Origin of the sequence: Nitrosomonas sp. GH22 (assembly GCF_009833115.1) — a bacterium.
GTDB lineage: Bacteria > Pseudomonadota > Gammaproteobacteria > Burkholderiales > Nitrosomonadaceae > Nitrosomonas > Nitrosomonas eutropha.
This window is the reverse complement of the sequence record NZ_QRCA01000032.1, coordinates 1-57,311: the sequence shown is the minus strand read 5'-3', so window position 1 is coordinate 57,311 and position 57,311 is coordinate 1. Positions and strand designations below refer to the sequence as shown.

The 57,311-nt window shown below is 49.2% G+C and carries 59 protein-coding genes, 1 tRNA gene, 4 pseudogenes and 1 riboswitch (1 of these 65 running past the window's edge); of the genes and pseudogenes, 30 read left to right on the top strand and 34 right to left on the bottom strand.

From position 1 onward, the window contains the following. Positions 1 to 292 carry the 5' portion of an Mth938-like domain-containing protein gene (locus ABF86_RS10015; protein WP_011633955.1) on the bottom strand. It extends 92 nt beyond the left edge of the window, so only the first 292 of its 384 coding nucleotides appear in the window; it begins with the start codon at positions 290 to 292; the stop codon falls past the left edge of the window. Between the two features lie 291 nt (positions 293 to 583). Here ABF86_RS10015 and ABF86_RS10010 point away from each other — a divergent pair, with 291 nt between their 5' ends. The 8 genes from ABF86_RS10010 to odhB all read left to right on the top strand — a co-directional run bounded on the left by ABF86_RS10010 (position 584) and on the right by odhB (position 11,517). Then, entirely contained in the window at positions 584 to 1,810 is a 1,227-nt protein-coding gene (locus ABF86_RS10010; protein WP_011633954.1) for a pyridoxal phosphate-dependent aminotransferase, read from the top strand. 106 nt (positions 1,811 to 1,916) lie between these two features. Beyond that, the gene (locus ABF86_RS10005) at positions 1,917 to 3,233 is read left to right on the top strand and encodes a homoserine dehydrogenase (RefSeq protein WP_011633953.1); all 1,317 of its coding nucleotides are present in this window, start codon (positions 1,917 to 1,919) and stop codon (positions 3,231 to 3,233) included. 124 nt (positions 3,234 to 3,357) lie between these two features. After that, positions 3,358 to 4,788, top strand: a complete 1,431-nt coding sequence (gene thrC / locus ABF86_RS10000) for a threonine synthase (protein ID WP_011633952.1) — start codon at positions 3,358 to 3,360, stop codon at positions 4,786 to 4,788. 128 nt (positions 4,789 to 4,916) lie between these two features. Beyond that, entirely contained in the window at positions 4,917 to 5,612 is a 696-nt protein-coding gene (locus ABF86_RS09995; RefSeq protein ID WP_011633951.1) for a succinate dehydrogenase iron-sulfur subunit, read from the top strand. Continuing rightward, positions 5,609 to 5,842 (top strand): succinate dehydrogenase assembly factor 2, encoded by a 234-nt coding sequence (locus tag ABF86_RS09990; RefSeq protein WP_011633950.1) that lies wholly within the window; start codon positions 5,609 to 5,611, stop codon positions 5,840 to 5,842. Before ABF86_RS09995 ends, ABF86_RS09990 begins: the two co-directional genes overlap by 4 nt. Before the next feature lie 57 nt (positions 5,843 to 5,899). Further along, entirely contained in the window at positions 5,900 to 7,183 is a 1,284-nt protein-coding gene (gene gltA / locus ABF86_RS09985) for a citrate synthase (protein ID WP_011633949.1), read from the top strand. Between the two features lie 161 nt (positions 7,184 to 7,344). After that, entirely contained in the window at positions 7,345 to 10,203 is a 2,859-nt protein-coding gene (locus tag ABF86_RS09980) for a 2-oxoglutarate dehydrogenase E1 component (protein WP_074684822.1), read from the top strand. Between the two features lie 21 nt (positions 10,204 to 10,224). Then, complete coding sequence (odhB, locus tag ABF86_RS09975; RefSeq protein WP_074455524.1) at positions 10,225 to 11,517, top strand: 2-oxoglutarate dehydrogenase complex dihydrolipoyllysine-residue succinyltransferase; 1,293 nt, start codon at positions 10,225 to 10,227, stop codon at positions 11,515 to 11,517. A gap of 57 nt (positions 11,518 to 11,574) precedes the next feature. On the opposite strand, the gene ABF86_RS09970 is transcribed toward odhB, so the two are convergent. From ABF86_RS09970 to ABF86_RS09935, 8 genes are all read right to left on the bottom strand, one after another. Further along, complete coding sequence (locus ABF86_RS09970; protein WP_074455525.1) at positions 11,575 to 11,829, bottom strand: BolA/IbaG family iron-sulfur metabolism protein; 255 nt, start codon at positions 11,827 to 11,829, stop codon at positions 11,575 to 11,577. A gap of 44 nt (positions 11,830 to 11,873) precedes the next feature. Next, the gene (locus ABF86_RS09965) at positions 11,874 to 12,629 is read right to left on the bottom strand and encodes an ABC transporter permease (RefSeq protein ID WP_011633945.1); all 756 of its coding nucleotides are present in this window, start codon (positions 12,627 to 12,629) and stop codon (positions 11,874 to 11,876) included. Further along, on the bottom strand, positions 12,626 to 13,540 hold the full coding sequence (locus ABF86_RS09960) for an ABC transporter ATP-binding protein (protein ID WP_011633944.1): 915 nt from the start codon (positions 13,538 to 13,540) through the stop codon (positions 12,626 to 12,628). Before ABF86_RS09960 ends, ABF86_RS09965 begins: the two co-directional genes overlap by 4 nt. A gap of 61 nt (positions 13,541 to 13,601) precedes the next feature. Then, the gene (locus ABF86_RS09955) at positions 13,602 to 13,916 is read right to left on the bottom strand and encodes an STAS domain-containing protein (RefSeq protein WP_011633943.1); all 315 of its coding nucleotides are present in this window, start codon (positions 13,914 to 13,916) and stop codon (positions 13,602 to 13,604) included. Positions 13,917 to 13,922: 6 nt separating this feature from the next. Beyond that, positions 13,923 to 14,540: an ABC transporter substrate-binding protein gene (locus tag ABF86_RS09950; protein ID WP_011633942.1), complete on the bottom strand. Its 618-nt coding sequence runs from the start codon at positions 14,538 to 14,540 to the stop codon at positions 13,923 to 13,925. Between the two features lie 15 nt (positions 14,541 to 14,555). Beyond that, positions 14,556 to 15,035 (bottom strand): outer membrane lipid asymmetry maintenance protein MlaD, encoded by a 480-nt coding sequence (gene mlaD, locus ABF86_RS09945; protein WP_011633941.1) that lies wholly within the window; start codon positions 15,033 to 15,035, stop codon positions 14,556 to 14,558. Continuing rightward, positions 15,035 to 15,832: a lipid asymmetry maintenance ABC transporter permease subunit MlaE gene (mlaE, locus tag ABF86_RS09940; protein WP_011633940.1), complete on the bottom strand. Its 798-nt coding sequence runs from the start codon at positions 15,830 to 15,832 to the stop codon at positions 15,035 to 15,037. The genes mlaD and mlaE overlap by 1 nt, the downstream gene beginning before the upstream one ends. 37 nt (positions 15,833 to 15,869) lie before the next feature. Then, positions 15,870 to 16,685 carry an ABC transporter ATP-binding protein gene (locus ABF86_RS09935; protein WP_011633939.1) on the bottom strand — a complete coding sequence of 272 codons (816 nt, stop codon included), beginning with the start codon at positions 16,683 to 16,685 and terminating at the stop codon, positions 15,870 to 15,872. Positions 16,686 to 16,810: 125 nt separating this feature from the next. Between ABF86_RS09935 and ABF86_RS09930 the strand changes: the two genes are divergently transcribed. Further along, positions 16,811 to 17,686 carry a thermonuclease family protein gene (locus ABF86_RS09930; protein ID WP_074684823.1) on the top strand — a complete coding sequence of 292 codons (876 nt, stop codon included), beginning with the start codon at positions 16,811 to 16,813 and terminating at the stop codon, positions 17,684 to 17,686. 37 nt (positions 17,687 to 17,723) lie between these two features. Here ABF86_RS09930 and ABF86_RS09925 read toward each other — a convergent pair whose 3' ends face one another. Together ABF86_RS09925 and ABF86_RS09920 are read right to left on the bottom strand one after the other, a co-directional pair. Beyond that, positions 17,724 to 18,407, bottom strand: a complete 684-nt coding sequence (locus tag ABF86_RS09925; protein WP_011633937.1) for a TIGR04211 family SH3 domain-containing protein — start codon at positions 18,405 to 18,407, stop codon at positions 17,724 to 17,726. Positions 18,408 to 18,509: 102 nt separating this feature from the next. Next, positions 18,510 to 18,704 carry a hypothetical protein gene (locus ABF86_RS09920; protein WP_011633936.1) on the bottom strand — a complete coding sequence of 65 codons (195 nt, stop codon included), beginning with the start codon at positions 18,702 to 18,704 and terminating at the stop codon, positions 18,510 to 18,512. A gap of 116 nt (positions 18,705 to 18,820) precedes the next feature. Between ABF86_RS09920 and cutA the strand changes: the two genes are divergently transcribed. The 4 genes from cutA (at position 18,821) to ABF86_RS09900 (ending at position 23,361) form a co-directional block, all read left to right on the top strand. Then, a complete protein-coding gene (gene cutA / locus ABF86_RS09915) occupies positions 18,821 to 19,159 on the top strand; it encodes a divalent-cation tolerance protein CutA (RefSeq protein WP_074455527.1) in 339 nt (112 codons plus the stop codon). 12 nt (positions 19,160 to 19,171) lie between these two features. Continuing rightward, the gene (gene dsbD / locus ABF86_RS09910; RefSeq protein WP_074684824.1) at positions 19,172 to 21,115 is read left to right on the top strand and encodes a protein-disulfide reductase DsbD; all 1,944 of its coding nucleotides are present in this window, start codon (positions 19,172 to 19,174) and stop codon (positions 21,113 to 21,115) included. A 165-nt stretch (positions 21,116 to 21,280) separates the two neighbouring features. Continuing rightward, positions 21,281 to 21,826 (top strand): TlpA disulfide reductase family protein, encoded by a 546-nt coding sequence (locus ABF86_RS09905; RefSeq protein WP_074684825.1) that lies wholly within the window; start codon positions 21,281 to 21,283, stop codon positions 21,824 to 21,826. Positions 21,827 to 22,056: 230 nt separating this feature from the next. Then, a complete protein-coding gene (locus tag ABF86_RS09900; protein ID WP_074684826.1) occupies positions 22,057 to 23,361 on the top strand; it encodes a dicarboxylate/amino acid:cation symporter in 1,305 nt (434 codons plus the stop codon). An 87-nt stretch (positions 23,362 to 23,448) separates the two neighbouring features. Here ABF86_RS09900 and ABF86_RS09895 read toward each other — a convergent pair whose 3' ends face one another. Together ABF86_RS09895 and apaG are read right to left on the bottom strand one after the other, a co-directional pair. Next, positions 23,449 to 24,183 carry an SAM-dependent methyltransferase gene (locus tag ABF86_RS09895; protein ID WP_204987592.1) on the bottom strand — a complete coding sequence of 245 codons (735 nt, stop codon included), beginning with the start codon at positions 24,181 to 24,183 and terminating at the stop codon, positions 23,449 to 23,451. A gap of 12 nt (positions 24,184 to 24,195) precedes the next feature. Continuing rightward, complete coding sequence (gene apaG / locus ABF86_RS09890) at positions 24,196 to 24,579, bottom strand: Co2+/Mg2+ efflux protein ApaG (RefSeq protein WP_011633930.1); 384 nt, start codon at positions 24,577 to 24,579, stop codon at positions 24,196 to 24,198. Positions 24,580 to 24,802: 223 nt separating this feature from the next. Beyond that, positions 24,803 to 24,883: riboswitch (cyclic di-GMP riboswitch) on the top strand. A gap of 83 nt (positions 24,884 to 24,966) precedes the next feature. Here apaG and ABF86_RS09885 point away from each other — a divergent pair. The 10 genes and pseudogenes from ABF86_RS09885 (at position 24,967) to ABF86_RS09850 (ending at position 36,947) form a co-directional block, all read left to right on the top strand. Further along, positions 24,967 to 27,087 carry a S8 family serine peptidase gene (locus tag ABF86_RS09885; protein WP_011633929.1) on the top strand — a complete coding sequence of 707 codons (2,121 nt, stop codon included), beginning with the start codon at positions 24,967 to 24,969 and terminating at the stop codon, positions 27,085 to 27,087. Between the two features lie 489 nt (positions 27,088 to 27,576). Next, the gene (locus tag ABF86_RS09880; RefSeq protein ID WP_011633928.1) at positions 27,577 to 28,200 is read left to right on the top strand and encodes a PEP-CTERM sorting domain-containing protein; all 624 of its coding nucleotides are present in this window, start codon (positions 27,577 to 27,579) and stop codon (positions 28,198 to 28,200) included. A 780-nt stretch (positions 28,201 to 28,980) separates the two neighbouring features. Then, on the top strand, positions 28,981 to 31,098 hold the full coding sequence (ovoA, locus tag ABF86_RS09875; protein WP_011633927.1) for a 5-histidylcysteine sulfoxide synthase: 2,118 nt from the start codon (positions 28,981 to 28,983) through the stop codon (positions 31,096 to 31,098). Beyond that, positions 31,095 to 32,276 (top strand): pyridoxal phosphate-dependent aminotransferase, encoded by a 1,182-nt coding sequence (locus ABF86_RS09870; protein ID WP_011633926.1) that lies wholly within the window; start codon positions 31,095 to 31,097, stop codon positions 32,274 to 32,276. Before ovoA ends, ABF86_RS09870 begins: the two co-directional genes overlap by 4 nt. A 137-nt stretch (positions 32,277 to 32,413) precedes the next feature. After that, the gene (locus ABF86_RS09865; protein ID WP_041353446.1) at positions 32,414 to 32,611 is read left to right on the top strand and encodes a hypothetical protein; all 198 of its coding nucleotides are present in this window, start codon (positions 32,414 to 32,416) and stop codon (positions 32,609 to 32,611) included. Between the two features lie 33 nt (positions 32,612 to 32,644). Next, the gene (locus ABF86_RS09860; RefSeq protein WP_011633925.1) at positions 32,645 to 33,850 is read left to right on the top strand and encodes a J domain-containing protein; all 1,206 of its coding nucleotides are present in this window, start codon (positions 32,645 to 32,647) and stop codon (positions 33,848 to 33,850) included. A 71-nt stretch (positions 33,851 to 33,921) separates the two neighbouring features. After that, positions 33,922 to 34,020, top strand: a pseudogene (locus tag ABF86_RS12895) (IS5/IS1182 family transposase); the annotation flags it as partial. A gap of 13 nt (positions 34,021 to 34,033) precedes the next feature. Continuing rightward, positions 34,034 to 34,199: pseudogene (locus tag ABF86_RS12890) on the top strand (IS5/IS1182 family transposase); the annotation flags it as partial. A 289-nt stretch (positions 34,200 to 34,488) separates the two neighbouring features. Continuing rightward, positions 34,489 to 35,847, top strand: a complete 1,359-nt coding sequence (locus ABF86_RS09855) for a hypothetical protein (RefSeq protein WP_011633924.1) — start codon at positions 34,489 to 34,491, stop codon at positions 35,845 to 35,847. Further along, entirely contained in the window at positions 35,832 to 36,947 is a 1,116-nt protein-coding gene (locus ABF86_RS09850) for a phospholipase D-like domain-containing protein (protein WP_011633923.1), read from the top strand. The genes ABF86_RS09855 and ABF86_RS09850 overlap by 16 nt, the downstream gene beginning before the upstream one ends. A gap of 84 nt (positions 36,948 to 37,031) precedes the next feature. On the opposite strand, the gene ABF86_RS09845 is transcribed toward ABF86_RS09850, so the two are convergent. The 3 genes from ABF86_RS09845 to ABF86_RS09835 all read right to left on the bottom strand — a co-directional run bounded on the left by ABF86_RS09845 (position 37,032) and on the right by ABF86_RS09835 (position 39,240). Further along, positions 37,032 to 37,487 carry a hypothetical protein gene (locus tag ABF86_RS09845; RefSeq protein ID WP_160803574.1) on the bottom strand — a complete coding sequence of 152 codons (456 nt, stop codon included), beginning with the start codon at positions 37,485 to 37,487 and terminating at the stop codon, positions 37,032 to 37,034. 564 nt (positions 37,488 to 38,051) lie between these two features. Next, positions 38,052 to 38,336, bottom strand: coding sequence for an Lpp/OprI family alanine-zipper lipoprotein (locus tag ABF86_RS09840; RefSeq protein WP_011633921.1), 285 nt, complete (start codon positions 38,334 to 38,336; stop codon positions 38,052 to 38,054). A 271-nt stretch (positions 38,337 to 38,607) separates the two neighbouring features. Then, positions 38,608 to 39,240 carry a glutathione S-transferase family protein gene (locus ABF86_RS09835; protein ID WP_011633920.1) on the bottom strand — a complete coding sequence of 211 codons (633 nt, stop codon included), beginning with the start codon at positions 39,238 to 39,240 and terminating at the stop codon, positions 38,608 to 38,610. Between the two features lie 449 nt (positions 39,241 to 39,689). Here ABF86_RS09835 and ABF86_RS09830 point away from each other — a divergent pair, with 449 nt between their 5' ends. After that, entirely contained in the window at positions 39,690 to 40,109 is a 420-nt protein-coding gene (locus tag ABF86_RS09830; protein WP_011633919.1) for a YqaA family protein, read from the top strand. A gap of 20 nt (positions 40,110 to 40,129) precedes the next feature. Here ABF86_RS09830 and grxD read toward each other — a convergent pair whose 3' ends face one another. From grxD to hemA, 4 genes are all read right to left on the bottom strand, one after another. Beyond that, positions 40,130 to 40,438, bottom strand: coding sequence for a Grx4 family monothiol glutaredoxin (gene grxD / locus ABF86_RS09825; RefSeq protein ID WP_011633918.1), 309 nt, complete (start codon positions 40,436 to 40,438; stop codon positions 40,130 to 40,132). 154 nt (positions 40,439 to 40,592) lie between these two features. Further along, positions 40,593 to 41,462, bottom strand: a complete 870-nt coding sequence (gene prmC, locus ABF86_RS09820; protein WP_240142297.1) for a peptide chain release factor N(5)-glutamine methyltransferase — start codon at positions 41,460 to 41,462, stop codon at positions 40,593 to 40,595. Positions 41,463 to 41,470: 8 nt separating this feature from the next. Beyond that, on the bottom strand, positions 41,471 to 42,550 hold the full coding sequence (gene prfA / locus ABF86_RS09815; RefSeq protein ID WP_074684838.1) for a peptide chain release factor 1: 1,080 nt from the start codon (positions 42,548 to 42,550) through the stop codon (positions 41,471 to 41,473). Beyond that, positions 42,547 to 43,800 carry a glutamyl-tRNA reductase gene (gene hemA, locus ABF86_RS09810; protein ID WP_011633915.1) on the bottom strand — a complete coding sequence of 418 codons (1,254 nt, stop codon included), beginning with the start codon at positions 43,798 to 43,800 and terminating at the stop codon, positions 42,547 to 42,549. The genes prfA and hemA overlap by 4 nt, the downstream gene beginning before the upstream one ends. 183 nt (positions 43,801 to 43,983) lie before the next feature. On the opposite strand from hemA, the gene ispB reads away from it, so the two are divergent. The 5 genes from ispB (at position 43,984) to ABF86_RS12885 (ending at position 47,676) form a co-directional block, all read left to right on the top strand. After that, positions 43,984 to 44,952 (top strand): octaprenyl diphosphate synthase, encoded by a 969-nt coding sequence (gene ispB, locus ABF86_RS09805; RefSeq protein WP_011633914.1) that lies wholly within the window; start codon positions 43,984 to 43,986, stop codon positions 44,950 to 44,952. 88 nt (positions 44,953 to 45,040) lie between these two features. Next, positions 45,041 to 45,117, top strand: a tRNA-Pro gene (locus tag ABF86_RS09800). Positions 45,118 to 45,623: 506 nt separating this feature from the next. Further along, positions 45,624 to 46,043, top strand: coding sequence for a hypothetical protein (locus ABF86_RS09795; RefSeq protein ID WP_011633912.1), 420 nt, complete (start codon positions 45,624 to 45,626; stop codon positions 46,041 to 46,043). A 229-nt stretch (positions 46,044 to 46,272) separates the two neighbouring features. Then, positions 46,273 to 47,202 carry a surface carbohydrate biosynthesis protein gene (locus tag ABF86_RS09790; protein WP_240142296.1) on the top strand — a complete coding sequence of 310 codons (930 nt, stop codon included), beginning with the start codon at positions 46,273 to 46,275 and terminating at the stop codon, positions 47,200 to 47,202. A gap of 24 nt (positions 47,203 to 47,226) precedes the next feature. Then, a complete protein-coding gene (locus ABF86_RS12885) occupies positions 47,227 to 47,676 on the top strand; it encodes a hypothetical protein (RefSeq protein WP_240142295.1) in 450 nt (149 codons plus the stop codon). Positions 47,677 to 47,800: 124 nt separating this feature from the next. Here the strand turns inward: ABF86_RS12885 and ABF86_RS09785 are convergent, their stop codons facing one another. Beyond that, positions 47,801 to 48,103 (bottom strand): hypothetical protein, encoded by a 303-nt coding sequence (locus ABF86_RS09785; RefSeq protein ID WP_011633911.1) that lies wholly within the window; start codon positions 48,101 to 48,103, stop codon positions 47,801 to 47,803. Positions 48,104 to 48,121: 18 nt separating this feature from the next. Beyond that, positions 48,122 to 48,993: pseudogene (locus ABF86_RS09780) on the bottom strand (nitric oxide reductase activation protein NorD); the annotation flags it as partial. Between the two features lie 162 nt (positions 48,994 to 49,155). Between ABF86_RS09780 and ABF86_RS09775 the strand changes: the two are divergent. Then, a pseudogene (locus tag ABF86_RS09775) lies at positions 49,156 to 49,514 on the top strand (transposase); the annotation flags it as partial. A 150-nt stretch (positions 49,515 to 49,664) separates the two neighbouring features. On the opposite strand, the gene ABF86_RS09770 reads toward ABF86_RS09775, so the two are convergent. The 12 genes from ABF86_RS09770 to ABF86_RS09715 all read right to left on the bottom strand — a co-directional run. Further along, positions 49,665 to 50,483 (bottom strand): serine protease, encoded by an 819-nt coding sequence (locus tag ABF86_RS09770; RefSeq protein ID WP_074684840.1) that lies wholly within the window; start codon positions 50,481 to 50,483, stop codon positions 49,665 to 49,667. A 44-nt stretch (positions 50,484 to 50,527) separates the two neighbouring features. Continuing rightward, positions 50,528 to 51,160, bottom strand: coding sequence for a BMC domain-containing protein (locus ABF86_RS09765; protein ID WP_074684841.1), 633 nt, complete (start codon positions 51,158 to 51,160; stop codon positions 50,528 to 50,530). Positions 51,161 to 51,172: 12 nt separating this feature from the next. Continuing rightward, the gene (locus tag ABF86_RS09760; protein WP_074684842.1) at positions 51,173 to 53,533 is read right to left on the bottom strand and encodes a nitric oxide reductase activation protein NorD; all 2,361 of its coding nucleotides are present in this window, start codon (positions 53,531 to 53,533) and stop codon (positions 51,173 to 51,175) included. 22 nt (positions 53,534 to 53,555) lie between these two features. Next, positions 53,556 to 54,392, bottom strand: coding sequence for a CbbQ/NirQ/NorQ/GpvN family protein (locus ABF86_RS09755; RefSeq protein WP_011633907.1), 837 nt, complete (start codon positions 54,390 to 54,392; stop codon positions 53,556 to 53,558). 120 nt (positions 54,393 to 54,512) lie between these two features. Then, positions 54,513 to 54,707: a hypothetical protein gene (locus ABF86_RS09750; RefSeq protein ID WP_074455541.1), complete on the bottom strand. Its 195-nt coding sequence runs from the start codon at positions 54,705 to 54,707 to the stop codon at positions 54,513 to 54,515. Further along, positions 54,704 to 55,333: a ParA family partition ATPase gene (gene parA / locus ABF86_RS09745; protein WP_074455564.1), complete on the bottom strand. Its 630-nt coding sequence runs from the start codon at positions 55,331 to 55,333 to the stop codon at positions 54,704 to 54,706. The genes ABF86_RS09750 and parA overlap by 4 nt, the downstream gene beginning before the upstream one ends. Positions 55,334 to 55,344: 11 nt before the next feature. Beyond that, positions 55,345 to 55,611 (bottom strand): 4a-hydroxytetrahydrobiopterin dehydratase, encoded by a 267-nt coding sequence (locus ABF86_RS09740; protein WP_074455566.1) that lies wholly within the window; start codon positions 55,609 to 55,611, stop codon positions 55,345 to 55,347. A gap of 8 nt (positions 55,612 to 55,619) precedes the next feature. Then, positions 55,620 to 56,042, bottom strand: coding sequence for a ferritin-like domain-containing protein (locus tag ABF86_RS09735; RefSeq protein ID WP_074455565.1), 423 nt, complete (start codon positions 56,040 to 56,042; stop codon positions 55,620 to 55,622). 20 nt (positions 56,043 to 56,062) lie between these two features. Beyond that, positions 56,063 to 56,410, bottom strand: coding sequence for a BMC domain-containing protein (locus tag ABF86_RS09730; RefSeq protein ID WP_011633903.1), 348 nt, complete (start codon positions 56,408 to 56,410; stop codon positions 56,063 to 56,065). Positions 56,411 to 56,451: 41 nt separating this feature from the next. After that, positions 56,452 to 56,748, bottom strand: a complete 297-nt coding sequence (locus ABF86_RS09725; protein WP_011633902.1) for a BMC domain-containing protein — start codon at positions 56,746 to 56,748, stop codon at positions 56,452 to 56,454. Between the two features lie 108 nt (positions 56,749 to 56,856). After that, positions 56,857 to 57,105, bottom strand: a complete 249-nt coding sequence (locus tag ABF86_RS09720) for a carboxysome peptide B (protein WP_011633901.1) — start codon at positions 57,103 to 57,105, stop codon at positions 56,857 to 56,859. Next, positions 57,105 to 57,311: EutN/CcmL family microcompartment protein (locus ABF86_RS09715; RefSeq protein ID WP_160803572.1), on the bottom strand; the 207-nt coding region annotated here is incomplete at its 5' end. The genes ABF86_RS09720 and ABF86_RS09715, both read right to left, overlap by 1 nt.

Sequence of the window (57,311 nt, the reverse complement as noted above, 5' to 3'; positions counted from 1 at the left end):
CCATTGTCTCGAATCCAATTCCGCGAGCCAGTATTTTTTTTATCAGCGATGCATTTGGAAACTGTAATGATATTCCTGTTCCGAGCAAAATAATTTCCGGCTGCACTGCCAGCAATGGATCAAAATGCTCCATTTCCAACTGGTTAATACTGCTTACTGGCCAGTGTTCAACAATTTGTTCCGGCAGCACGATCATGCTATCTGTATACCGCACCTGATTGACCGCAACATAACCATCTCCGTAACCGGAAAAAATGTTCAAACCGGAGTTATCCGAAAGATGTAATTTCATATAAATCCTTTCGTAACGAAAAATTCAGCTTTGATCCGGCTGGATAATCAGCCCAACCATTTTCATTCAGGACACTTCTAACAATTGATTTTCCAGACAAATAGCAACGTTGTGCAGGTACTCCCTGCCTCACCTATCTACTTGTTACTTGTTTGACAGATCTCGTTGCTGCGCCCATACGCCTTGCACCACATCCCGCACAGCTGAGTTTTTAGAAATGTCCTTTAATAAAAATCAGCGTAACATGGTATGCTTTTTCCGTATTTTAAATAGAATTTTCTCTATCCGTCCATGCAACCCATCAAAAAATCCAGCAAACTCAACCATGTCTGCTATGACATACGGGGACCGGTTCTTGATCGTGCCAGACAGATGGAGGAAGATGGGCATCGTATCATCAAGCTCAATATCGGCAACCCTGCTTCCTTCGGGTTTGAAGCGCCGGACGAAATCTTGCAGGATGTCATCCAAAACCTTTCTGCCGCATCCGGTTATTGCGATTCCAAAGGGCTGTTCGCCGCTCGTAAAGCGATCATGCATTACACGCAGGAAAAAAATATCGCCAACGTGCGGATGGATGACATCTACGTCGGGAATGGCGTATCAGAACTGATCATGCTGGCTACCCAGGCGCTGCTGGAAAATGATGATGAAGTGCTGGTTCCCTCGCCGGATTATCCCTTATGGACGGCTGCAGTCTCTCTGGCGGGCGGAATCGCGCGACATTATATATGCGACGAACAATCTGACTGGCTGCCGGATCCGGAAAACATAAAAGCCAAGGTCAACAGCAGAACCCGGGCAATCGTCATCATCAACCCCAACAACCCTACTGGCGCACTGTATCCGGATGATTTGTTGCGCGATATCATAGAAATTGCCCGACAAAACAACCTGATCATTTTTGCTGACGAAATCTACGACAAAATCCTTTATGACTCTGCCCGCCATACTTCAATTGCCTCGTTGGCCAATGATGTTCCATTTGTAACATTCAACGGCTTATCCAAAAATTATCGCGCCGCTGGCTTTCGTTCCGGCTGGGCAGTTGTCTCCGGCGACAAAACACGAGCGCGGGATTACATTGCCGGGCTCAATATGCTGGCATCCATGCGTTTGTGCGCCAATGTTCCAGCACAATTCGGCATCCAGACTGCACTGGGTGGCTATCAAAGTATTCACGATCTCACCATGCCCACCGGGCGGCTAAAGCGCCAGCGTGACCTGGCCTGGAAACTGCTCACCGACATTCCGGGCGTGACCTGCGTTAAACCCCAAAGCGCACTGTACCTGTTCCCGCGGTTGGACCCCGCCTATTATCCGATTACAGATGATGAACAATTTGCACTGGATCTGCTACTGGAAGAAAAGGTACTCATCGTTCAGGGAACCGGGTTCAACTGGTCTCAGCCCGATCATTTCCGGATTGTATTTCTGCCTAACAGTGACGATCTAACCGAAGCCATCGGCCGTATCGCACAGTTTTTAGGCCGCTATCGCGCTCGTCACAGCTGCTAATCCTACCTCCTGGAAAGCACGGTAACCAAGCGGGTAACTAACGTACTCCACTTTATTCCGTATATAATCTTCGGTTTATCCTTATTGATACACAAAAAATTCCGTTATGAAGCCAATTCATGTAGGACTGCTCGGCGTTGGCACCGTTGGTAGCGGTACTTATACCGTTCTGAAACGCAACCAGCAGGAAATCACACGCAGAACTGGTCGCAATATCATCATTCGCATGATCGCCGATCTGGATCAGGAAAAGGCACGTGCTCTGGTCGCGGGTGACGATGTCGTCGTCACATCCGATGCACTTGAAATTGCCAGACATCCCGACATTGACATCATCGTCGAACTGATCGGAGGGCAAGCTATCGCCAAACAAGCGATACTTGAAGCCATTACTCACGGCAAACATGTCATTACTGCCAATAAGGCACTGCTGGCAAATCATGGCAATGAAATCTTTGCTGCCGCACAACAACGCAATGTTATCGTCGCATTTGAGGCGGCCGTGGCGGGAGGCATTCCCATCATCAAGGCTCTGCGAGAAGGTCTGGCAGCCAACCGCATTGAATGGATTGCCGGCATTATTAACGGAACCAGTAACTTCATCCTGTCGGAGATGCGTGTCAAAGGGCTGGACTTCAGCACCGTTCTCGCCAGCGCACAGCAGCTGGGTTATGCCGAGGCTGACCCAACCTATGATATAGAAGGCATCGATGCTGCTCACAAAATCACCATCATGGCGGCACTTGCCTTTGGCATTCCGGTTCGGTTCGATCAAACTTACATCGAAGGAATCACCAAACTGGCCAATGACGATATTCGTTATGCTGAAGAATTAGGCTATCGCATCAAACTGCTGGGTATTACCAAACGCACGACCAATGGCATTGAGTTGCGTGTCCACCCGGCGCTGATTCCAGTCAAACGACTGATTGCCAATGTAGAAGGTGTAATGAATGCGATCATCGTAAAAGGGGATGCAGTCGGGCCGACGCTGTATTATGGTGCCGGGGCCGGTGCGGAACCTACTGCCAGCGCAGTGATCGCTGATCTGGTAGATGTCACACGTCTGCTCACCTCCAGCCCGGAACACCGGGTGCCCGTGCTGGCATTCCTGCCGGAGCTGCTGTCTGACACACCCATCATACCGATGGAGGCAGTGGAAACCGCCTATTACCTGCGGCTGCAGGTCACGGATAAACCTGGTGTGCTGGCCGATATCACCCGCATCCTGGCAGACAGTGAAATCTCCATCAGTGCAATGATCCAGAAAGAGCATGCAGATGGGGAAGACAAGGTCAACATCATTATGCTTTTGCACAAAACCAGGGAAAAGAACATCAATACAGCTATTGAAAAAATACAGAACCTTCCAGCTATGGCTGATAAAATCATTCGGATTCGACTTGAGGAGCTTGGCAGTTAAAATTGCACAGCTTTTCAAATTTTGCTGTATTCATATTCAATTCAATCCTTGATTTCTTTCGGAATTGATCAGCTTCCAACGCGAAGCACCTGGTTGTTTCTTTCCTCGTTTATCACAGACTAATATGCGTTATCTCTCGACCCGAGGCGGCATGCTGCCCAAAACATTTACTGAAATTCTGTTAGGCGGACTGGCTCCGGATGGCGGGCTGGCCATGCCTGAATCTTATCCTAAAATCAGCCCGGCAGAGCTTGAATCCTGGCGCTCGCTTGACTACCCGTCGCTTGCATTTGAAATTCTGTCGCGTTTTATGGATGACATCCCCGCCGACGATTTGCGCACCTTAATTACACGCACCTATACGGACGAAATTTTTGGCAGTGAGGAGGTCACTCCTGTCCAGACACTGGAATCCAATCTGCACCTGCTGCACCTGTCTAATGGCCCTACCCTGGCGTTCAAGGACATCGCCATGCAGTTCCTGGGCAACCTGTTCGAGTATGTGCTTGCAAAAAATAATGATGAATTGAATATCCTGGGCGCAACTTCTGGTGATACCGGCTCCAGTGCAGAATATGCCATGCGCGGCAAACGGGGCATTCGCGTATTCATGTTGTCACCTTACGGAAAAATGAGTGCTTTTCAGACCGCACAAATGTTCTCGTTACAGGATAACAACATTTTCAATATTGCTATCGAAGGTGTATTTGATGATTGCCAGGATATTGTCAAAACTGTCAGTAACGACCAGGTATTCAAGCAAAAATACCGGATCGGTGCGGTCAATTCGATCAACTGGGCGCGTATCGCCGCGCAAATTATCTATTACTTCAAGGCCTATTTTGCAGTTACCCGCTCTAACGGGGAAGCAGTATCTTTTTCAGTCCCTTCCGGCAACTTCGGCAACATTTTTGCCGGCCATGTCGCCCGTATGATGGGCCTACCCATCAAGCAACTGATTCTGGCAACTAATGAAAATGATGTGCTGAATGAGTTTTTTCGTACCGGTTTATATCGTCCCCGCACAACAACTGAAACGAAGCAAACCAGCAGCCCTTCAATGGATATCTCCAAAGCATCAAATTTTGAGCGGTTTATCTTCGATCTGACCGGTCGGGATGCGGCACGCATCAAAGAACTCTGGAAATTGGTTGATCAAGGAGGATCATTCGATCTTTCCGATACTGATCTATGGAAAAAAATCAGGGATTTTGGCATTATTTCTGGAACCAGCAACCATGCTGAACGCATCACCACTATTCGAAAGATACACCATAAATTCAATATCCTGATTGACACACACACAGCAGATGGCCTGAAAGTGGGTATGGAATTGCGCGAACCTGATGTTCCACTCATCTGCCTGGAAACAGCACTGCCAGTCAAGTTTGCGGACAGTATCCAGGAAGCAGTCGGATTCGTACCGGAACAACCGGATGGATACGATAACCTGGAGAAACTGCCCCAGCGTTTTGAACGTATGACAGCAGATGCCGAACAAGTTAAACGGTTCATTGCCCATCAGGTTGGGCCATCAAATCAGATGCACGGATAACGAAAAAACTGACCCCGATCCTGGTACATTGTAATCATCTTCTTAACGTTATCATAAAATCATCTGTATTCTTTCGGAACAAGGTATTTTTCTGATCAAATTAAAATAAACGGAAAAAGGAGTGCATTATGCTGTTCTCGATTAGTCGCTATGATCCGGACAAGGATGAAAAACCGTACATGCAGGATTATGACGTTGAGCTCGCACCGACAGATAAAATGCTGCTGGATGCGCTGATACGTATCAAGGCCATTGATGACAGTCTCAGTCTGCGCCGCTCCTGTCGGGAAGGTGTGTGCGGTTCCGATGCCATGAATATCAATGGTCGAAATAATCTTGCCTGCATCACACCGCTTGCTGACCTGCGTGAACCTGTGGAAATCCGGCCTCTACCGGGATTGCCGATTATTCGCGATCTGATTGTTGATATGAGCCAGTTTTTCAAGCAATATCATTCAATCAAGCCCTATCTGATCAATAATGACCCGCCGCCAGAAACCGAGCGTTTACAATCCCAGGGAGAACGCGCTCGCCTGGATGGTCTCTATGAATGCATTCTGTGTGCCTGTTGCACCTCTGCCTGCCCTTCATTCTGGTGGAATCCCGACAAATTTGTCGGGCCGGCCGGATTGCTACAAGCCTATCGTTTTCTGGCCGACAGCCGGGATCAGGCCACTTCTGAACGGCTGGATGATCTGGAGGACCCCTACCGTTTATTCCGTTGCCATTCCATCATGAATTGTGTCGATGCCTGCCCCAAGGGATTAAACCCGACCGCCGCGATAGAAAGTATAAAAATCATGATGCTGAATAAAACGGTATGAACCACCAGGCCCGCATGCGCTGGCGTTGTCGTCGCGGCATGCTGGAACTGGATATCGTTCTGTTGCGCTTCATGGATGCTCATTATGAACAGCTGGATGAGCAGCAACATGAACTGTTTGAAGCGCTACTAACGTACCCAGATCATGATCTGTGGAATATGATTGCCCGTAATACGGGAGTACCTGATGAAGCATTTCGGCCCATATTGAGACTTTTACAGGAAAATTAACCAAAACCCTGGTCATCTATCAGGAAAATTTGAATTGCAGGATAAATGGAGAAAATTATGCCCCCACAAGATGTTGCCACTTTGTCACCGGGTGAAAACAAGAAAACGATTGAACTGCCCATTCTGTCCGGTAATGAGGGTCCTGATGTTATTGATATTCGCTCGTTATACGCTCAAAGCAATATGTTCACCTACGATCCCGGGTTTGTATCCACCGCCAGCTGCAAATCAGCCATTACATTCATCGATGGTGATCAAGGTATCCTGCTGTATCGCGGCTACCCGATCGAACAACTGGCCACCCGCTGTGACTTCATGGAAGTCAGCTATCTGCTGCTGAATGGAGAATTGCCTACAGCAGACCAAAAAAAGCAATTCGTCAATAACATCAAAAACCATACGATGCTGCATGAGCAAATGATCAAGTTTCTCAGCGGATTTCGCCGCGATGCACATCCCATGGCGGTCATGGTCGGCGTGGTGGGTGCATTGTCTGCTTTTTATCATGACGCCATGGACGTTTCTGATGCGCCACATCGTGAACAATCCATATTTCGTCTGATTGCCAAACTACCAACCATTACGGCAATTGCCTATAAATATAATATCGGCCAGCCTTTCATCTATCCTCGTAATGATCTGGGCTTTACGGAAAACTTCCTGCACATGATGTTTGCCACGCCAGCCGAGAAATATGTTCCCAACCCGGTCATTGTCAGGGCACTGGATCGCATTCTGATTCTGCATGCGGATCACGAGCAAAATGCTTCCACATCAACAGTCCGTCTGGCGGGCTCAAGCGGTGCCAATCCATTTGCCTGCATCTCTGCCGGGATTACCTGCTTATGGGGTCCGGCGCATGGCGGCGCGAATGAAGCCTGCCTCAATATGCTGGAAGAAATCGGAGACGTTTCACGCATCAATGAATACATTACCCGCGCCAAGGACAAGAATGATCCTTTCCGGCTGATGGGCTTTGGCCACCGGGTCTACAAAAACTTTGATCCACGCGCCACACTGATGCGCGACACCTGCCACGAAGTACTGGATGAACTGGGGCTACATAATGACCGGCTGTTTAAGCTTGCTCTGGAGCTGGAAAGAATCGCCCTGGAAGATGACTTTTTTATTACCAGAAAGCTGTACCCCAACGTTGACTTCTACTCGGGAATCGTACAACGGGCGCTGGGTATCCCAACATCCATGTTTACTGCCATTTTTGCTACCGCACGTACCGTTGGCTGGGTTGCGCAGTGGAACGAGATGATCTCTGATCCGGAACAGAAAATAGGTAGACCCCGCCAATTATATGTTGGAGTCCCGCGCAGAGATGTACCATGACAACCATGGCTATATCTGATCAACAGGAAATTTACAAACCTGGCGGCTACAGCTGGCAAGAATAAAAGACAAGCAGCAGATTACCCGTACCTCGCCATTTGTCTTTTTCTCTGCCCCCAGAAAATATGTTGCGGTAATTTCACAGGCTTCAGGTGGCTATCGTGATAAAACAACTTTTAGAAGATTCAAAACTGTTCGGCACCAATGCGGCATTCATCGAAATGCTCTATGACCAATATCTGGAAGATCAAACCAGTGTACCGGATCAATGGCGCCTGTATTTCGACTCACTGCAGCCAACAGAAAGTATTTCCATCCGGGACATTTCCCATACTCCGGTTATCGAGTCACTGATTCGATCAGCTGCACGGGATGAATCTTCCCTTTCCGACACTTCCTCAAAACAGGCGGAACAGCAAGCTATTGACTTTGAAGTACAGGAACGTAAACAAATTGCTGTTCTGCAGCTGATCAACACCTACCGCTTCCTGGGCGTGCGCAGAGCAAACCTTGACCCGCTCAATTTGCAGCAAAAACAGGATGTTCCCGAACTTGACCCGGAATTTCACGGGTTGACTGACGTAGACATGGACAAGGTATTTCATACCGGCTCTCTTGTCGGCCCGGAACATGCCACCTTGCAGGAAATTTTGCATAGATTGCAACAAACCTATTGCGGCAGCATTGGTGCAGAATACATGTACATCACGGATGTGAAACAGAAACGCTGGCTACAAAACCGGCTCGAATCCGTCTGCTCCCAGCCCAATTTCACCCCAGAGTACAAACGCCATATTCTTGAGCGGCTGACCGCTGCAGAAGGCCTGGAGCAATATCTGCACACTCGTTACGTTGGCCAGAAACGCTTTTCCGGGGAAGGTAATGAAAGTCTCATCCCAATGCTGGATAAACTGCTGCAACATGCGGGAACAGCAGGTGTACAGGAAATTGTCATGGGAATGGCTCATCGCGGACGCTTGAGTGTACTGGTCAATACGCTGGGGAAAATGCCTTCCGAGCTGTTTCAGGAATTTGAAGGCAAACAGCCGCAGGAGCTGACTTCCGGCGATGTCAAATATCACCAGGGATTTTCTTCCGCAGTCATGACGCCGGGTGGTGTTATGCGCCTGGCACTTGCGTTCAATCCGTCACACCTCGAAATCGTCAACCCGGTGGTGGAAGGCTCTGTACGCGCACGCCAACACCGAATTGGCGATAAAAATGGTGATCTGATCGTTCCGGTGCTGATCCACGGCGATGCTTCTTTCGCCGGGCAGGGTGTTGTCATGGAAACACTGAACCTGTCACAAACACGAGGGTATGGTACAGGCGGAACGGTTCACATCGTCATCAATAACCAGATTGGTTTCACCACATCAGACCCGCGTGACAGCCGCTCCACACTGTATTGCACAGATGTCGTCAAGATGATTGATGCGCCGGTCCTGCATGTCAACGGAGATGATCCTGATGCAGTCATACTGGCAACTGAAATAGCGCTTGATTTTCGCATGCAATTCCGCAAGGACATCGCGATTGATCTGGTTTGTTTCCGCAAACTGGGCCATAACGAGCAAGATGAGCCCATGGTTACCCAGCCCTCCATGTATCGTGTTATTCATCAACACCCGGGGGTTCGTAAACTCTATGCTGACCGACTCATCCAACAGGGTGTCATCAAGGAAGCCGATGCAGAAGCTATGGTGCAATCCTATCAGGATGCCATGGACGAAGGCCGCAACCCCAACACCACGATCTGCTACGACTACAAATCACCCAATACAGCCAACTGGGCGCCTTTCCTATCCCCCGCGAAATGGAATCAACCGGTAAAAACCGGTGTATCTATTGAAGATCTGAAACATCTGTCTGAGCGCCTGACCACTATTCCAGCCACGTTCCAATTACACCCCAGGGTTGAGAAAGTCATTGAAGATCGGCGAAAAATGGGCGAAGGCAGCTTGCCGCTTGATTGGGGGATGGCCGAAAGCCTGGCCTATGCCGCCTTGCTGAAAGAAGGTTATCCGGTGCGTATTTCCGGACAGGATAGTGGACGCGGTACATTTTTTCACCGCCATGCTGTCCTCCATGACCAGAATCGTGAACAGGATCAATGGGAAGATGGCATATATATTCCTCTGCGCTATATCACTCCTAAACAATCTGATTTCGTTGTGATTGATTCAATCCTCTCAGAAGAAGCAGTGCTGGGTTTTGAATATGGTTATGCCACGGCGCGACCGGATGAACTCGTCATCTGGGAAGCACAGTTTGGAGATTTTGCCAACGGCGCTCAGGTTGTGATCGATCAGTTTATCGCTTCAGGTGAAGCCAAGTGGGGACGCCTGTGCGGCCTGGTTTTATTTTTGCCGCATGGTTATGAAGGACAGGGACCAGAACATTCCTCCGCGCGCCTGGAACGATTCCTGCAGCTATGTGCTGAATACAATATCCAGGTATGTATCCCCTCCACGCCGGCACAGATCTTTCATTTACTCCGGCGACAGATGATCCGGCCGATACGCAAACCGCTGATCGTCATTACCCCAAAAAGTATGCTGCGTCACAAGGAAGCAGTCTCATCTCTGGAAGAACTGGCAAACGACCAATTTCAGCCTATTATTTCTGAAACAGGAACATTTGCAACAGAGAAAATAAAGCGTCTGATCGTCTGCAGCGGAAAAATATACTATGAGCTGATCGCCTATCGACGTGAACATGCCATCACCAATATGGCCATCATCCGACTGGAGCAGCTTTATCCATTTCCGCACGAAGATTTTCAGGCGGAAATCAATCACTACGCACGCACGCAAGAAATCCTCTGGTGCCAGGAAGAACCAGGTAACCAGGGTGCCTGGCATCGTATTCAGCACTACCTGCTGCGCCACATGCGACCAGATCAAAAACTGGGATATGCACTCCGGCCTTCATCTGCTTCCCCCTCGGTCGGGTATTTCGCAATGGATAGATTCAGGCAAAGAGAATTAATTGAAGCGGCATTTCGCGACACAATCTGACAAGGTTATGGAGAAACCATCATGCTGATCGAAGTCAAAGTCCCCGTATTTTCAGAATCAGTGACAGAAGGCACGCTGATCAATTGGCTTAAAAAACAGGGAGAACATATTGAACGCGGTGAAAATCTGATTGATATTGAAACAGATAAGGTGGTTCTGGAGCTCCCTGCCCCGCAATCCGGTGTTCTGGTTGAAATCGTCAAAAATGATGGGGCTATCGTCACCAGCGGGGAAATCATCGCTCGTATCGACACCGCAGCAAAAGGCTTGAAAACAGACCCACAGCAACCTGCACAAACCACTCAGGCTGAATCTGCTGACGATCCCAAACAGCCAGCAGCTGATAAGACCGACGACGTATCACCACAACCAGGCCGCCCGCTTATGCCGGCTGCAAAAAGAGTCGCAGACGAGAATGGTCTGACTGCCGAGGAAATAACAGCCATACATGGCACTGGCCGTGGTGAACGAATTACCAAGGAAGATGTATTAAACCACATCAAGAATCGAGAAAGCTCTGCCACTAGCCAACAACCAGATTCCTCATCGAATCAGCCTGTCAGAAAAATTCAGCCTGACACAGCCTCATCAGCCTCTCAAACAGAACAATCAGCAAGACAAGAAAAACGTGTGCCCATGACCCGCCTGCGCCTGCGCATTGCTGAACGGCTGGTACAATCCCAGTCTACCGCAGCTATCCTGACCACTTTCAATGAGGTCAATATGCAAGCAGTTCTGGACTTACGCGCCCGTTACAAGAGCAGTTTTGAAAAAGAACACGGTATCAAACTTGGCTTTACCTCATTCTTCGTCAAGGCAGCCGTTGCGGCACTTAAGAAATTCCCCATCGTCAATGCATCGGTGGATGGAAACGACATCATCTATCACGAGTATTACGACATTGGTATTGCCGTAGCCAGCCCGCGCGGCTTGGTTGTGCCGATTATTCGCGATGCTGATAAACTCACCTTTGCTGAAATTGAGAAGCAGATTGCTGATCTGGCCAAACGGGCACAAGATGGAAAACTGACAATAGAAGAGCTAACGGGAGGCACCTTTACTATTACCAATGGCGGTGTATTTGGATCAATGCTCTCCACGCCGATCATCAATCCACCACAAAGTGCTATTCTGGGTATTCATGCCACCAAACCGCGCCCCGTTGCTGAGAACGGCCAGGTTGTCATCCGCCCCATGAACTACCTTGCACTTTCCTACGATCATCGCATTATCGATGGACGCGAAGCAGTATTGTCGCTGGTAGCCATGAAGGAAGCACTGGAATATCCAGCCAGCCCGTTGTTTGATGATTGAGAAAACAACAACATCATTCACTTGAACAGACTGACATAATCAGGAACAGCTATACAATCAATCAGCTGATTTTTTTGCTGTTTCCCACTGTTCAGGCGTGTAGGTTTTCATAGATAACGCATGGATTTCTTCGCGCATACGATCACCAAGTGCCTGATAAACCAGTTGATGCTGCTTAACGATATTCTTTCCCTGGAACTGTTCGCTGACGATCACAGCGCTAAAATGATGACCGTCATCCCCTATTACCTTGATCCAGGTACAAGGCAACGCAGTTTTAATTGAATGTTCGATTGACTCTGCTGTAACCACAACTACTCCTTATCCATAAAAATATAAAAGCTATTCCATTTCGCTTACGAGCGTATTTTGTAGCCGCTTTTCAGCATCCATAATGCCCACCCTGAAATCACGATGAGACAGCACAGCACAACGCTCATGCTGATATAAGGCGAAATATCAGAGATACCAAAAAAACCATAGCGGAAACCATCGATCATGTAAAAGAACGGATTCAGATGCGACAGAAGCTGCCATACAGGTGGCAGAGAATGAATGGAATAAAACACACCGGAAAGAAAAGTCAGCGGTAGAATAATGAAATTCTGAAAAGCAGCCAGTTGATCAAACTTATCCGACATAATCCCGGCAATGACGCCTAGCACTCCCAGCAGAGCGCTACCAAGCAACGCAAATAATATAACCCAGAGTGGCGACTGCAGGGGCAACGGATAAAATAGAAGGGCAGCAGCATACACACCCATGCCAACCATGAGTCCACGCAATGTTGAGGCACTGATATAGGCCAGAAAGATTTCCAGGTAAGACAGGGGTGACAGCAGGACGAATACTAGATTCCCCGTTATTTTCGACTGGATCAGGCTGGAAGATGAATTAGCAAAGGAGTTTTGCAAAACCGTCATCATTACCAACCCGGGAATCAGAAATACAGCATAAGTAACACCATCATAAACTTGCACCCGATTAGCAAGTACATGAGAAAAAATCAGTAGATAAAGCAAGCTGGACAAGATTGGCGCCAGTATCGTCTGCAAACTGACTTTCCAGAAACGCAATAATTCCTTGTAAAACAAGGTATAAAAACCGGTCATGCGCTACCTGCCGAATCAGCTTCCATAAGCTTCATGAATACCGACTCAAGGTCAGGCTGAAGCAGTTTAATATCAAACACCTGTATTCCAGATTCTCGTAATATTGACAACGCCGTTTCAATCTCTGAACTGTCCTTTATTTTCAGACTGTGCAGACAGCCATCCTGTTTACCTGGCCATGCCTGTAAACCGGATGGCAATTTCTCCGAAGACAAACGAAACTCCAGTGTGTAACCCCGCGTGCTGTGCACAAGGTTATGCATACTATCAAGTGCGATAATTTTTCCCTGCTTGAGCACCGCCACACGATTACACAAGGCTTCGGCCTCTTCCAGATAATGCGTGGTCAGAACAATCGTATGCCCCTGAAGATTAAGTTGCCGGATGAATTGCCACAAACTTTGACGTAAATCCACATCTACGCCTGCTGTCGGTTCATCAAGAATAATCACCGGAGGTTTATGTACTAATGCCTGTGCGATCAATAAACGCCGCTTCATACCACCTGACAAGGCGCGTACATTCGCATGTGCTTTTTCTGTGAGATCAAGATGATGCAAAATTTCATCAATCCAGACATCATTTCGTTTAAGACCGAAATAACCTGACTGGATCACCAGTGTTTCACGTACGGTGAAAAAGGGATCGTATACCAGTTCCTGTGGAACCACACCCAGCCTTTTTCGCGCTTCACGATAACCGGACAAGACATCGTACCCCATAACGCTGGCAGTCCCATGACTTGCACGGGTTAAACCAGCCAGGATACTGATCAGCGTGGTTTTACCTGCACCATTAGGGCCCAACAACGCGAAGAATTCACCTGGCTGAATAACCAGATCGACATTATCCAGCGCAACCAGCGCACCATAGCACTTGCCTAGCCGCTGTATCTCGATAGCTGGGGTCATCTCATCACGGGAAACAATCAGAATTTATTAAACAAAACAAGGAACGGTAACACCTGCCCGATCAATCGGATTTACCTGTACAGCCGGATGGAATTAAAGTATCTACGTCATATAACTCAATAAGACCAACCAGATTTCCCGGCAGGTTGATAAATTCAATTTTCCGGCCGTGTATCTGAGTAGCACGTACCCATTCAAGTAGCATACTAACAGCCGAAGAATCCACCTGGGTAACCTCTGCCAGGTCTATCACCCGATTGTCCAGCTTGATTGCCGCCACACCTGCTCGAGTGACTTCAACCGCATTATCGTAAACTATCGGACCATGAATAAAAAGACGATCTTTCTCCACGCGAATACCGGTTTCCGTATCCATGCCTGTTTACTTGCTCTGCATGGATGTATTTTTCTCCACAAGTGCTGTGATCAGACCATCCACACCACCGTTTCTGATCTGACTGTTAAAGGTGCCCCGATAATTGGTCACCAGACTGACACCGGCAACAGTTACATCGTAAACCTTCCAGCCATTGCTACTTTTTTCCATGGAATAGTCGATCGGCACCGGCTGTTTACCACTCCCCTGGATCACCTGAGTCTTGACTGTTGCCCTGGTATCCTGCGGGTTGACATTGGTTGGGCTGACCTTGATGATCTCATCACGATAGCTGGTCAGCGAGTTGGAATAGGTTCGCACCAGTAACGTGCGGAATTCCCTAACCAGTGATTTCTTTTGTTCCGGACCGGCAAGTGACCAATTTTTACCCATCGCCAGCTGGGTCATGCGTGTGAAGTTAAAATGCGGCAATATTTTTTCCCGGATAAGATTTAATACCTTATCCTGGTTGCCTGCCCTGATACCATCATCCTGATTGAGTATGGTGATCACTTCATCAACTGTATTTCTAATCAGTGCATCAGGTGAAGAGTCCTGTGCTGCTGCAGGGAGCGCAATAACCAGTAACGCCAGAAAAATAATCTTATTAAATAATAATTTCATGTTTTATCGCCTGTTTCAAATTTCCGGATCCAAATTTTTTTTCTCTGAAGCCTTATCGAACAAGAAGCGCCCGATCATCTCCTCCAACACAATCGCCGAGTTGGTTTTCATAATCTTTTCACCATCTGCGAGCATCTCCTCATCCCCACCTGGTAATAATCCGATATACTGTTCCCCCAACAACCCTGAGGTCAAAATGCTAGCAAATGTATCCTTAGGAAACCGATAGCGCGTATCCACCTTCATGGTTACCACCGCATCATAGGTCTGCACATCAAACTGAATATCTGTGACACGGCCCACCACTACACCCGCACTTTTTACGGGCGCACGTACCTTTAAACCACCGATATTCTCGAAATTACCCACCAGTACATAGCTTTTATCTGTCTGAAAATCCGTAAGGTTACCTACTTTTAACCCCAGAATCAGCAATGCACCAATCCCCGCCATGACGAACAGGCCCACCCAAAAATCCATCATGGTACGTTGCATCAGCTTACCCCTCTGAACATAAATGCAGTTAAAACAAAATCCAGACCCAAAATTGCCAGCGCGGAAGTAACCACTGTACGGGTCGTTGCGCCCGACACCCCCTCTGCCGTTGGCGGTGCATCAAATCCTTCAAACACGGCAATGGCCGTCACCACCACACCAAAGAAACAGCTTTTGATGACACCATTTACAATGTCATAACGGAAATCAACCGAGCTTTGCATCTGTGACCAAAAAGAGCCCTCGTCCACACCGATAAAAATCACCGTCACCAGATAGCCACCAAACACACCCATCACAGAAAACATGGCAGCCAGCAACGGCATCGAAAAAACTCCACCCCAGAATCGCGGCGCAACGATGCGCGCGATCGGGTCCACTGCCATCATACCCATGGCGGCCAGTTGCTCGGTTGCTTTCATCAGTCCGATTTCGGCAGTCATGGCTGAACCTGCCCGGCTGGCAAACAGCAATGCAGCAATCACTGGCCCCAGTTCGCGCACCAGAGATAACGCCACCAATGTTCCCACCGCTGATTCGGAACCAAATTTCTGCAGCGTTTCATAACCCTGCAATCCCAGCACCATGCCGACAAATAGCCCGGATACCAGAATAATAATCAGCGACATCACTCCGGCATAATAGATCTCGCGCGTAATCAAACGAAAACGCAGAAAACCGGGAACAGATTTCAGCAATACCAACAGCATAAAATGAGTTGCACATCCAAGTCGCCAGATGCTATCAACCATCCTATGCCCAATGGATTCGATAACGATCCTGATCCGTCTAGCCAAACTGATCACTCCCTGTATTCATGCTGATAATATCCAGTCAGGCATTGCTTCCAACGCCTATTCCCAAATCCTGAGAATAAGCCTGTGCCTGGTAATGAAAGGGCACCGGGCCATCTATTTCACCATGAACGAACTGGTGTACGAACGGCACTTTTGATGCACGTACCTCATCAGGCGTTCCGTGCGCAGCAATCACCCCGTCGGCCAGAAAATAAACGTAATCAACAATCCGCAGCGACTCCTGAATGTCATGTGTCACCATAATGGAAGTCATGCCGAGTGTATCGGTCAAGCGGCGAATCAAACTGCCAATCACGCTCAATGATATTGGATCCAGACCAGTAAACGGTTCGTCGAACATCATCAGCATAGGATCCAGCGCAATCGAACGCGCCAGTGCCACGCGCCGCGCCATTCCGCCAGAAAGCTGTGCCGGCATCAGATGCTGGGCACCACGCAAACCGACCGCGTGCAATTTCATCAGCACCAGATCCCGGATCATTGATTCAGGCAAATTCGTGTGTTCACGCATCTGAAAAGCAACATTATCGAACACTGACAAATCGGTAAACAATGCACCAAACTGGAATAGCATACCCATTTTACGTCGTAACTTGAATAACTCATTCCGGCCTAGCTCATGTACAACCTGCCCCGCTACGCTGACAGATCCAACCAAAGGCCTGATTTCACCTCCAATCAACCGCAATAGCGTCGTTTTTCCTGACCCGCTCCCTCCCATGATGGCAATCACCTGTCCGCGCGATATGCTCATATCGACACCTTTCAGAATTGGCCGGGTACCGTAGGCAAAATTAACGTTCCTGAATTCAATCAACGGACTGGTAGCCATCAGTTTTTGTCTTTTAACTTCCAAAATTTCAGTGACATGCGTAACATCTCCAAGGTTGCATCCTAATTCCAATACTGGCCGCATAGACATTCCAACCCGAACATTCCCCTAACATAATCCAATTCATGCATTTTACCAGAGCCCCCCGGATACCACTCAACCCGTCACTCTCTTTCCTGAAATTTTGTCTCTTTACAATCTTTCTGATTTTTCTGCATGCCCAACCGGGGCTGGCTGACACCATCTATCGCTCTATCAATCCCCATGGTCGAATCCTCTATTCTGATATCCCCACCCCAACTGCAAAACCTCTGCAACTTGCTGCTCAGCCAGTACGGAGCAAATATCGGGTCACTAGAGTTATCGACGGCGATACCGTCGTGCTTGAGAATAACAAACGGGTAAGATTGCTGGGTGTGAATGCACCCGAGATCGAAAACCGGTTTCATCCGGCAGAACCAGGCGGGATTGAAGCAAAAAAATGGCTGCAAGGAAAACTACAAGGACGCAGTGTTTATCTGGAACATGATCGGCAAACGCAAGATCACTATAAAAGAATGCTTGCTCATCTATATCTTGCAGATGGAGAACATATCAACCTGTCTCTGGTGGAAAAAGGGCTAGCTGTTGTCACACTGATATCTCCAAACCTGCTGCATGCCAATACCCTGATCAAGGCACAACAACGGGCAGAAGCAAAGAAACTGGGGATCTGGTCAATGAAGCAATACCAGCCACGTCAGCTGGTCAAACTAACCGAAAAACCATTTGGTTGGCAGCGCTACCGGGTAAAGGTCACGGCACTCAAACGCAATCGCCGATTCAGCCGCCTTATCATCGGCAAAAATATCGACATCTCTATTGCCAACCAGGATCTGGCCTTATTCCCACCTCTGGAAACTTATCTGAACAAGCCGTTGGAGGTACGTGGCTGGGTATCACGCAAGAAAAACCATTTTTCAATACGTATTCAGCACCCGAGTGCATTGATCCTGCATTAAGGTCACTTCTGAAGATTGGCTTTCAGACGAGATACCCTTAAGAAAAATCACTGTAGCGTGACCGTTTGCGCCATTGAATACGTGGAATAACTAGCCCCAAAAATAAACCGGCAAACAGCACCAATCCTCCAGCGTAAAACCACTCACGTTCGACCTGCTTGCCCAGCGTCTGGTTTTCTTGCTCAAGTTTGCCAAGTTTTGCCGTTAAAACATCTGTTTGCTGCCGTAGTTCCTGATTCTGATTATCAAGCTGTACAGCATTGGCGGCCAACTGCTTTATTTTGGATAGCTCCGCCTCCAGCTGATTGTTATTCTTCTCAAGCATCGTTGCCCGTTGCATCAGTGTTTCATACTCATGCCTGATAAGATCAGCCTGCGCACGCGGATTATCCGGGCGATTGTCATCGCCTGAAAACTGGTTGCTTAATGCTTCGAGTAACACTCTCGCTGCCGGCTCGGCCATCAGGTGCCGTGTCAACACCCATCCTTCAGCACCACCAGCTGTCCTGACCCTGGCATACCCGCTCTTCCGGTCGCGCTCCAGCACTTCTAGCTCAGCACCACTTTTCAACACCTTCACAATTGCATGTTTATGACTGGGGCCTGTTCGTACTAACACTTCCACCTGATCGCTGGCATAGCCTTTTTCAGCCCGAGCCGGCAGTGGCAATATACACACACAAACGATAGAAATAATCAGAAGATGGGTAAGTCTACTCATTTCACTTATAGTGGCTGGTTCCGGAAACAAAATAGTACGGCCATTGTTAACACATACCAAAACATCCGGTTTTTACGCGGACCTGATCTGGAAACGCTAACGCTACTTGTTGTCATCAAATCCTGATATAAAATATTTAATCAGCAGAACCAGAAAAAAGGGAATGGAACTCAGTGTCGTCATCAGATAATGTTCATAGGTAAACTGATCACCTTCATCCATAATGATGTAGGTAAAGAAAACACCAATCGGAAAAATGATCATAAGGGATTGGAGTAACAAAAACAGATTCTTCATTGTACTGTCTCACACTATCTTGCTCATTGCCACGAGAAACCGCATTTAAACTACAATAGAATATCATAGAAACTTAGATCATTATGCCGGGGCAACAATACCCAGAACCACATGAAATGACCGAATCATCTCGAATTTTACTCATTCTGACCAACTTTCCGGACGAGGTAAGCGCCAGGAAGCTGGCAAAAATACTGGTTGACCAGCAACTGGCAGCATGTGTCAATATCCTGCAGGGATGCACTTCAATTTATCGCTGGCAGGGTCAAATTGAAACGGCCAGTGAAATACCGGTTCTGATCAAAACTACCCGGCAACGATACCAAGCTGTGGAACAAACGATCAAATCACAGCACCCCTACGAACTCCCTGAAGTTATTGCTGTCCCTCTCGATAACGGGTTGCCTGCTTACTTGCAGTGGGTCGCTAATGAAACAACCGAAACAGATGTTTAACCAGGATAACCAATGCGCTGGATAAAATTCATTTTGATTTTACTGTCACTATGCCTGATCAGTACGCACACCATGGCCGAAGAAAGCCGGTCCGGGGGGTTGATGAGTATTCTGCAACGATTGGGGATGAGTACCGATCAGACCGAGCAGGAATTGTTGCCACCGGATGAGGCCTTCAAGCTGTCCCTCGAAGTACGGGATGATCACACACTGATTGCCCGCCTGACACCAGCCAGGGATTACTATCTTTATCGTGACAAGATTGCTTTTGAATCAAAGAGTGAAGGGATTCACATTGAGCAAGTCACCCTGCCATCAGGGAAAATGAAGAATGACCAGCTCTTTGGCAACACTGAAGTGTACTACCAGCCATTGGAAGCTGTTATCACACTGCGCCGCGAATCATCTGCTCCGGAGCAGCTATCCCTCTCTGCTACCTACCAGGGTTGTAACGAACCAATCGGTGTGTGCTATGCGCCGATCAACAAGGAAAATGAACTACTGCTGCCCGCCCTGAAGGCCATAGTGAACACAGCCGCCGGCGCTATCAGCAACAATGTGCAAGCAGCCAATGCTGACTCTACTGCCGAACTGTTTCAATCACCTGGCAATACTGCCCCATTATTTGAAACAGAATCCTATAAAATAGAACGCCTGTTCGCCAGTGGCAATTTCTGGCTGATTCTGAGTGGCTTTTTTGGCATTGGCGTGCTACTCGCTTTCACGCCCTGCATATTCCCCATGTTGCCAATTCTGTCCGGCATCATCGCCAGCAAAGGACAGCAAATGTCGAAAACACACGGCTTCATACTGGCATTGGCCTATGTACTGGGGATGTCGATCACTTATGCCGCAGTCGGTGCTGCCGCAGGCTTATCCGGGGCCATGTTATCCGCCTCACTACAAAATGCCTGGGTACTGGGAACATTCGCACTGATCTTTACTGCACTGGCACTCTCCATGTTTGGTTTCTACGAACTGCAAATGCCCGCTTTCATACAAAACAAGTTGATAGAAGAAGCCAATCATTTCAAGGGTGGCCAACTGGCTGGCGTGTTTGGAATGGGCGCACTGTCCGCACTGATCGTCAGCCCCTGTGTTGCCGCTCCGCTCGCTGGTGCATTGATCTATATCAGCCAGACTCGCGATGTCGTGCTGGGTGGATCCGCCCTGTTTGTCATGGCATTGGGAATGGGTGTTCCCCTACTGTTGCTCGGTGTTTCTGCTGGTGCACTATTACCTAAAGCTGGTGCGTGGATGAAATCCATTCAGCAATTTTTTGGTGTCCTGCTGCTGGCTGTGGCCATCTGGCTGATCTCTCCCGTAATTACAGAAGTCGTCCACATGCTGCTCTGGGCAGCGTTGCTGATTATTTCAGCCATCTATCTACATGCGCTTGATCCGCTACCTCATCAGGCCTCTGGCTTCAGTAAATTTCTCAAGGGGATCGGCGTTATTGCATTGCTGACCGGTGTTGCATTACTCATCGGCGTACTTTCCGGAAGCCGGGATATCCTGCAACCCTTGTCAAAATTCAACCTGACTGCATCCACCTCTTCCGCGCAGCTTGCTGAATCGCCGGCTGGCATGAACGCTCCCCTGCCATTCAAGCAAATAAAAACAGCTGCAGAACTGGACGAACTCATCCGGCAATCACGGGGACGTTACGTCATGATCGACTTTTATGCCGACTGGTGTATTTCCTGCAAGGAAATGGAACGCTTCACCTTTACCGATCCACAGGTCCAGGCACGTCTAAAAAATGTCGAGCTGGTCCAGATCAACGTAACTGAAGGAACACCGGATGACGCCGAACTACTCAAACGTTTCAAACTCTTCGGCCCGCCTGGAATTCTGTTTTTTGATAAACAGGGAGTTGAGATTCCTGACATCAAGATTATTGGCTATCTCGACAAAAAAGACTTTGTTACCGTACTGGATGCAATACTGCTCTGACAACCAGGCAGCAACCATCCACATTTGCACTATTTTGCAGACATATAGCAGTACACGCTGCGCCTTGAGTGCGCCAGTACGGTGGTAGCCAGTACGGTAAATACCAAATTGATCCGGTATCTGTTATGCCGCGTAAATATCTACTTTTCTTCCCCGGAATCCCTTATGTCCAAGCCCAACAAGTTTTCGTTCTACATTATTGTCGCCATTCTTTCACTGGCCGCTGGTATCGCCTACAAATCCAGAGAAATGGGTATTACAACCTCTCTGTCGGATAACGCCAAAAAAACTGCAGCAGAAACATTCTTCAACACAACGTTATCCACTCCGGAAGGTATCCCCCAGGCCATGTCGCAATGGCGGGGGAAAATCATTGTTATCAATTTCTGGGCAACCTGGTGCCTGCCCTGTCGGGATGAAATTCCGGAATTAATCGATACCTATGCAACATACCACCAGAAAGATCTGGTTATCGTTGGAATTGCCATAGACAATGCCGAAAAAGTAACCGCGTTCAGCAAGGAATTCAACATTAACTACCCCGTACTGGTCGGAGAATTCGATGCCTTTACCCTGACAGAAGCCATGGGCAACCCGCAAGGCGCCCTGCCTTTTACCGTTACAATTGATCGCAATGGTACGATCGTCGATACCCACCTGGGGCGAATCAAAAAACGGCAAATCGAAGCAATCATTCAACCAATGTTGTAAAACCTATTCAAGGTCTCAATCAAGGGATGCAGTGCAAGGCAAAATTAAACAAGAAAGCGGAGCATACTTGAAGTATGTTGAGCATTTTGAGTTCAATTTCAACGCCGTAATGCGCCCTTCAGTGGGATATTGAACAGGCTCTAACAACCCTGGCGACCGGTTTCGTTACAAACTATCAAGGCCACTCGCAATCCGAGTCACGTCCAACCTCCAATCTTTGCAAGCTAGCCGTGACATTTTTCAGATACCAGCAAATATTCACATCTGTACGCTCTTTGCTTGCCCAGCAGCTATGGGCAAGGATCTTATTGGGTATGGGATTAGGCACGGTCACTGGGCTTGCATTATCCCCTGGTGGCTTTGCATTGCTGGAAAATGAAACCGCGCTCACTACGGCAGAATGGATTGCTCTGCCCGGTGCCGTATTTCTGGAAATACTGAAAATGGTGGTAATCCCGCTGATCATCTGCTCCATCGTGCTGGGCATTCTGAGCAGCGGCTCACCCCGGCAACTAAAGAAGATGGGGGCATTTATCGTGCCCTATTTCATAGCAACTTCTTTTGTAGCAGTCACAATCGGCCTGTCACTCTCTCTTTTTATCCAGCCAGGACACATGATGAGTGCCGGTGCCCATGCAATGGTAACGGATGCAATATCGACCGCCAGTGCACCAATACTGGATGAACTGACTGTTCCACAGCGCATTACCCGCCTTATTCCTTCAAATTTTGTCGAAGCAGCTTTGCACGTTGACATGCTCAAAATTGTGATTAGCGCCATCTTTTTTGGTGTTGCCGCGCTGACCATGCCACGCGAGCTCGTGAAACCATTTGAGGAGCTATGTCTGTTCGGGCAAGGCGCCGCGATGCAAATTATTGACTGGGCCATGGCATTGGCGCCTTACGCTGTATTTGGCCTGATGACCGACGCCATGATTCACCTGGGTTTTGATGCCCTTAGCGCCATTGGCTGGTATATGGCCTCCGTATTATCGGGTTTGACCATTATTTTCAGTTTGTATCTGTTTGGAGCAACCGTATTTGGCGGTTATTCACCAGCCACCTTCTTGCGAGCAATCCGTGAAGTGCAGCTGCTGGCTTTTTCAACCTCCAGCTCGGCAGCTGTGATGCCAGTATCCATCCGTACTGCAGAAAATAACCTGGGTGTCAGTGAAGATATCAGCCGCTTCGTCATCCCTATTGGTGCAACCATCAACATGGATGGCACCGGGCTTTATCAAGCCGTAGCTGCTATTTTCCTGTGCCAGATCTTCGGTGTGGATCTTAGTATTACCGAGATGACCCTGCTGATGTGTGTCATCGTGGGGGCATCAATCGGCACTCCCGCCACTCCTGGCGTTGGCATTGTCGTGCTGGCCACCATTTTATCCGGCATCGGCGTACCTCCCGCCGGCATCGGTATTATTTTCGGTGTTGACCGTATCCTTGACATGTGCCGCACGACGATCAACGTCACAGGCGATCTCACCGCTGTTGTCATTATGGAACGCTGGATGAAAAGCAGATCGGCTTAAAAAGCGGGTAAGAACCACCGTACAGAGATTCCCTAAATACCTGAGGCAGTACGCCGAAGTAATCCAGCAGCCGCTTCAGGGTTTACTTTAACCCCGCCCATGCAGTAAAAATACCGTCGGTTTCTTGTGCAGATCCGGCCAGTTGCTGCCTGGTCGCCATTCACCGATCATTTGCGTCAGGACAACTTCATCTGCCTGGGTCAGGTTACTGGCTACACATAAATCTGTTTCCACACGGCACTGTTGTACCAGAGCTTCCAGCAATTTCTGGTTGCGGTAAGGTGTTTCGATAAAAATCTGGGTCTCATCCGCCACGATGGATGCCTTTTCCAGCTGGATGATCTTTTTATTGCGCACCTCCGGGGCAACCGGCAAATAGCCATGGAAGCGGAAACGCTGGCCATTCAGCCCGGAAGCCATCAGCGCCAGCAAAATTGCAGAAGGACCGACAAACGGCACCACCCGAATCTGCCTGCGATGTGCCAGCCGGACAAGCATCCCGCCGGGATCAGCAATCGCCGGACAGCCTGCTTCGGACAGCAGACCAATATCCTCCCCAACAAGCAATGGCGCCAGCAGTGCTTCCAGCTCAGTGGCGGGAGTGTGCTCATCCAGCACTTCCAGTTTGAGCGTTTGTACAACGCGCTCTCGATTTACCTGTTTAAGAAAATGGCGCGCTGTTTTGGGATGCTCGACGATGAATCGCTCCAGCAGACTGACTCGTTGCTGAACTCCGGCCGGGAGTATCCAGCTGAGATCGCCTTCCCCCAACGGAGTCGGAATCAGGTATAGCGTACCGTAAGGCATAACATCTGCAGGCATGATGTTTGCAAATCAGTGCAGCACGCGCGGCACACTCAGAATGAACTCAGGAATTTCCACCGAAAAATGAAAACCATCCTCGGCCACCATCTGATAAGAACCTTTCATGGAACCCGCTATTGAGGAAATCGCAGTGCCGCTGGTGTATTCAAAACTTTCGCCGGGTTTAAGTAGCGGCTGCTCTCCCACCACGCCCAATCCGCGCACCTCCCGTGTCTCCCCATCGCCACCAGTGATGATCCAGTGACGGCTCACCAGCTGCGAAGCCACGCTGCCGATATTATTGATCGTAATCGTATAAGCAAACACATACTGCTCCTGCGCGGGATCGGATTGATCCTGCAGATAAGTGGTACGCACTTGCACCTTGATGTCGTATTTTTGGTCGTTTTTCATGCGGCATATTCCACACTATTTTGCGGGCAACGGCAAGCAACCTGGTACGAAACCACCAAAATTATAATTCGCAGGGTATGCATTTATTGATATGGGTATACTCCACCCCGCTCTTTGCGAGCACAGCAGTGCAAAGCAATCCAGCACAGTGCAACACTGGCCAAGCACAATGTGTATAAAGAGTAGCGCTGAAACTGTCGTTATCCAGTCTTGCATCATGTAGAACCGACAAAGGCCAACCTGTCGTGAGGCAGGGGCGCAAAGTTTCCGATCCTGATTGCATCAGGAAAGCGGGACTGCCGAAGTTCGCATCCACTCCCTTTCTTCATACAGGTATGCGTACTGCGGGTCGGCTTCGTTATAACCTATCTTTCCAAGGAGCCGCGCATGTCAAATGCAAGATCAATTCATTCGCCATTTTCAGATCACTTATATCATTGCTTCAGTTTTTCAATTCTTCTGTTTCTCCTGATCATCTTCTCCAGCAATAGCCATGCCAATCCAGGCAAGGATATCCGGGAAGCTGCCAGATCTGAATCAACCAGTAAAACCGCCGCTTCTCCCTCCCATTGGAAAAAAGGTCGTCTGCTGCTCATTCCGCGTGCCGGGTTGACCGCAAAAGAGTTTGATAAGGCCATCAGACCGCATGGCGTCAAATCCAAACGTAAACTCAGCAGGCTAAGTGCGCATATTTACGAATTGCCCGATGGCGTGGATGAAATCAAGGTCATGAACAAGCTCAAAAAAGATCGCCGTTTCAAGGCGGTTGAGCTGGATCAACTGGTTGGCCCAGCGCAAATGGTTTCTGATCCCGCATTCAACAGCAGTTGGGCGCTACCCAAAATCCAGGCACCTGTCGCCTGGGATATTGCTACTGGCGATGGCGTAACCATTGCTGTTCTTGATACCGGGGTGGACAGTAACCATCCTGATCTGGCCGCCAACATGGTTCCCGGCTGGAATATTTACAATGGTAACGACGATGCCAGCGATGTACATGGCCACGGCACCAAAGTGGCCGGTTCAGCGGCAGCAGCGGCCAATAACGGTATTGGCAGCGCCGGGGTAGCCTGGAATGCACGCATCATGCCAATACGCATTGCCAATCCCAACGCTTACGCCTATTTCAGCGCCATGGCAGATGGCATTCGCTGGGCGGCTGATCACGGCGCGCGTGTTGCCAACATCAGCTATGAAGGCGCAGCCGGTAGCTTGACCGTGCAATCCGCTGCCAACTATATGCGTAGCAAGGGAGGAGTGGTGGTCGTCGCCGCAGGCAATTCCAGCGGATATATCAGTTATGCCCCCAGTGATGCGCTGATCGTTGCCTCAGCAACAGGCAGTAACGATACACGCGCCAGCTGGTCCAGCTACGGCCCCGCAGTGGATGTTGCTGCACCGGGAGCAAGTATTTACACCACTACGCGCGGCGGCGGGTACGGCTCCGTTTCCGGCACGTCCTTCTCCAGCCCGATTGTCGCCGCCACCGCTGCACTGATGTTCTCTGCCAATCCGGATCTGGCCCCGGCAGATGTCGATCAGATACTCAAAAACACCTCTCTCGATCTCGGCGATCCCGGCCATGATGCCTACTACGGCCACGGGCGTATTAATGCTGCCGGTGCGGTGAATGCTGCTCATGCACAATTTAACGTGGATAACATTGCGCCGGTTATCAGCATCACCTCCCCCACTGGTGGCACAGTGTTGGGAGATGTGTTGGTGGATGTCAATTATTCCGACAACAAGGGCGTGGTGCGTGTAGAGCTGTACGTCAACGGCAGAAAAGCGATCGAAGATACCCAGCCGCCTTTCGCCTTCGCCTGGGATACCAGCACACTGGCGGACGGCAGCTACACCCTGGTAGCGTATGCGTTTGATACTGCCGGTAACCAGGGTACCTCTGCCCCGGTTAAAATCACCGTAAAAAATACGGCGGCAGATACCACACCGCCGACCATCAGCATCACCTCTCCCACTGGTGGCACAGTCTCCGGTAACGTATCCGTAAGTGTAAATTTTTCCGACAACATCGGCGTGGCGCGTACAGAACTGCACATTAACGGTAAGCAGGCGATGGAAGACACCGAACCGGGCAACCGTTTTACCTGGAATACCACCACGCTGGCCGATGGCAGCTATACCCTGGTGACGTATGCGTTTGATGCTGCCGGTAATCTGGGCACTTCCTCACCGGTGGTGGTCAGTGTAAAAAATTCCGACAACAATCCACAGAAAGCGCCTTTACCCAAAATTAACCAGTTCAATCTCAAGGATGGACAGAAAGTCAGCCTTTTTGAGAACGTCAAAGTGAAAGCCGACAACAACACCCGCAAAATCAACCTGAAAGTGAATGGCAACATCCTTACCACTATTGACGGCAACTCGTTGAATTACCGCTGGAATACATGGGATAGCGCCCCGCGCGGCAGCACGCTTACCGTTACCGTGGAAGCCGGTAACGTGGATGGTGAATTTGTCAGCCAAACTGTCAGCGTCAGAAATTAGGGAGGCTGTATAACCTTGATCCTGTCCTGACACAATCTGCAGGATTAAGGCAATCCGGCGCCGCTACTATCGTCTTTGTGACTGCGAGCGCAGAGAAGCAGGCAGTAATCCAGCGGCGTTGGTAATCGCCACGGCCTGGAGAGTCTCGTAATACCAGGATCTGTAAAAATATCCTGATCATTTTCTTACCTTTGATTCCCAGCATTCAGCGCCCTGCTCCCGCAGGGCGTTTTTTGTCGGAAAATTTTACATAAATATCCTGCTGACGAGGATCACCTGCAAATATTCATTATATTTCAATCAATTAGCAATATGGCATGTTTTGTGCTTAATATATAAATAGAATTTCATTAATCAATAATAAGATTTCAGGAGGAAAATTAAAATGACAAAACTGGATAAAACTTTTTACGGCGAACATATCGCCCCCCCCGGAAGAAACAGGCGACTCGTCTGACAGCTACGCTTAAGGCAGGCGTCGCCTGCGCCATGCTGACGATGATCGTTGGTACTGCGAATGCAGCTTTATCCAACGCGGATGTAACATTTAATGGCGTTGCATCAAATGGTTTCTTTGGCCCCACGGCTAATCCTAGTGACCAGAGCCCCAGTTCAATTGAAAGTTTCGCAAATGCCTCCAATTCGGGCTGGAACTTTGGGAGTTCATGGGATTTTCTGGTAAGAGATAACACAGGCACCACTAATTCCGTATCTGCTGTTTATGAAGGTTTAACCTTCACGCTTTCCGCAGATAACGGCCAGAATGGTCAACCCACCCCCGACATATGGAAACTGATGGTCACGGATAATGACCTGAATACCGCGCCGTCTATTCCGTTTACGATGGATTTTCTGATTCATATGCACGGTGGGCATAACAATGCTTTTTACTTCTTTGATGACAGAACAATTAATGCCACTAACGCTGGCACTTTCCAGATCAACTTTGTAAATAATGGTAATCAATTTCCAGGCCTTTCCAATTTCGACATCCTGGTTCGTGATCTGCAAAATGGTGGCGGCAGCAGTGAAATACCCGAACCCGTCAGCCTGTTGTTGTTTGGTGCCGGACTTTTGGGGCTTGGTCTGAATCGCCGTCGTAAACAGGCTTGAATCATTACAAAAACAAATATCTATTCATAAAATAAAACTCAAGCGCCGGGTAACCGGCGCTTTTTTTGTGCGCTCACCCAAACTCTTCCTCCACACCTTCTTATCCCACTCCCTCATCTTTGCGAGGAGACTGCAGACGGACATCCAGTGACCACCTGAAATGAGAAACAGTTTACGCGTATTTCTCCAAATGGAAAAACCCTGATGTCGATGATGTAAGTGCGTTAGAGTGCGCATTAAAAAATCAGGTATCAGAGGCCTGTATCCAAGCTGGCCGCAAGGCATGCCCAAGCATATGATTGTTGATACCCAGAGTATAAAAAACACGGATACCGCCGGGGAAAAGAACTGAGATGCAGGTAAGAAAGTGTCTGGAATCAAACGACATATGCTGCTGACACCTTGGGACTGCCTCACGCCATTGCTGTAACAACCGCGGGTTACCGACCGCAAAGGCGCTATTACTGCATTGACGCCAGGAGAAGTGAACCGCACACTTTCGCGGTCATTCCCAGGTGCTGGATTGTGGAACAAACTTTTTCATGGCCGGAAAAATGCCGGCGATAACAACTTCTAATTTCATGTTTACTTGGTTTGGTTTCTACCCCGGTATTTTCATTCCATTCTTACTGGTCTCGACTTTATTACTTCATTACCGCACGGGGAGTAGTTGTTGCTGCCTGATCCTGTTCAGTAGCTTGCTTTCACGACGATCGTTATACAAGTGGCGTTATAATCTGCTATTTCTAAAGAAGGATGGAGCATTGTCCTGAATAGCTTATGTCTGTTAAACCTGATCTGTTTCAAAGAACACCCGTGCTGGACGGCGATGATGTCGAAGCCAAGCGCGAAGAAGTGCGCGCCTATTTTCATACGACGCTGGATCGGTATGAGCAGTTGTTCGAAACTCTGCGCAGTGATGCAGCCTATTACATCAAACCAATTTCTCTGCGCCATCCCCTGATTTTTTATCTGGGCCATACCGCCACTTTCTTTATCAACAAGCTGGTTTTGGCTGGCGTGCTGACGGAGCGTATCAACCCAAGGCTGGAATCCATCTTTGCCGTGGGCGTGGATGAGATGAGCTGGGATGATCTGGATGCCACGCATTATGACTGGCCAACTGTTGAGGAGGTGATGACCTATCGCCGTACCATGCGTCAGAAGATAGATGCCCTCATCAGCTCATTATCACTAACACTACCAATTACATGGGAAAGCCCGTGGTGGGCGATTGTGATGGGGGTGGAGCATGAGCGTATTCACCTGGAAACGTCTTCTGTACTGATCCGCCAGCACAAACTTGATTATGTGCAGCCTCATTCTGCCTGGCAGCCTTGCCACGAGAGCGGCAGTGCGCCAGAAAACGGGATGGTTACGGTTCCGGCCGGGAAAGTGGTGCTGGGCAAGAACAAAACCGATCTTGTTTATGGGTGGGATAATGAATATGGCCACCATGAGGCGGAGCTGCCTGATTTCCAGGCTAGCCGCTATCTGGTCAGCAACCAGGAATTTCTCGGTTTTATCGAAGCACAAGGCTACAAAACAGATGATCACTGGGAAGAGGAAGGGCTGGCATGGCGAAAATTTAGCGCTGCGATTCATCCAACGTTCTGGGTGCAGCAGGGGGATCAATGGTTATTGCGCCTGATGACGGAAGAGGTACCGATGCCGTGGAACTGGCCGGTAGAGGTCAATTACCATGAAGCCAAGGCATTCTGTAACTGGAAAGCGAAAACAACTGGGCAGCCGGTGCGTTTACCCACTGAAGATGAATGGTATCGTTTATATGATGTTGCTGGATTGAGCGAAGTACCCCGTACTGAACGAGCACAAGGCAATATCCATCTTGATTACTATGCCTCCAGCTGCCCGGTGGATAAATTCCAGCACGGTGAATTTTTTGATGTGATCGGCAATGTCTGGCAATGGACAGAAACGCCTATGCATCCATTTCCCGGCTTTGAAGTCCACCCACTGTACGATGATTTCACCACACCCACTTTTGATGATCAGCATAATCTCATCAAGGGGGGGTCATGGATTGCATGCGGAAATGAATCCATTCGCACATCACGCTATGCGTTCCGCAGACATTTTTTTCAGCATGCCGGCTTTCGCTATGTGATTTCTGCTGCATCTGCTGTGCACCACAGCTCACATTACGAAACGGACAAGCTGCTGTCGGAGTATGCAGAATTTCACTATGGCAATACTTATTTTGATGTGCCCAATTTCCCGACGGCATTGGCAAAACTGGCCATTGCTGCAATGGGAAATCGCCCCGCGCATAAAGCGCTTGATCTGGGGTGTGCTTCCGGCCGGGCAACATTCGAGCTGGCGCACCATTTTGATCATGTCACCGGCGTTGATTTTTCTGCACGCTTTATTAATCAGGGTGTGATGCTGGCGGGGCGTGGCATCCTGCGTTATACCCTGACAGATGAAGGGGAGCTGGTTTCTTACCGGGAATGCACCCTTGCCGGGCTCGGCCTGAAAGAGCTCAGGCACAAGGTTGAGTTCTTCCAGGGGGATGCCTGTAATCTCAAGCCGATATTGACTGGCTATGATCTGATTATGGCAGCCAACCTAATTGATCGTTTGTATGAACCTGCCAAATTCCTGACCATGGTGCATGAACGGCTGAATCAGGGCGGGTTGTTGTTGCTGGCCTCACCTTATACCTGGCTGGAGGAACACACCAAACGGGAGCACTGGGTGGGCGGTTTCAAGCGCGATGGTGAAAATTTCACCACGCTGGATGGACTGAAAGAAATGCTCGGCAGCCATTTCCGTTTGCTTGGAGAACCGCAACAGGTACCATTTGTCATTCGTGAAACACGACGTAAATTCCAACATACGTTGTCAGAAGTGACTCTCTGGGAGAAACTCACTTGAGTTACGATTTTGATCGTGAAATCGGCCGGGACGGGACATTCAGCACCAAATATGATGGCCGTGAGATAACGTTCAATCGCCCGGATGTCATACCGCTGTGGGTGGCCGATATGGATTTTGCCGCTCCGCCTGCCGTCACCGAAGCGCTGGTCAAGCGCGCCACTCACCCTGTTTATGGCTACACACAATTTCCTGACAGTCTGTATGAATCACTAATCTATTGGCTGAAATCACGTCATGGCTGGCAGATAGCACGCGAATGGATCGTTTTCTGTCCGGGTGTAGTACCCTCGCTGAGTGCATCTGTTCTTGCGTTGAGTAAACCGGGTGAAGCTGTCATAGTTCAGCCGCCGGTGTATTACCCGTTTTTCTCGGTGGTCAAAAGAACCGGCAGAAAGCTGCTGAACAATGCCTTGCAACAGGCACAGGGGAGCTACGGTATGGATTTTGCTGATCTGGCCCGGCAGGCGGCTTCTGCGCGCATGCTGTTATTTTGTTCCCCGCATAATCCGGTTGGCCGGGTGTGGAGCAGATCGGAACTGGAAAAGCTGCTGGACATTAGCAGGCAATATAACCTGATTGTTGTCTCGGATGAAATCCATGCGGATCTGATTTATCCGGGTAACAAGCATCACATATTGGCTGACCTGGCAGATTCATCGGAAGCAATTATCACTGCGGTAGCACCTAGTAAAACGTTCAATATTCCGGGGCTCAATTTGTCTGCACTGATTATTCCTGATCCGCAACACCGGGCAGCCATTCGCGATCAACTGGAGATAATGCATATCAGTGCCGCCAATCCGTTCAGCATAGTGGCGTTTGAAGCAGCTTATCGTGCAGGCGGTGAATGGCTGGATGCACTGATGGCCTATCTGGAATCTTCGCGTGAGATGGTTCAGCACTATCTGGCTGAGTATTTGCCACAAATCCGGCTGATTCCTTCACAGGGAACCTACCTGTTGTGGCTTGATTGTCGCGAGCTGGGTATGACTGATGATGAACTCAAGCACTTTTTCATATTTGAAGCTGGAATCGGGCTAAACGCTGGTATTTCCTATGGCAGGGAAGGCAGCGGCTTCATGCGCATGAATATTGGAGCTCCCCGCCACCGGATCAGGCAGGCACTGAATAGCATCCGCAGCGCACTTGAACGTACAAAAAACAACTCCTTTTGAATGGTGTGTGGCGATATTATTTGCTTTATCCTGTTTTTACTAACGTAGCAGTACGAGGCAATAATCTTGCAGTGCAGAGATAATAGTGCTGGATTGTCACGTCAGCCTGCAGCCACCTTGCAAACACAGGGTGGAGTATGGTGGCACTTGTATTTGGAGAAGAGCACAAAAAACACCATCTTTGCGAGCACATTGGTGCGAAGCAATCCAGTGCCTTCATCCTCTTAACTACTGGATTGCTTCATGCCGAGGTATTCGCAACGTCACCAATGCTTTTCACCACCTTGCTAATGCTGAAAAAAACTGGAAATTTTGTTGGAAATGGCGTTGAATGAATTTTTGGACTTCCATATTCTGGAATTTTTACTATGCCCTGTATCCCTCGTCAGGAATCATTACTCGATCCTGTCAATAGCAACGAACTCACTGTTACCGATGTTGTGGTGCACACAAAACCGCAAACTAAACAGCAAGCCGCTTTCCAGCGCTTGATCCAGCAAATTGACGAGCAACGTACCCAGGTTGCAGAGTGGCACATTTACGGCGGGCGTTACAATCAGCGCATAGGTAGTGAATTGATGCCCCTGCTTGCACAGTTGCGTGAAAAACGTATCGCCATGTTGCATCTGTTTGATACGCAATTTCATCAGCGTGATGTAGTTCGCGGCAGACAGCAGCGTGCCAAGTTGCGCGACATCATGCTTGATCTGGCGCATGAATTATTGCTCGAACAGCGCGATGAAGACATTGTGGCACTGTACGATAGATACAGTGATCTCACTTATGATGAACAGACTGAGCTTGATAAGGCATTCTCGCAAAATATAGTTGAAAATCTGTTTGGTGTGCACCTGGATGATGACGATACGGATGGCAGCATGGAAGAAATGCTTGCAAAAGCCATGCGCAAACAGCAGGAGGAAGAAACCAGAAGTGAAGCTAAACAAAGCTCGCACCGGCGAAAATCAGCCAAACAGACAGCCGCCGAAGAGAAGCGTGCTGCGGCAAAAAAAGAGATCATCCAGTCAGTGCGTGAAGTCTATCGTAAACTGGCCAGCAGCCTGCATCCTGATCGCACAAGCGCCAATCTGACAGCAGATGAAAAAACCGTCCTGATGCAGCGCGTCAATCAAGCTTATGATAAAGGCGATTTGCTTGAACTATTGAATATTCAACTTGAAATTGAACAAATTGATACCGACTATCTTACCAACTTGCCGGTTGAACAGATTGACCATTATATCCAGGTGTTACGTGAACAACAGGCGAAGCTCAAGGCGGAACTGGCATCGTTATTGGCTCCTTATCGGGCGCTGGTACCGTTGACCCCAAAACTTAAGCCGGATCGTGTGGATAAAGCGGTAGATGCTGAAGTTGCACGTTTGGAGATGAATTTGCGGCAGGTTGATATTGATCTGGTTGCGTTTCAGGATGGCAAACAGCTTGCTGCTTTTATCAAGCATTATCAGGTGGATAACGAGCCCGACGAGTTTGATGAGTTGCAGATGCTGGATGATTTTCTGGACAGTTTTTCTAAACAGCCATCATCACCCTCTCGTCGCCGCAAGCGCTGAATATCAATCCAGGTAAACCTCAACGGCTAAGAAACCGTTGAAAGTCTCTGGAAATGTGAGGAGCTTAGGGCATGAGAAAAAGTTATCCGAGCGATATTGATCCTGAACGATTTGCAATTAGCAAGTCGTTGCCGGAGAGTGCGTGCAAGAAGACCTGTCCCAGACGTATAGTACGGCTGAGTTGATAGGCCGGGGGCTTTGCTGGCGCTGCGTCGTTGCAAACAGGAGCAGCAGTAGGTACAAAATTTGCTGTGCGACAGCGTCTATGTGGGTAAACCTTCCACCCAGGTGAGTGTGCGAAATCCCGGGAGTATTTGTGACAATACAAATCGCCAAACGTAGCTATTTAGTCCTGCTAGGATTCACATCTTATGAACACATCATTAAATGCTGGCAAAATGAACCAGAGCAATTTATCATTAGGGCACCTCGAAAAACCTATAAATTCCGAAAAGATTTGTATGTAACACATTGATTTTACGAGCAATATATTTTCAAAAACAGGGGTTTTCAAGGTAACCATTAATCCATACCACCACACAAAGTGGGACTAAACATCAGTCTCTGCTCTGATTATAAATTTACCAATGACGAAATTTTACTTGCTTACGCCCGCCAGCGTTCAGCAATAATTCATTATGAAAGCCCTATTTTTTCTTCGTCACTACAACGATATAGATCATATTACTCCAGTTGTTTCAAAATGGTCTGAATCAGGTCATCATGGAGATGTGGTTCTGCTGGGACATGAAAAATTCCTGAATGATTACCGCATTAAATATTTAGGTAGCCTCGACCATGTTCGCATAGCGCATATCCGGGAACTACTCTCCCCGTTGGAGTTTTTGCAATGGCGTCTACAGACATTCTTGCTGATCAGAGGCGTAAGACGTATCTTCCTGATTGGTAAACTCGCAGAAGTGCTGGCCAGGAAATATGATGCCCGAAAGCGCGATCCGATCTGGCAAAGTACGGCTAAACAGCTATTGAAACGCACTTTTACTGATACCGATGAAGGTGTGATTGTGTTTGATTGGGTCACTAGCGTCTCGCCCATCCCCATCGAGTGGATCGAAACCATTGTTACAATGGCGAAAACAAAGGGGCTCGGTGCGGTATCGCTACCACATGGCGACAGCCCTCATGCCAACCAGCTGATACGCTATCATGAACGAGCTATACAACCGAATACCCTGTATGCGGATGCAAAAATATTTGACAAACTCGTGGTTCCGAATGAGTTATGTGCGATCCGTTTCCGACCATTTCTGAACAATCAGGCAATCGCCGTGCTGGGTTCACCGCGCTATTGTGACGAATGGCTGAATAAACTGGCCAAGCTGTCACCTCCCCACCAGCTAAGTACCAACTCAGATACCCGGCTTAGAATCGTCATGTTCTTGAGAAAGCGTGAATTCACCACATTCTGGGAAGAGGTTAATATCATTGTGAATATGATTGCTGCATTCCCCGGGGTAGAACTGGTAATCAAACCGCACACACGCGGCGGCTGGAGACAACCACTGACTGGTAGCACCTCCCTGCGCCACCTTCCAAACGTCAGCATAGCGAAAGACAGTGTTCATTCCATTTCCTTGATGAATTGGGCAAATGTCATTATCGACCTGGCCACTTCAGTGGTATTTGAAGCGGTCAAAGCCAAAAAACCCGTACTGGCTGCTGATTATTTGCATGCCGGCCGATCTGCGCTCGCGCATTTCATGCCCGAAACGGAACTGAAATGCCGCGATGATGTATACAAACTGATTGATAGATTCTTAACCACTGGCTGTGACAATTTTTATATCGAGGCACATCGCCAGCGCTTCATTAATGAAATGCTGCACGTTGGGGGCGCCGATGTTTTGCCGCGTTACGTCGCTCTGCTGGAAGAGCAGGCCAGGCGGATGAAAACAGAAGAAGCTGGCGAAACAGATAAACAAAAGGAATCCCACTCAGTATGGGGTCAGATTAAAGCGTTATGTGGATTTCATTGAACAAAGCTCTGGCACCACAAGCCAGAGCAATTTCTTCTCCTGAAGTCCATTTTGGTGGCCCAAACCAGCCTGTTGGCCAGCTGCGCAATTTGCTGGAAGCCCGAATTGCTGCCGTCCCTGCTGGGGGAACCATTGATTGGGTGACGTATTATTTCCGTGATATCTGTCTGGCGAAAGCACTCATTCGGGCGCATCAACGTGGTGTCCGTGTCACACTAAGCCTGGAAGGCAGGCCGCGTATTCCCTATGCTAACGACGAAGTAATTACCCTGCTCTCAGGGCCAGATGGAATAGGCAATGCACTACGCGTTATTACCATCCCCGGGTTGCCATCGCCTGCGACAAAACCATGGAAACCCCAGCTGCATGAGAAACTATACTGTTTTTCACACCCTGAACCGGTTGCCTTTATCGGTTCATTCAATCCGTCCGGAAACGGTTCGGAAGACGATCCCAATATCATTCTAGAAATCGGTGATCAGGATCGTGGTTATAACGTTTTAGTTGGATTTAGGGATCCAACACTGGTCGAGAAACTGACCGAGCATGCACGACAGCTACACCAGTCACCACCAGGGCTTTTCTATCGTTTTACCAAGAGCATAAGCAGTAGTATCCACAGCGCAGACACCGATATCTATTTCTGGCCCCGGGTCGATACTCATCCTATCGTGCGATTCCTGCATAATGTTAACAGCGGCCGTGTTCGGGTTGCGGCTTCGCATATAAGGATGGGTCGCGCAGTTGATATTATGACCAAGCTGGCAAGGCAGGGCGTTGACCTGGAAATATTGGCAGAATCGACGCTCAGGCGCGTCACTCCACAGGTGGAGCAGCAATTAACCAGCGCCGGAGTCCGTTTTAAACGCATCCGGCATTCCGACTCCCTGCCCATGCACCTCAAATTTGTACTGGTTGAGGATGGCAATTGTGCCTGGTCAATCTTCGGGAGCTTTAATTGGACCAAGCCATCGTTCTGGTTGAATCATGAGATTGCTGCCATTTCCAGCAATCCTGCTATTTTTGAGTCCTTTGCACGCTGCTGGGACAGGTTAAAAAGTGAATATATCAGGCCAACATCAGATCCAGCAGGCTATTAAAAAAATCCAATCCTAATAAGTTGTATCTGCCCAGCCTTTCTTCCAATAATTCAAACGTAGTGATATCCCCCTCTTTGTCATACTTCACATCATAGTTTCTTGTAAAATTTCTCTGGAGAAACCGTGTGTTATTGATTCTCCCATCAACAAGAATGAATGTGTACCGGGAAGAAAAGTTGATTCCATTAGCAGCAGGTCACCAGATATCACTGTTCGTTCGTCGCAATTGAAGCTCAAGCCATTAATACTTCCTTGTACATCTTTGGGGGATGGCCCATCAAGGTAAATAAATTCAGCGATAACGTCAGGCAGATTCCTATAATAATGACAGAGCTGGCCATTAAATGTACCTATTTCAACATTGCTATGCTGGAAATGCACACGTGAAAGCAAATGCGCTGGAAACCGGTCTTCTACATTTTGAATCCATTCACTGGAAGCATCCACCACAAATAACTGAAACATAAATCTGTTCCGTATATCAGGTTTCTTACGCCGATTTTCCCATTCTTTCTGATTTTTCTCCAAAGCATCCGCCATGATCACAGTTGAATACCCAAGCCCAAATTCAAGGACTGTAAAGGGCCTTCTATGCCTGATTAACTTGTGCAAGCGAACTAAATCATCAGTTTTTGGCGGGAATGGGATTTTTTATTTCCCAGAGACAGCATCAAACGCGCTATCTTTGTAGTCGATGTTTTCTTGAAAATTTATAACCTTATCCAGTCCATTTGATCGGATATGGTCTTTGTGCATCTCGTATTGTTCCCGCCCACTCATTTCCTGACCTTTCTGTGGTAAAGCATATTGTTAATATTGAACATTCGTTTTTCAAGTAGCCACAAACTGCTTCCGAATATTTTGGGCGAATACAATGTGAGATAGATACCCTTGACACGAGTGGTATCACTGCCAGCTATAGATAACTCTGAAGTACTCCTGAATTCTTACAAGCGTCAGCAATACTGTAATATTTTCAAGAATCTGCTAACCGAAACAGACACCAGAATCACCTCGGGCCTTACTTTGTTTCAAATGAATAAGCGTAAGAGCCAAAATCACAAATGAACAAGCAAAACCCGAGGTAATTACAAAACAATTACTTTATTTGTGCATCGCACGTTTAAACATGCGATCAATTTTTGTCTCAGTATCAATCGAGCGTGCATTGGCTTCGTTAGCCTTATCCATTGCCTGATTCGCAATATTTACTGCATCGTTAGCAGTTGCCCTGGCAGCCGCTGCATCTGACTGTACTGCAGACACATTGGATTCCAGTGCATCCACACGGGATCTGAGTGCATCAACATCACCTGTCGTCGCACAAGCGGACAAACCTGCACAAGCACCTACCAATACCAGCATTGATACCATTCTTTTCTTATCCATACCACTCGTCTCCTTAATAAAAAAACAAACACACATTACTACACATTTTTACTCACTGCTCCGGGAGAAACAACGAGCAACCCAGTTCGGTTTGTATTACATTACAAAAATAAATCAAATGTAATACGGGCCGAAACTCCAACCAGTTTTGCAGTTACAATATGCGGCGACATTTTGCTTGCACTTGACCAGCTACCCATTCAGGTCAGGTTTCACATTTCCTGCACTGCATCCTCTAAACCTGAAAAATACAGCACATAGAGGTGCTGCTCTATGTCTTCAATAATGCCTTACTAAGCTCAGCACTGGGCCGCGCCGCGATACGTTCGAACCACGGGTTTATATTCGGCAGGTTGCGATCAAACGGCTGGTTGACCGACTGACCAAAGTCCAGCCACACATACAGCCAGATATCAGCCGCAGTAAAGCGTTCACCACATAGATATGGACCTGTTCCGAACATACCATCCAACCAGTTCAAACGATCCTGCGCCACGCGCTTCATTCCATCAGCTGCTTCAGGCACGACTGGAATGCGCGATTCAAACCGAGCCAATCCTTCAGCATAATGGTAGGCATTGTGTATGAATTCAGTGATATTAAGCTCTACTCGCCGCCACCATTGACGGGTTTGTGCACGCTGCTCGGGTGAGTTTCCGACCAAACTGGGTGAGGGGTAGCGCTCTTCAAGGTATTCTGCAATAGCAACAGCCTCCGTAAGCATACTGCCGTCATCCAAACGCAAAGCCGGGGTCTGGCCCGTCGGATTAATAGCCAGATACGTTGACTGACGATTTTCTCCTGTCATGACATCAATTGTTACTGCCGGTAACTGTAATCGCTTTTCCAACAAAAACATTCGCAGACAGCGTGGCGCAGGGCTATGAGCATCATAGATCAGCATAGATCAACTCCGTTATTGAAGTCACTGCAATTTCAAGGGTAAAAGTGTGCATCCTGTTCATTATTACTCACGTGAGAATGTCTTATCAGTAAATATTTAATCTCATCAAGTCAAAATTTTTCATTTTCCCCTGGCCGGTATCGGCGGCTTGCAGTCCCTCAACTCTTACTATCAAGTATATACAATTATGCAACTAGAATACGTGGCATGGAAGAGCAGCTAAGAACATAATAAATTAACTGCCACTTAACCTAATGACGACATCTAAAGCATTCTTATCTTCCCCCGCGCTGAAGGACGTTTTTAACAGCATCAGTATTTGTCACCAGTGAAGAATAACGGCAACCGCGATGGTAAACTGATGCAATAGTAAGTATGTAGCTTGCAGATATTTACTGTAATGCCTTCAGATCAACCATCTGTTACAAAGAAACCACACTACTGTCTATATGGATGAAAGCGCCAGCTTGTTAGCACTTTTTACCAGCAGTTTTCTTGCCGCAACGTTATTACCCGGAGGATCCGAGGCTGTGCTTGTCGGGGTATTGATCGCCTACCCGGATCTGTTCTGGCCAGCGCTGAATGTTGCCACGCTGGGAAATACATTAGGAGGACTGAGTTCTTACGTGATTGGTCGTTTTCTGCCCGATGAGCAGGCTTTGTCAAAAAAGCTTGGCCGCCATGTTCATGGGCTGGAATGGACACGTCGCCGTGGAGCACCCATACTATTCCTGTCCTGGTTGCCACTCATCGGCGACATATTATGTGTGGCTGCCGGATGGCTGCGGATCAACTGGGCCTCCGCAGCATTTTTTATTGCTATCGGAAAATTTGCACGCTACTGGGTAATCGCTGCAGCAATCAGTTAGAAATTCACAAGCAATCGAATTTACTTTTCCAGCAGTTTTTTCAGTTCACCATTCTGAAACATCTCAGCCATGATATCCGATCCACCAACAAACTCCCCGTTGACATACAGCTGAGGGATGGTGGGCCAGCTGGAATAATCCTTGATACCCTGTCGTATTTCCGGATCAGCCAATACATTTACAGCGAAAAAATCCTCAACGCCACAAGCACTCAATATTTGTACAGCATTAGCGGAAAAACCGCATTGTGGCTGCTGTGGAGTACCTTTCATATATAAAACCACCGGGTGCGTTGATACCTGTTGCTCAATAGAATCAGCGATATCCATATTTAATTTCCTCTTTAAATTTATAAAGCAGCTACTTGTTTCCTGAACAGCAAACACTTCAACTGGAACAAATTTATACAAAACCTTGGTTAATACTACTCATCCTGTTTGAATCTTTATATCCAGAATAATTTCCAGATGGTGATATAAACTTCTATGCCGGAACCAATCCATACTGTCCCCCCGTTACCCTATCTATCCCAGCAAGATCTGATCTGGTGAATATATGGGAAAAACCGGTTTTATCCAGCAATCTGCGGCAGACATCAGCCTGGTCGTATCCATGTTCAAGCATTAACCATCCGGAATGTTCCAGATAATCCGGAGCCTGATCAACTATTCTACGAATACAATCCAGGCCGTTATTCTGGGCCACCAGTGCGATAGTGGGTTCAAAACGCAGGCCATCGGCTTCAAGATGCGGATCTCCCTCAACTACATAAGGCGGATTAGCCACAATCACATCAAACTTTTCACTGATAAAACCCGAAAACCAGTCTGCTTCAATAAATACCACATTTTCTACGGAACATCTTTTAGCATTTCTGCGCGCCACTGCCAGTGCCAGAGGAGAAAGATCAACTGCTGTCACATAAACATCAGGACGATGTCTGGCGATTGTAATGGCAATAGCACCGCTTCCAGTTCCCAAATCAAGAATGTTACAGCACCGATCTGACGGAATTTTAGACAATGCCATTTCCACCAGTAGTTCCGTTTCGGGGCGAGGAATCAAAACATCTGGCGTCACGTCAAAAACCAGATCGTAAAACCCTCTTTCACCCGTCAGATATGCAACAGGTTCCCCCGCCATGCGCCTCGCAAGCAATTGCTGGAAATGTACAATCTGCTCCATACCGAGTAACAATTCTGCATGTGTAATCAGAAAAGCCGCATCCACGTTCAGTACACTTTGCAATAGCCAACGCGCATCAACCCGATCTACAACACTTGCTGCATTCTGCAAGAGTTCACTAATTGTAGCGGGCGTGTTTATACCTTGCTGCTGTTCCGAGGAAAGCATATTTCCTATCATCTTTCGATCATGGCAGCCAGCTGTGCGGCCTGATGTTCGGCTGCCAAAGCAGAGCATAATTCATCTAACTCACCGTCCATAATCTGCTCTATTTTATAGAGTGTCAGGTTAATTCTGTGATCAGTAATTCTCCCTTGTGGAAAATTATAGGTCCGGATCCGCTCTGAACGTTCACCGCTGCCAACCAGCGATTTCCTGGCAGCTGCCTGTTCAGCCTGTTGCGCACGCACCTGCTTGTCGAGAATACGGGAAATCAACACACTCATTGCCTGTGCCTTATTCTTATGCTGGGAACGCCCTTCCTGACACTCAGCCACAATTCCTGTCGGCAAATGGGTAATCCGTACAGCCGAATCCGTTTTATTAATATGCTGCCCGCCCGCCCCGGAAGCGCGGAATGTATCGATTCTTAAATCAGCCGGATTCAGAGTTACGCCAGAAATTTCATCTGCTTCCGGGAGCACAGCAACAGTACAGGTTGAAGTATGCACACGCCCCTGTGTTTCAGTCGCCGGAACACGCTGCACCCGATGCGCACCCGATTCAAATTTAAGTCTAGAATAGGCACCGTGGCCAATAATCCGGGCAATAATCTCCTTGTATCCGCCCACTTCAGAAGAATTCTGGGAAACAATTTCTACTTGCCATCCCTCACGCTCCGCATAGCGGCTATACATGCGAAACAAGTCACCTGCAAACAGAGCAGATTCATCCCCTCCCGTACCGGCCCGTATTTCCAGGAAAATGTTGCGCTCATCATTCGGATCCCTGGGCAACAGCTGCTTGAGTATCTCGGTTTCAATATCCGCCAGCTTCTGCTTATCTGCATCAATCTCGGCTTCAGCAAAATCCCGGAATTGCGGATCCACACTCATTTCCATAGCGGTAGCCAAATCTTGCTCAACCTGCTGGTAAGTATGATAAAACCTGGTTACCGGCTCAATTTCAGATCGTTCACGAGAAAGTTTCCGATAATTATCCAGATCAGCCGTGATCTTTTCATTGCTCAACAGCTTGTCCAATTCCTCCAGTCGTATACTCAGCCGGGTAAGCTGATCCACAATTCCCTTATTCATCGTGGATAACGCAACTGATACAACCGATTGACAAGCTCAACAAGTTGCTCACGCTCATCATTGGATACCTGGTTGAGAGCGGAAGAAGGAGAATGGAGAAATTTATTGGTCAATCCACTACTAAGTGATTCCAGCACTTTTACAGGATCTTCCCCCTTCGCCAGTAATTTATGGGCGCGGCTCAGCTCATGCTGACGAAATTGCTCGGCCTGGTCGCGCAGTGCGCGAATAGTTGGAACAGACCGCCGTGTGGCGACCCAATGCATAAAGTCCATAACATTTGAATCAATAATTGTTTCTGCCTGAGTTACTGCCCCCTGACGACTATCCAGTCCTTCCCTGACAATATCAGCCAAATCATCCACATAATATAGAAATACATCATCCAGCTCAGCTACTTCCGGCTCAACATCTCGTGGCACAGCCAGATCAACAATGAAAATCGGGCGATGCTTGCGCAACTTGATGGCTCGTTCCAGCATTCCTTTGCCAAGTATCGGCAGCGGGCTTGCCGTTGAGGTGACAACAATGTCATGCAATGCCAGTTGATCCGGCAATTCACCCAAAGAGATGGGGTGCGCATTAAAACGTCGCGACAGCGCTTCCGCTCGCTCTACAGTACGATTTGCAACCGTTACATGCACGGGGCGTTTGGCAACGAAATGAGCAGCGCACAACTCAATCATTTCGCCGGCACCGATAAACAGCACTTTTTGTTCACTAATATTGCCAAAAATTCTTTCGGCAAGACGTGCAGCAGCAGCAGCCATTGAAACTGAACAGGCACCTATTTCTGTAGAGGTACGCACTTCCTTCGCTACAAAAAATGTATGCTGAAACATTTTATGTAATAACAATCCCAGCGTTCCCGCTTGTTCAGCTGATTTCACTGCGTTCTTCATCTGCCCCAGTATCTGTGCCTCACCCAACACCATGGAATCCAGTCCGCTGGCAACGCGAAATGCATGCTTTACAGCCTGCTCCCGCAACAATTTGTAAAGGTAGGGCTCAAGATCTCCAGAATGGAGATGATGAAAATCAGCTAGCCACCCGACAGCTTTATCGGGTGTATCAGTATTGCAGTATATTTCAGTACGATTGCACGTTGAGATTATAGCCGCTTCTTTAACCAGCTGGTGACCCACCAGATCATGAAGCGCATGTTGCATCGACTCTTCCGTAAAAGCCACATGTTCGCGTATATCTAAAGGTGCAGTATGATGGTTAACACCAAAGGCAAAAAGTTGCATGAAAAATATCCTGATGACGCCAATTCAAAATTGGCTAATTATAACGGAAGTTATACCGCCCCAATCAATGGAAGTTCCATGGCGATACGCCGCACAATATGTATCTCGGCTGTTTTGCCTGCAGGAATCCTTGACACCCGGGCAGGGACATTTCTACCATAGCGGTTTCTTCAGGGAGTCATTGTGTCAATCGAGTCAATCAGAAACGTTATCGCCAAAGATATGGGCGAGGTGGATAACGTTATCCAGCAAAAGCTTCATTCTCAAGTTGTTCTTGTTCGACAGGTCAGCGAATACATCATCCATAGCGGCGGAAAAAGGTTACGGCCAGCATTAGTCATCCTTGCCGCAGGGTTATACGATTACAAGGGTACGCATCACTATAATCTCGCTGCTGTTGTCGAATTTATCCATACCGCAACACTATTACACGATGACGTAGTGGATGAATCCCAACTGCGCCGCAATCAGGCCACAGCCAATGCTTTATTTGGCAACGCTGCCAGTGTGTTGGTGGGTGATTTTCTGTACTCGCGTGCTTTCCAGATGATGGTGGAAGTCGATAACATGCGAGTTATGGAGGTGCTGGCCGACGCAACCAACACCATTGCCGAGGGTGAGGTACTGCAATTACTTAACTGCCGTGACCCAGACGTTGAAGAGGAAAATTACCTGCAGGTTATCCGTTTCAAAACCGCCAAGCTTTTTGAAGCTGCTGGCCGGCTGGGAGCGATACTGGGCGGAGCCACTCCGGCTGAAGAAGAAGCACTGGCTGCTTATGGCATGCATCTGGGCACAGCATTCCAGCTGGTGGATGATTTGCTGGATTATTCGGGTAATGATCATGACACTGGTAAAAATCTGGGTGACGATCTGGCAGAAGGAAAGCCGACTCTGCCACTGATCTTCGCCATGCGGGCTGGCACGACCGACCAAGCAAATACGGTCCGTCATGCTATTGAATCTGGTGGAAAAGACGGGTTTGGACCAGTACTCGAAATCATCCAGAAAACTGGTGCGCTGGATTACGCAAAGCAATGCGCGCAGAAAGAAGCCAACATGGCCACTTCCGTAATCTCTACGCTCCGTGATTCTATCTATAAACAATGTTTGCTAGAATTGGCGGAGTTCGCTGTTTCGAGAAATTACTAATTTTTACCAGAATTGCCAGCTTCAGCAATTATCACTGGAAATCCTAAATATTTCCTTGCTAGTGCTGTTTTCGATAAACTATTTCATTCGGGGTGTAGCTCAGCCTGGTAGAGTACTGCGTTCGGGACGCAGGAGCCGGAGGTTCAAATCCTCTCACCCCGACCAAATAAGCTTGCAACTCGACCCGAAAATCACAGTTTACTACCAGACGCAATGTTGACATGATCCACAGTATCGTTATCAGGTTCCTGAGTAAATCAAATATGCCTTGCAAGTCGTGAAAGCAGCAAAAATGTCGTCAACGCCACAGCACGCCAAATCTTTCATACGTGATTTGCACAATATAAGGTTTGGCGCTTGCGTTTAAATGATTCCTTCCAAAACAAGTCTCTGCCAAAACAAGTCTCTGCCAAAACAATCTGAAATCGCGATACAATTTTTTGAAGATCTGATAATTGTTAAAGGCATTGACATTGACTATTAAGGTTTTAGTAGAAGAATCTCCCACCTGATTATCTTCTGCAAAACAAACAGATAAGGGGTTAAAACTCAAAAAGTAAACGCGGATTTTTGTCCGGCATATTTAGGAATTCCACGATATCCGCTGAAGAATTGTCACCATCCCTAAATTAATTAGGTGACGATTAACTATTTAATTGAGGATATTGGAAATGGAAATCACTTGTTATCGCGATCCTGAAATCAAACGGGAAAAAAGGACGTTACCAGCAACCACCTATAACCTGGCTATCCAGTTATTTGCTCGCTGCGGAGCAAAAAATCTATTCATACCTATCCGAAGTATGCAATATTTAGCTATTATTGATCGTGAGGAATTTGTATTTATTGATGGCCAGCGCAAATGCTGGGTAGATATTGCTTGGCAAAATTTCCATTCACATGAACGTGAATCACTTGATCAACCCATTGAATATGAAGCAGTTTATTATCAGGAAGATCAAACAGCGGTTATGCGCCGCCTGCAAAGAGAATTTCCACTTGCTTTGTATGCAATGATGGCAAAACAAACCCCTCACAACCCGGCAAAAATAATCAAGTTCCGACCCAAAGTTTCTACAGATAACGCTTAGTGATAAAAGCAGGGAATATTTACAGTGAGAAAGTATTCCTAAAATATATATTCATGCCGTCAAGCATATAAAACTACAACTTGTCAGTTGCGTATTTTACTATGTGCCGCAGCGGTTGCTGCATCATCCCTGGCATGTGCTTGAACAAAAGGCAGATGACATAAAAACATTAGGCGCGCGACTAATGTATGATTATTAAATAATGGTTTTTTAATAGAAACTTCGGAACATGGCTACTACCGCGTCGACACTGATCATACCTGTTGAGAACCAGGTTCGTGAACTGGATGCAAAACTCCTGTTATCTTGCGTGGCTGCCGAACGCGGATTCCCGGTTGTTATCGGTTCTCGTGCCTACATTCATTTTGAAGTTGCTTCGCTACCACGCGGCATATATCTTGCAAAAAGTATGCGCAGGTTGAGTAATTCCATATTCCGGATCCTTCGCATGCTTGGCCACGAAATTGTTGCTTGGGAAGAGGAAGCACTGGTTCATCCTCCGGCAGATACCTATTTCTCGCTACGGTTATCTCCCGTTACGATGAAAAATGTTTCTCATTTCTTTGCCTGGGGTCAGGAGAATTCTGATCTCATCAAACAATATCCGCAACTTCCGGAAAATTTACCCATTCACATAACCGGGAATCCGCGAGGCGACATCTTGCGACCAGAAATACGCGCCTATTTTTCAGCAAAGGTAGAGCACTTACGTGAAACTTATGGCAACTTTATCCTGATCAATACCAATTTTTCCAGTGTTAATCCTTTTATCCCCAGTATCGGAATGTTCATTTCGGGTAAAAATGGAGAAAAAACATCCCGGCGCGGACAGGGTGGGATCGGCTTAAGTGACGAATTTGCCGAAGGGTTGTGGCACCACAAGAAAGCCATACTGGAGAGTTTCAAGCAGCTTATCCCAGCATTGGAGCGCGCTTTTCCTGATGTAACTATTGTTGTCCGCCCTCACCCAAGTGAAAATTTACAGGTTTATCACAATATTGCTGCCCAATGTCGCCGGGTAAAGGTTGCAAATAAAGGTAATGTCATCCCCTGGCTTCTGGCTTCGAAAACAATGATACACAATGGCTGTACAACCGGACTAGAAGCTTATGCCCTAGGTGTACCTGCCATTTCTTATCTGGCTGCTTTCAATGAATAATACTACGACTATGATTTCCAGGGATTGCCTACCAAACTTAGTTATCCGTCGTTTAACTTCGACGAACTTGAAGAGACCTTATCCCGGATTTTGCGTGGTGAATTGGGTGTTGCAGATGGAGAAGAACGCAAGAAACTTATTGATTATTATTTGACAGCACAACAAGATCGCCTGGCATGCGAGCGTATCGTGGATGTACTGGAGGACAGTGGCTATGCTCGATCTCAGCCAGCAGCAAGCTCTATTGCAAAATACATGGTGGGTTGGGCGCTTGCCAATCTGAAAACAACATTAACCCAGTTATATATGCGCCGCCCGGGACCAAACCGGCTTTCTTATCACAACCATCGTTTCCCTGAAATTTCAGTCGCCCAAATCGAACAAAAAATTGCACAATTTGGCCATTTACTGAATCGTTTCCAAACGATAAAGGTTATACAACACTCACGGTATCTATTCAAAATCAATACTTGATAGATACAAAGAGATAAAAAACAGTGTATCCCTGGAATATTTCTAGCAGACATCACGAGTAAAAGGGCTCGGTTTCAGAAAAACTCCAATGCCTTCCTCCCGCAGAACATACCCAATAACCCGATCAAGATTCATCACTAAGATCCGTATCCCATCCGCTATTCCTTGCAATAGCTATTCTCTGTTCATATAAAACAGAATGTCGCTGCTGCAATTCTGGCGGCAAGAGGCTGGGAAGATGTGAGTAAGGCTCCCATGCGGCGTAAACTTCTTCATAAAGAACCTGCATCCGAGACATATTCCATCCCGTACAGGTTTCACTCTCGGGCAATATACCAAAAACCCACGCATCAATTACGATACGCCCCAAGGGAGTCAGTCCTCCAGCTGCATCCTGATCCACTCCCGAGTAACCTTTCTCTCTCATAAACTATCCTCAGTCAGATTAACGAGTCAATCCCGCATACAACGGCAGTCTCTCCGGCAACCGCATAACATGATCCACCACCATATAGTTGCGCATCCCAAATATTCTGGATACATATTGATCAGCATGCGAATCAAGGCTCATGCAAAAGGTTAATATCCCAGAATGCCCTGCTTCCTCTACTGCCTTTTTGGTATCGAACCGCAGATATTGCGGGTCACGCACATCGACGTCCGCCAGTTCACCATCAGTAATAACGAGCAGTAACTTCTTGGCAGAGTGCTGCATTTTTAAGAAATAGCTCGCGTGGTGTATAGCCGCTCCCATACGGGTAGATAGCTGGCCGGTCATGCCGGCAATCCGCATCTTGGGAATTTGATCGTATGGCTGATCAAAATCCTTGAAACGGTAATACTGAACATCATGTCGGCCATCCAAACAAAAACCATGGATTGCGAAAGGATCCCCCGCCCGGTTAATGGCACCTGCCAATAGCACGGTTGCCTGTCTAGTCAAATCCAGTACGGAATATTCATGACCATTCACCTTGTTGTTAGTGGATTCCGACAAATCTAGCAATACTAATACTGATATATCACGCACTTTACCACGGCACGCATCATGACGCACGGATCTGGATGCTGTCCCATACGTATATCGGTGAACAAAGAAATCGCTGCATTAATATCGATTTCATCCCCATCCTCCAGCTTGCAAATACGTTGTACACCTTGAGGCTGCATCGCATCAAGCAAGAATTTCATGCGATGAATTTCCTTTTTATACCGAGTAGCAATGTCGTCAATAACCTGAATATCTCCTGGCTTTGGACGTTTTTCCTGAATCGTTGACCATTCAAGTCGTTCTAACCGAATCTTGTAATCCCACTCTATCGTCACGATAAGAAGCTGTCAGCACATCCGTTCTGATTGAACGGTATCTTCTTGGCCATGATTTCATGAGCAAACTACACCAATATACTGGTATATCTGGTTATCATCCTGAATCACCTCGGGTTTTGAGGATGCTCTAACCTTTGAGAGAATAGAGCCATGAATAAACAAAATCAGCTTTCCCTGGAAGTAAAAGAACGAGCAGTCCGGTTGGTGCAGGAGCATCGTCAGGAATATTCCTCACTGTAGGCAGCGGTTGAATCGATTCCACCCAGGATTGGCTGTGTGCCATCTACATTGCTGGATTGGGTCAAGCGTAGTGATGTAGCGTGACGGTGTAACATCCGGTGAACGTGAACGTATCAAAGCCATGGAGAGCGTGAGATCAAGGAGCTGCGCCGTGCCAACGAGATTCTAAAGACAGCCAATGCTTTTTTCGCCCAGGCGGCGCCGCTCGACCACGAACTGAAGAAAAAAACGCCTACATTGATCAGCATCGGGACCTGTGTGGGATCGAGCTGAGTGATGCCATGCGAATCCGGTTTGATCCGGAATAGATAATCTTTTCCATACTTGCTCCAGTAATGCGGCTGTGCGGCGCGACGATACCTTGGCTGCATCCTAATGAGATCTTTCGCACACGCTGCTATTGGTGAAACGAGTTCTAATCAGCTAAGCCAGCGCTGCACAAAAGCGTCGATGACTTCGCGCACTGACTCGGACTTGACCACCAAGCCCAAGTCGATCATCTCGGAAGCTACCGATTGCCCCGTATTGTGCGCCGGCACCGGGCCAGGGATGATCTGGTTGGTTTCTTCGTGGAAAAACACTGCAGCGACGACGCCTGCAAACCAAATCGAGCGTGCGCCGTCTCCGCGCGGGCGCAACGGATCGTCGCGCACCACAAATACCGGACTGCCGCTCGATCCCGGGTACACTGCGGCATCGATCAAAAATTGTTTCTGGCCCTCAAAATTGAGTTCCAGCGGCGTAGCAGTGGTACCTCTGCGCAAAATAGGCATCAGGTTGACCACATCCCACATGCCGCTAGGATAGCCGACGAATAGCACTTCCTCAAGTGCGTCGAAGCCACGTGTGGCGGCGGCATCGGGAATGCTGGCGCTGTCGATGGCGTGGTAGTACAGCTCTATGCCCAGCTCCCGCGCAGCGCGCTCTAATGGGCGCAACGGTACGATGGCCAGGTCGACCTCGGGGTGGAAAAACCAGGCCGCTGTAAAGTCGTCGATGTTGAGTTGAAAACGCTCGCCGAACGCAGGTTTGCCGTCACGCGCCTGCGTGAACACCAGCCCACCCCGGCGCACTCCCTCGACAAGATGCCGGTTGGTAACGATGAACGGCGTCGTGCCATTGGCATGACTGTGGGTGATAATGAACGCGGTTCCCGAGCCAGCGCTGCCGTCTTCGAGTTCGGAGTCCACGCGCACTGTGCAAAACAGCAGACGCTTGGCGATTGAGTCGATTTCCATAATATATATACACTATATAGGTGGTTCGGTAGCGCCGCGCCAACTCATGGATGGGCGGCGGCGCGCTGGTTCAGTTGCTCTATCGCCGCTACTGCGGCATGCTGCGCAGCCTCGGCCTCAGCCTCAGATCCCATCATGGTCAGTCGGCCGAAGCTGCCGAAGGGTTTGACATCCACCAGTGTGACATGCGCAGCTTTTTCAGCTTCATTTGCGGCATAAATGATGTATCCGGCTGGCTCTACTTCGAGGATGAACATGCTCTTTCCCGGTAACAGCATCGAACCCTTGCGCAGCTGACGATTGATCAGCGTAGCGTGATCAGGAGTGATGGCGCGGATGATCTCGTTCCAGGCGATTTTGCAGCGCAGCCGCGATTCCATCGTAACGCCAAGTTGCTGCAGGACCGCATCTCCGGCGGCAAGTACTTCGCTTTGATTACGGTAATGGAGTTCCATCGATCCGAACGCGCGCTCCACCACCTGCTCGCCCATGCGCACATTGGTTTTTTTCAGCGCGATATCTGAAAGGTGATGGACCGCCATGCCGGGAGCAACTTCGATCCACATGCAAGCGTCGCCCGACACCGGCAGAAAGCCTTGCGACGAGGTAGCAAGATAAGATGCGAGCTGCGGTTGCAGTGCGTCGAGAAATACGAAGGTACGCAAGCTGATTTTCATTGCATAGCGCCCTTAACGTGTAAGGCTCATGTAGAGCATCGGCAATTTCTCCGGCAGGCGCTCGACCTCGTCAATGACGGTGAAGTTCTTAGCTCCAAAAATACGCGACACATATTGGTCAGCATGCGGATCGAGGGATAACGCATACACCGTAATGCCCTTGCGCGCGAGTTCTTCGACCGCATGTTTAGTATCATAGCGCAGATATTGCGGGTCGTGCACGTCGTTATCGGCCGGTTCGCCGTCGGTGATGACAAAAATCACCCGCTTGGATTTGGGTTGCTGCGCCAGATAATATCCGGCGTGACGCAGCGCTGCGCCCATGCGTGTAGAAAAATGGCCCTTCATGCCGGCTAAGCGAGCCTTGGCGATGTCACCATACGGCTGGTCGAAATCTTTGAAACGATGATAATGCACGTCGTGCCGTCCATCAGAGCAAAAGCCATGGACCGCAAATGGGTCGCCGATGCGATCGAGCGCGTCGGCGAATAACACTGTGGCTGCGCGGGTGAGGTCCATTATCGTGTAGTCGTGTCCGCGCACCTTGTCGTTGGACGATTCGGACATATCCAGCAGTACCATCACTGCAAGCTCGCGCAGCGTGCGCTTGTACCGCATCATGATACGCGGGTCCGGTGGTTGGCCCATGCGGATGTCGATCATCGCACGCACCGCGGCGTTGATATCGAGATCGTCGCCATCCTCGACGTGCCTGATGCGCTGCATGCCTTGTGGCACCATCGATTCGATCAGGAATTTCAGCCGTGAGATCACTGGCTTATTTTCGATGATGATGTTCTCGATAATTGCGAGTTCGCCCACGGGTGGATGGTGTTCGAGCACGGTGACCCAGTTCGGGCGTTTGAGCTGAATTTTATAGTCCCACTCGGGATAATGGAAAGGCTCGGAAATCGGCGGTCGACCTTCGAGTTCGTTGATGCTGACGCCGTCATCGAACAGATATTCGGTCGGCAGTTCCCAGACTTCCTGCGCGTCATCACCGGCAAACTCGTTATCCACCTCGTTGACCATTTCCATCAGGTTGACTTTTTTGCGTACCTGCTGCCGCGTCTGCCAAGTAGCTTCCAATGCCTGTGCCTCATCGTACTCTTCAAGCTGCCATACCGCTCGGTTGTCGTCTCGGTAGATCGCGCTCAAGCGGTGGTCGGTACGGTTGTTGAACTCGGGCAGCGGCAACTCGAACAGCTTGTGCGACAAGTCTATGCCGAGGTTCCAGCTTGTCTGATTGGTCGAAAGATCGGCCTGCGCGCGAAACGCCACCACGGCCTTACGCACCCACGGATGAGGATCGTGGCTCTGCTCTTCAAGCAGGGCGCGGCCCAGGCGGTCGAGCAGTTCGCCGATGCTCTGCGGCTCACGAGAGTAATCGAACACCGGATGCAGCATCAGCCAAGCTTCGCGCATGTTCGGAAACTGCCGGATTGACAGCTCCTCGACCCGCGCATCTTCGAATACCTCAATCACCGCCATTTGCGCTGGATGCAACATCTGCATGGACAGCGGCTGTTGAGTGAACACCAGATGCGCAGCACAATGGTTAACTGCGGCGCGGTAGATCTCTAGTGCCGGCACGCATTGCTCGGGCGGCGTATCGGGGCCCAGTGGCTTGTAATCGTCGTAGGCATCGGCAATATGAATGACATAATGCTCAATGTAGGGCTTCAACTCTTCACGGCTTTCGTAATCGCCGGAAGTAGGGCGCAGGAAAAAATCACGTCCCCACATTGCGCGCTGATAGATGTTCAAACGACGCTGAATGTCGACGAACAGCGTGCCCTTGCGCTCCTGCTGCAGCACAGCCAGCGCGTCGGCGCTTTGCAGAGAAAAGTACGCGACCTGACCGTCTAAATCGCTGCGATACGCCTGTGCGCCCCACTGCACCCAGCGCCGCAAGCCGCCCAGAGTGAGCTGGGTAAGCAGACGGTCCAAGTTTTCCAGCATCGGTCGCAGGCCGCGAGGCGCCTGGACCAGCATGATCTCGAGCACCTTCAGATAACTGACGAATAGGCCGGCATCGCTCAAGCGCTGTGCCGCTAACGGCGCAGTGCCGACGATCAACGCAAGCACATGGCCCGAGGTCTTGGATGCCATGCCAAGGAGGAAGTTGACTAGGTCAGGCAGTACTTCCTCACCTACTCCGCGCGCCAACTCGGGCATGGATTGGATGAAACCAACCACAAGGTCCTCCCCGCGGCCGAGGTGATGCAACGCGACCGCTCCTTTGAGGTAGTTATCTAAGCCACGCGGCGTGAGTGCGCGCGCCGCCTCGTTCCAAGACGCGCGCAACAGTTCCTGCGCACTGCCGGGCAGCTCGTCGAGCAAACTCTGGAATTCTTCAAGATGAATAGCCATAATGCGAGACCCATATCGCCCATCAGAAGTAGGTGGTTACAGCCGCATCAAGCGCATCGCGCATGTCAGGGTCGTCGGTGATCGGTCGCACCAGGGCGACGCGGCACGCCGCCAGCGGCGCCACGCCCTGCGCGATCAAACGGCCGGCATAGATCAGCATGCGGGTAGAAATGCCTTCGTCGAGCCCGTGTCCTTTCAGGTTGCGCGCACGCTCAGCAATATGCACCAGGTTTTTCGCCACGTCCATACTCACGCCGCTTTCATGTGCGATGATCTCGGCCTCAACTTCATGTTCCGGATAGTTAAAATCTAAGGCGCCGAAACGCTGCTTGGTTGATTGTTTGAGATCTTTCATCAGGGACTGGTAACCCGGGTTGTACGAGATAACGACTTGGAAATCGGGGTGCGCCTCGATGATCTCACCTTTTTTCTCCAATGGCAGAATGCGCCGCGTATCGGTCAGTGGATGAATCACAACCGTGGTATCTTGCCGTGCCTCGACCACCTCGTCTAGATAGCAGATCGCACCATAACGCGCCGCCAGCGCCAGCGGTCCGTCCTGCCAGCGCGTACCGCTGGTGTCGAGCAAGAAGCGGCCGACCAAGTCGGAGGCAGTCATGTCTTCGTTGCATGCCACAGTGATCAACGGTTTGCCGAGCTTCCACGCCATGTATTCGACAAAACGGGTCTTGCCGCAGCCGGTGGGTCCTTTGAGCATCATGGGCATACGCACCGAGTACGCTGCCTCGTACAGCGCAACTTCATCGCCGGTGGCGCGATAGTACGGTTCGCGGGTCACACGATAGCTGTCGAGTGAACTCGATGTCGGCGCAACGACGGCCGTTGCCGGCAACGACATCGCTTGCGCCTCCTGGGTTGAAGTCGTGGAACGGTAGGATGCATTCCACCGGGGCATATAGGTTCGCGTCAGGTTTTCGTTACTCATAATGATATCCAGAATTCTTCGGTTCGACCGGGTTTAGTCCGGCCACACGCGATCGGGAAAAAGCGCCTGAGCGCTCGAAACCGGCTCAGCAGTTTGGCGAACCGGCTTGGCTTGTATATTTGTTTGCTTGGTGTCTTCAGCTGCCACACGCGGCGCAACAGCCTTGGTAGGCGTGGTAGACTTTGCCTGGCGCACACTGCTGGTAAGCTTGTCTTTTATGTTGGTCATGATGTAACAATCTCCTGAATGATGGCTTCAATTTCTGCGGCGGCAGCCTGCCCGCGCGCACCCATTTGAAACACAGATACGCCTTCGAGCGCAGCCGTTTTGTAGATGCTACGCCGACGTACCGAGGTTTGCAGCACTGGCAGTCCGAACTCAGCCAGAGCTTCTTGCATCGCCGCCGATAGCGCGCTGCGCGCTTCAATTTGATTGAGTAGCAGAAAGGCTCGCAGATTTGAACAGCGTTTGCGCACCTCGTCGATCTCCTGCGGCAAGCGCAAGCTGGCCCACAGGTCCACAGGCGAAGGCAGGATCGGAATCAGCGCGATATCACAAGTCAGGAGCGCAAACATAGCGGCGCGGGTGTCGACCGATGGCGGGCAGTCAAGCACGATATAGTCGAAGGCGCGGAATTCCTTGCGCAAATCAGGCAGGACAACGCCTAGCCGAAGCTGCTTGACCGTAGCAGGAAAGGCCTTAGTGCCGGCCGTCGCCCATTGCGTGGCCGAGGACTGCGGGTCAAGATCGACCACTACTACTGATGCCCGCCGCGCCAGCCCAGCGGCGAGGTTCATCGCCACCGTAGTCTTACCGACACCACCCTTTTGGTTGGTGATCGCGATGACACGCATGTCAACCACGATCACTTCCCCTGTTCAGCCAGCGCTGAGATGCGTGCGGCAAAAGTTTCATCCTGCGACGCGAAGACCTTGTCGTCGGTTGGTTCGAGCGTGACGTTAACGTAGGTGGTACCGAAACTGATATTCTGTGGATGTCGCTTGAACTCATCGCACAGAACCGACAAGGCATCGAGAAATGCGCGCGTCTGGGCATAACGCTCGAAGGAAAAGCGCCTATACAACGTCGGCGGCTTGTCGCGCCGCTCCCAGCCTTGCAATTCGTCACTCATGTCGAAGTTCATCCGGATTTAGTATGCGTAATGTGTTCTAGATGCTCCTGCTCCTGCGCTAACAACGATTGGAACAGTGCTATCGAATCCTGATCACGCAAGCGCTGTGCATGCATTAGCGCATTGACATAGAGTTGGACGGCCTGCACTTCCATTTGTTGATCGTGAGCGAATAGTTCCTGTGCATTGTGGCCCAAGCGCACAACGGGTAACTGTCCACCACAAGGAGCCACGCCAAGTAGGATCTGACGCTCAATCAAAAGTTCAGCGTGTTCCAGCTCTTCCATGGCTTCGGCGCGCAGGTGTGCTGCAAGTTCCACATCTCCCCAAAGACGCGCGAGCACGCTTTGTGCGAGGTATTGCTGGACTGCTCCCATCTCGTGGTTGAGAGCGCGTGCCAGCCACCCTAAGGTTCTCGGATCGACAGCCATGGCAGGAAACGATTCGTCGATCAACTAAGCGTGGAAGTGATCTCGGCATCGCGGCCGCCGCCACCGCCACCGCTGACGTCTGGCTTGGTCGGCAGTATGCCTTCAACTTCACTGTGCACGCGAGCAATAATGTGCGCAGCCACCAAGCCGTCACCCACACGTTCGCAAGCATCAGCGCCTGCACGAACTGCGGCGTTGACCGCGCCGGTTTCGCCACGCACCAGCACAGTGACGTAGCCGCCGCCGACGAACTGCCGGCCAATCAGACGCACCTCCGCTGCCTTGGTCATCGCATCGGCCGCTTCGATCGCGGGAACCAAACCGCGGGTTTCAATCATTCCCAGGGCAATGCCGTTTACGTTAGCCATGTTACTGTCCTCGTAGTTGTTTCAAAAAAGGTAGGGGGTTCTTAGGCACTCGGAGTCCTGGGCAATATGCCCTCAACTTCACTGTGCACGCGAGCAATAATGTGCGCAGCCACTAAGCCGTCACCCACACGCTCGCAAGCATCAGCGCCTGCACGAACTGCGGCGTTGACCGCGCCGGTTTCGCCACGCACCATCACGGTAACGTAGCCGCCGCCGACGAACTGACGCGAGATCAGACGTACTTCAGCAGCCTTGGTCATCGCATCGGCCGCTTCAATCGCGGGAACCAGACCGCGGGTTTCAATCATTCCCAGGGCAATGCCCATTATTTCTGCCATTTTCTTACTCCTTTAGTCAAAAAATTGGTTAAACTGCCACTTCTCTGCACTCAAGCGCCCGCCATGCGTGCGCCTTTTGCTCTATACGCGTAATATATACACGTCTGTTCACGCTTCGTCCCAGCCTTCGATGATGCCGCAGATCGTGAGATCAGTCGTCGTCCTCTGGTCTGGCATCGCATACCTAGCGGCGCTGCCCAGCGTAGTAAACACCCATTTTCCCGGTGGGGCGCCGACCGCGTCGGACGCCACCATGATTTCACCCTTCTGCCCTTTTAGTACGCGCAGCGATGTCGAACCGAGTCCCGGAACACGCCGAGTGCAAACCAGTTCACCGACGACGCGCCAGATCTCCATCAGATCGCCTCCGGATTCCAGTGGTCGATGATGCCAACGATCGTTAGATCGGAGGGAAAATCCTTGGCACCAGCCGCATCTCTAGCTGCTGAAGAACCGACACAGATTACCCAGTCTCCCGGGATGCAGCCCACCGCATCGACGGCTACACTGCGCGTTCCGCCGGGTTTGTCCTGCACGACCAGCAACGGGCGATGTCCAAAGCC

Bases quoted from the DNA above. Each gene is read 5' to 3' on its own strand.
- ABF86_RS10010 (WP_011633954.1), top strand. From the start codon at position 584: ATGCAACCCATCAAAAAATCCAGCAAACTCAACCATGTCTGCTATGAC.
- ABF86_RS10005 (WP_011633953.1), top strand. From the start codon at position 1,917: ATGAAGCCAATTCATGTAGGACTGCTCGGCGTTGGCACCGTTGGTAGC.
- thrC (WP_011633952.1), top strand. From the start codon at position 3,358: ATGCGTTATCTCTCGACCCGAGGCGGCATGCTGCCCAAAACATTTACT.
- ABF86_RS09995 (WP_011633951.1), top strand. From the start codon at position 4,917: ATGCTGTTCTCGATTAGTCGCTATGATCCGGACAAGGATGAAAAACCG.
- ABF86_RS09990 (WP_011633950.1), top strand. From the start codon at position 5,609: ATGAACCACCAGGCCCGCATGCGCTGGCGTTGTCGTCGCGGCATGCTG.
- gltA (WP_011633949.1), top strand. From the start codon at position 5,900: ATGCCCCCACAAGATGTTGCCACTTTGTCACCGGGTGAAAACAAGAAA.
- odhB (WP_074455524.1), top strand. From the start codon at position 10,225: ATGCTGATCGAAGTCAAAGTCCCCGTATTTTCAGAATCAGTGACAGAA.
- ABF86_RS09965 (WP_011633945.1), bottom strand. From the start codon at position 12,629: ATGACCGGTTTTTATACCTTGTTTTACAAGGAATTATTGCGTTTCTGG.
- ABF86_RS09960 (WP_011633944.1), bottom strand. From the start codon at position 13,540: ATGACCCCAGCTATCGAGATACAGCGGCTAGGCAAGTGCTATGGTGCG.
- ABF86_RS09955 (WP_011633943.1), bottom strand. From the start codon at position 13,916: ATGGATACGGAAACCGGTATTCGCGTGGAGAAAGATCGTCTTTTTATT.
- ABF86_RS09950 (WP_011633942.1), bottom strand. From the start codon at position 14,540: ATGAAATTATTATTTAATAAGATTATTTTTCTGGCGTTACTGGTTATT.
- mlaD (WP_011633941.1), bottom strand. From the start codon at position 15,035: ATGCAACGTACCATGATGGATTTTTGGGTGGGCCTGTTCGTCATGGCG.
- ABF86_RS09935 (WP_011633939.1), bottom strand. From the start codon at position 16,685: ATGGCTACCAGTCCGTTGATTGAATTCAGGAACGTTAATTTTGCCTAC.
- ABF86_RS09930 (WP_074684823.1), top strand. From the start codon at position 16,811: ATGCATTTTACCAGAGCCCCCCGGATACCACTCAACCCGTCACTCTCT.
- ABF86_RS09925 (WP_011633937.1), bottom strand. From the start codon at position 18,407: ATGAGTAGACTTACCCATCTTCTGATTATTTCTATCGTTTGTGTGTGT.
- ABF86_RS09920 (WP_011633936.1), bottom strand. From the start codon at position 18,704: ATGAAGAATCTGTTTTTGTTACTCCAATCCCTTATGATCATTTTTCCG.
- cutA (WP_074455527.1), top strand. From the start codon at position 18,821: ATGACCGAATCATCTCGAATTTTACTCATTCTGACCAACTTTCCGGAC.
- dsbD (WP_074684824.1), top strand. From the start codon at position 19,172: ATGCGCTGGATAAAATTCATTTTGATTTTACTGTCACTATGCCTGATC.
- ABF86_RS09905 (WP_074684825.1), top strand. From the start codon at position 21,281: ATGTCCAAGCCCAACAAGTTTTCGTTCTACATTATTGTCGCCATTCTT.
- ABF86_RS09895 (WP_204987592.1), bottom strand. From the start codon at position 24,183: ATGCCTGCAGATGTTATGCCTTACGGTACGCTATACCTGATTCCGACT.
- apaG (WP_011633930.1), bottom strand. From the start codon at position 24,579: ATGAAAAACGACCAAAAATACGACATCAAGGTGCAAGTGCGTACCACT.
- ABF86_RS09885 (WP_011633929.1), top strand. From the start codon at position 24,967: ATGTCAAATGCAAGATCAATTCATTCGCCATTTTCAGATCACTTATAT.
- ABF86_RS09880 (WP_011633928.1), top strand. From the start codon at position 27,577: ATGCTGACGATGATCGTTGGTACTGCGAATGCAGCTTTATCCAACGCG.
- ovoA (WP_011633927.1), top strand. From the start codon at position 28,981: ATGTCTGTTAAACCTGATCTGTTTCAAAGAACACCCGTGCTGGACGGC.
- ABF86_RS09865 (WP_041353446.1), top strand. From the start codon at position 32,414: ATGGTGGCACTTGTATTTGGAGAAGAGCACAAAAAACACCATCTTTGC.
- ABF86_RS09860 (WP_011633925.1), top strand. From the start codon at position 32,645: ATGCCCTGTATCCCTCGTCAGGAATCATTACTCGATCCTGTCAATAGC.
- ABF86_RS09855 (WP_011633924.1), top strand. From the start codon at position 34,489: ATGAAAGCCCTATTTTTTCTTCGTCACTACAACGATATAGATCATATT.
- ABF86_RS09850 (WP_011633923.1), top strand. From the start codon at position 35,832: ATGTGGATTTCATTGAACAAAGCTCTGGCACCACAAGCCAGAGCAATT.
- ABF86_RS09845 (WP_160803574.1), bottom strand. From the start codon at position 37,487: ATGGCGGATGCTTTGGAGAAAAATCAGAAAGAATGGGAAAATCGGCGT.
- ABF86_RS09840 (WP_011633921.1), bottom strand. From the start codon at position 38,336: ATGGATAAGAAAAGAATGGTATCAATGCTGGTATTGGTAGGTGCTTGT.
- ABF86_RS09835 (WP_011633920.1), bottom strand. From the start codon at position 39,240: ATGCTGATCTATGATGCTCATAGCCCTGCGCCACGCTGTCTGCGAATG.
- ABF86_RS09830 (WP_011633919.1), top strand. From the start codon at position 39,690: ATGGATGAAAGCGCCAGCTTGTTAGCACTTTTTACCAGCAGTTTTCTT.
- grxD (WP_011633918.1), bottom strand. From the start codon at position 40,438: ATGGATATCGCTGATTCTATTGAGCAACAGGTATCAACGCACCCGGTG.
- prmC (WP_240142297.1), bottom strand. From the start codon at position 41,462: ATGCTTTCCTCGGAACAGCAGCAAGGTATAAACACGCCCGCTACAATT.
- prfA (WP_074684838.1), bottom strand. From the start codon at position 42,550: ATGAATAAGGGAATTGTGGATCAGCTTACCCGGCTGAGTATACGACTG.
- hemA (WP_011633915.1), bottom strand. From the start codon at position 43,800: ATGCAACTTTTTGCCTTTGGTGTTAACCATCATACTGCACCTTTAGAT.
- ABF86_RS09795 (WP_011633912.1), top strand. From the start codon at position 45,624: ATGGAAATCACTTGTTATCGCGATCCTGAAATCAAACGGGAAAAAAGG.
- ABF86_RS09790 (WP_240142296.1), top strand. From the start codon at position 46,273: ATGGCTACTACCGCGTCGACACTGATCATACCTGTTGAGAACCAGGTT.
- ABF86_RS09785 (WP_011633911.1), bottom strand. From the start codon at position 48,103: ATGAGAGAGAAAGGTTACTCGGGAGTGGATCAGGATGCAGCTGGAGGA.
- ABF86_RS09770 (WP_074684840.1), bottom strand. From the start codon at position 50,483: ATGGAAATCGACTCAATCGCCAAGCGTCTGCTGTTTTGCACAGTGCGC.
- ABF86_RS09765 (WP_074684841.1), bottom strand. From the start codon at position 51,160: ATGAAAATCAGCTTGCGTACCTTCGTATTTCTCGACGCACTGCAACCG.
- ABF86_RS09760 (WP_074684842.1), bottom strand. From the start codon at position 53,533: ATGGCTATTCATCTTGAAGAATTCCAGAGTTTGCTCGACGAGCTGCCC.
- ABF86_RS09755 (WP_011633907.1), bottom strand. From the start codon at position 54,392: ATGTCGTTGCCGGCAACGGCCGTCGTTGCGCCGACATCGAGTTCACTC.
- ABF86_RS09750 (WP_074455541.1), bottom strand. From the start codon at position 54,707: ATGACCAACATAAAAGACAAGCTTACCAGCAGTGTGCGCCAGGCAAAG.
- parA (WP_074455564.1), bottom strand. From the start codon at position 55,333: ATGCGTGTCATCGCGATCACCAACCAAAAGGGTGGTGTCGGTAAGACT.
- ABF86_RS09740 (WP_074455566.1), bottom strand. From the start codon at position 55,611: ATGAGTGACGAATTGCAAGGCTGGGAGCGGCGCGACAAGCCGCCGACG.
- ABF86_RS09735 (WP_074455565.1), bottom strand. From the start codon at position 56,042: ATGGCTGTCGATCCGAGAACCTTAGGGTGGCTGGCACGCGCTCTCAAC.
- ABF86_RS09730 (WP_011633903.1), bottom strand. From the start codon at position 56,410: ATGGCTAACGTAAACGGCATTGCCCTGGGAATGATTGAAACCCGCGGT.
- ABF86_RS09725 (WP_011633902.1), bottom strand. From the start codon at position 56,748: ATGGCAGAAATAATGGGCATTGCCCTGGGAATGATTGAAACCCGCGGT.
- ABF86_RS09720 (WP_011633901.1), bottom strand. From the start codon at position 57,105: ATGGAGATCTGGCGCGTCGTCGGTGAACTGGTTTGCACTCGGCGTGTT.